The 57,671-nt window shown below is 34.2% G+C and carries 45 protein-coding genes and 1 pseudogene (1 of these 46 running past the window's edge); 18 read left to right on the top strand and 28 right to left on the bottom strand.

Annotated elements, in window-relative coordinates:
- The 8 genes from B3C18_RS23210 to B3C18_RS23175 form a co-directional block, all read right to left on the bottom strand.
- Positions 1–858, bottom strand: partial view of an O-antigen ligase family protein gene (locus B3C18_RS23210; protein WP_291152458.1) — the 5' portion only. It extends 267 nt beyond the left edge of the window; only the first 858 of its 1,125 coding nucleotides appear in the window; it begins with the start codon at positions 856–858; its stop codon lies off the left edge, out of view.
- Between the two features lie 139 nt (positions 859–997).
- Positions 998–2,062: a hypothetical protein gene (locus tag B3C18_RS23205; RefSeq protein ID WP_291152456.1), complete on the bottom strand. Its 1,065-nt coding sequence runs from the start codon at positions 2,060–2,062 to the stop codon at positions 998–1,000.
- 17 nt (positions 2,063–2,079) lie between these two features.
- Positions 2,080–3,366, bottom strand: coding sequence for an MATE family efflux transporter (locus tag B3C18_RS23200; protein WP_291152454.1), 1,287 nt, complete (start codon positions 3,364–3,366; stop codon positions 2,080–2,082).
- Positions 3,367–3,388: 22 nt separating this feature from the next.
- Positions 3,389–4,375, bottom strand: coding sequence for a hypothetical protein (locus tag B3C18_RS23195; protein WP_291152451.1), 987 nt, complete (start codon positions 4,373–4,375; stop codon positions 3,389–3,391).
- 9 nt (positions 4,376–4,384) lie between these two features.
- Positions 4,385–6,064 carry a DUF6909 family protein gene (locus tag B3C18_RS23190; RefSeq protein ID WP_291152448.1) on the bottom strand — a complete coding sequence of 560 codons (1,680 nt, stop codon included), beginning with the start codon at positions 6,062–6,064 and terminating at the stop codon, positions 4,385–4,387.
- Between the two features lie 118 nt (positions 6,065–6,182).
- On the bottom strand, positions 6,183–6,572 hold the full coding sequence (locus tag B3C18_RS23185; protein ID WP_291152445.1) for a hypothetical protein: 390 nt from the start codon (positions 6,570–6,572) through the stop codon (positions 6,183–6,185).
- Between the two features lie 5 nt (positions 6,573–6,577).
- The gene (locus B3C18_RS23180; RefSeq protein WP_291152442.1) at positions 6,578–8,062 is read right to left on the bottom strand and encodes a GH3 auxin-responsive promoter family protein; all 1,485 of its coding nucleotides are present in this window, start codon (positions 8,060–8,062) and stop codon (positions 6,578–6,580) included.
- Between the two features lie 11 nt (positions 8,063–8,073).
- Positions 8,074–8,574 carry a peptidase gene (locus tag B3C18_RS23175; protein WP_291152438.1) on the bottom strand — a complete coding sequence of 167 codons (501 nt, stop codon included), beginning with the start codon at positions 8,572–8,574 and terminating at the stop codon, positions 8,074–8,076.
- Positions 8,575–8,783: 209 nt separating this feature from the next.
- On the opposite strand from B3C18_RS23175, the gene B3C18_RS23170 reads away from it, so the two are divergent.
- Both B3C18_RS23170 and B3C18_RS23165 read left to right on the top strand, forming a co-directional pair.
- Complete coding sequence (locus tag B3C18_RS23170) at positions 8,784–8,972, top strand: Sec-independent protein translocase subunit TatA/TatB (RefSeq protein ID WP_173972071.1); 189 nt, start codon at positions 8,784–8,786, stop codon at positions 8,970–8,972.
- Between the two features lie 106 nt (positions 8,973–9,078).
- Positions 9,079–10,482, top strand: coding sequence for a glycosyl hydrolase family 8 (locus B3C18_RS23165; protein WP_291152436.1), 1,404 nt, complete (start codon positions 9,079–9,081; stop codon positions 10,480–10,482).
- 102 nt (positions 10,483–10,584) lie between these two features.
- Here B3C18_RS23165 and B3C18_RS23160 read toward each other — a convergent pair whose 3' ends face one another.
- From B3C18_RS23160 to B3C18_RS23150, 3 genes are read right to left on the bottom strand one after another with little or no spacing between them, the layout of a single operon-like run.
- Positions 10,585–11,415 (bottom strand): hypothetical protein, encoded by an 831-nt coding sequence (locus B3C18_RS23160; RefSeq protein ID WP_291152434.1) that lies wholly within the window; start codon positions 11,413–11,415, stop codon positions 10,585–10,587.
- 8 nt (positions 11,416–11,423) lie between these two features.
- Positions 11,424–12,731: an AAA family ATPase gene (locus B3C18_RS23155; protein ID WP_291152432.1), complete on the bottom strand. Its 1,308-nt coding sequence runs from the start codon at positions 12,729–12,731 to the stop codon at positions 11,424–11,426.
- 40 nt (positions 12,732–12,771) lie between these two features.
- Positions 12,772–14,895, bottom strand: coding sequence for a Tex family protein (locus tag B3C18_RS23150; protein WP_291152430.1), 2,124 nt, complete (start codon positions 14,893–14,895; stop codon positions 12,772–12,774).
- Positions 14,896–15,047: 152 nt separating this feature from the next.
- Here B3C18_RS23150 and B3C18_RS23145 point away from each other — a divergent pair, with 152 nt between their 5' ends.
- A complete protein-coding gene (locus B3C18_RS23145; protein WP_291152428.1) occupies positions 15,048–15,953 on the top strand; it encodes a CAP domain-containing protein in 906 nt (301 codons plus the stop codon).
- 6 nt (positions 15,954–15,959) lie between these two features.
- On the opposite strand, the gene B3C18_RS23140 is transcribed toward B3C18_RS23145, so the two are convergent.
- Positions 15,960–16,430 carry a hypothetical protein gene (locus B3C18_RS23140; RefSeq protein ID WP_291152426.1) on the bottom strand — a complete coding sequence of 157 codons (471 nt, stop codon included), beginning with the start codon at positions 16,428–16,430 and terminating at the stop codon, positions 15,960–15,962.
- Between the two features lie 215 nt (positions 16,431–16,645).
- On the opposite strand from B3C18_RS23140, the gene B3C18_RS23135 reads away from it, so the two are divergent.
- The 9 genes from B3C18_RS23135 (at position 16,646) to gmk (ending at position 23,749) form a co-directional block, all read left to right on the top strand.
- On the top strand, positions 16,646–17,326 hold the full coding sequence (locus B3C18_RS23135) for a glycerophosphodiester phosphodiesterase (protein ID WP_291152424.1): 681 nt from the start codon (positions 16,646–16,648) through the stop codon (positions 17,324–17,326).
- A 148-nt stretch (positions 17,327–17,474) separates the two neighbouring features.
- Complete coding sequence (locus B3C18_RS23130) at positions 17,475–18,689, top strand: aminotransferase class V-fold PLP-dependent enzyme (protein WP_291152422.1); 1,215 nt, start codon at positions 17,475–17,477, stop codon at positions 18,687–18,689.
- 10 nt (positions 18,690–18,699) lie between these two features.
- Positions 18,700–19,113 (top strand): SufE family protein, encoded by a 414-nt coding sequence (locus B3C18_RS23125; RefSeq protein WP_291152420.1) that lies wholly within the window; start codon positions 18,700–18,702, stop codon positions 19,111–19,113.
- A 6-nt stretch (positions 19,114–19,119) separates the two neighbouring features.
- Entirely contained in the window at positions 19,120–19,443 is a 324-nt protein-coding gene (locus tag B3C18_RS23120; RefSeq protein WP_291152418.1) for an SUF system Fe-S cluster assembly protein, read from the top strand.
- Positions 19,444–19,546: 103 nt separating this feature from the next.
- Positions 19,547–20,044, top strand: coding sequence for a DUF2480 family protein (locus B3C18_RS23115; protein WP_291152416.1), 498 nt, complete (start codon positions 19,547–19,549; stop codon positions 20,042–20,044).
- Between the two features lie 10 nt (positions 20,045–20,054).
- Positions 20,055–20,477: an OsmC family protein gene (locus tag B3C18_RS23110; RefSeq protein WP_291152414.1), complete on the top strand. Its 423-nt coding sequence runs from the start codon at positions 20,055–20,057 to the stop codon at positions 20,475–20,477.
- A gap of 10 nt (positions 20,478–20,487) precedes the next feature.
- Positions 20,488–22,176, top strand: coding sequence for a single-stranded-DNA-specific exonuclease RecJ (gene recJ, locus B3C18_RS23105; RefSeq protein WP_291152412.1), 1,689 nt, complete (start codon positions 20,488–20,490; stop codon positions 22,174–22,176).
- A 146-nt stretch (positions 22,177–22,322) separates the two neighbouring features.
- Positions 22,323–23,180, top strand: a complete 858-nt coding sequence (locus B3C18_RS23100; RefSeq protein WP_291152410.1) for a YicC/YloC family endoribonuclease — start codon at positions 22,323–22,325, stop codon at positions 23,178–23,180.
- Entirely contained in the window at positions 23,180–23,749 is a 570-nt protein-coding gene (gene gmk / locus B3C18_RS23095) for a guanylate kinase (protein WP_291152408.1), read from the top strand. The genes B3C18_RS23100 and gmk overlap by 1 nt, the downstream gene beginning before the upstream one ends.
- 224 nt (positions 23,750–23,973) lie before the next feature.
- Here the strand turns inward: gmk and B3C18_RS23090 are convergent, their stop codons facing one another.
- The 3 genes from B3C18_RS23090 to B3C18_RS23080 all read right to left on the bottom strand — a co-directional run bounded on the left by B3C18_RS23090 (position 23,974) and on the right by B3C18_RS23080 (position 33,824).
- Positions 23,974–28,284, bottom strand: a complete 4,311-nt coding sequence (locus tag B3C18_RS23090) for an Ig-like domain-containing protein (protein ID WP_291152406.1) — start codon at positions 28,282–28,284, stop codon at positions 23,974–23,976.
- 409 nt (positions 28,285–28,693) lie between these two features.
- Positions 28,694–32,098: an FN3 associated domain-containing protein gene (locus B3C18_RS23085; protein ID WP_291152403.1), complete on the bottom strand. Its 3,405-nt coding sequence runs from the start codon at positions 32,096–32,098 to the stop codon at positions 28,694–28,696.
- 181 nt (positions 32,099–32,279) lie between these two features.
- A complete protein-coding gene (locus tag B3C18_RS23080) occupies positions 32,280–33,824 on the bottom strand; it encodes a hypothetical protein (protein WP_291152401.1) in 1,545 nt (514 codons plus the stop codon).
- A 130-nt stretch (positions 33,825–33,954) separates the two neighbouring features.
- Between B3C18_RS23080 and B3C18_RS23075 the strand changes: the two genes are divergently transcribed.
- Positions 33,955–34,164 (top strand): putative signal transducing protein, encoded by a 210-nt coding sequence (locus tag B3C18_RS23075; RefSeq protein ID WP_291152399.1) that lies wholly within the window; start codon positions 33,955–33,957, stop codon positions 34,162–34,164.
- 63 nt (positions 34,165–34,227) lie between these two features.
- Here the strand turns inward: B3C18_RS23075 and pckA are convergent, their stop codons facing one another.
- The 11 genes and pseudogenes from pckA to B3C18_RS23020 all read right to left on the bottom strand — a co-directional run bounded on the left by pckA (position 34,228) and on the right by B3C18_RS23020 (position 46,748).
- A complete protein-coding gene (gene pckA / locus B3C18_RS23070) occupies positions 34,228–35,853 on the bottom strand; it encodes a phosphoenolpyruvate carboxykinase (ATP) (protein WP_291152397.1) in 1,626 nt (541 codons plus the stop codon).
- A gap of 186 nt (positions 35,854–36,039) precedes the next feature.
- The gene (locus B3C18_RS23065; RefSeq protein ID WP_414655359.1) at positions 36,040–37,725 is read right to left on the bottom strand and encodes an ABC transporter ATP-binding protein; all 1,686 of its coding nucleotides are present in this window, start codon (positions 37,723–37,725) and stop codon (positions 36,040–36,042) included.
- A gap of 57 nt (positions 37,726–37,782) precedes the next feature.
- On the bottom strand, positions 37,783–38,589 hold the full coding sequence (locus tag B3C18_RS23060; protein ID WP_291152393.1) for a nitrilase-related carbon-nitrogen hydrolase: 807 nt from the start codon (positions 38,587–38,589) through the stop codon (positions 37,783–37,785).
- Between the two features lie 61 nt (positions 38,590–38,650).
- Positions 38,651–39,364, bottom strand: coding sequence for a 3'-5' exonuclease (locus B3C18_RS23055; protein ID WP_291152391.1), 714 nt, complete (start codon positions 39,362–39,364; stop codon positions 38,651–38,653).
- The gene (locus B3C18_RS23050; protein WP_291152388.1) at positions 39,348–40,511 is read right to left on the bottom strand and encodes a serine hydrolase domain-containing protein; all 1,164 of its coding nucleotides are present in this window, start codon (positions 40,509–40,511) and stop codon (positions 39,348–39,350) included. The genes B3C18_RS23055 and B3C18_RS23050 overlap by 17 nt, the downstream gene beginning before the upstream one ends.
- Before the next feature lie 11 nt (positions 40,512–40,522).
- Positions 40,523–40,930 (bottom strand): hypothetical protein, encoded by a 408-nt coding sequence (locus B3C18_RS23045; RefSeq protein ID WP_291152386.1) that lies wholly within the window; start codon positions 40,928–40,930, stop codon positions 40,523–40,525.
- Positions 40,931–40,940: 10 nt separating this feature from the next.
- Positions 40,941–41,960, bottom strand: a complete 1,020-nt coding sequence (gene pheS, locus B3C18_RS23040) for a phenylalanine--tRNA ligase subunit alpha (RefSeq protein ID WP_291152384.1) — start codon at positions 41,958–41,960, stop codon at positions 40,941–40,943.
- A 49-nt stretch (positions 41,961–42,009) separates the two neighbouring features.
- On the bottom strand, positions 42,010–42,366 hold the full coding sequence (locus B3C18_RS23035) for a hypothetical protein (RefSeq protein ID WP_291152382.1): 357 nt from the start codon (positions 42,364–42,366) through the stop codon (positions 42,010–42,012).
- Between the two features lie 105 nt (positions 42,367–42,471).
- Positions 42,472–42,690: pseudogene (locus B3C18_RS23030) on the bottom strand (aminotransferase class V-fold PLP-dependent enzyme); the annotation flags it as partial.
- A 251-nt stretch (positions 42,691–42,941) separates the two neighbouring features.
- Entirely contained in the window at positions 42,942–45,872 is a 2,931-nt protein-coding gene (locus B3C18_RS23025) for a T9SS type A sorting domain-containing protein (protein WP_291152380.1), read from the bottom strand.
- Between the two features lie 192 nt (positions 45,873–46,064).
- Positions 46,065–46,748, bottom strand: a complete 684-nt coding sequence (locus tag B3C18_RS23020; protein ID WP_291152379.1) for a ComF family protein — start codon at positions 46,746–46,748, stop codon at positions 46,065–46,067.
- 78 nt (positions 46,749–46,826) lie between these two features.
- Here B3C18_RS23020 and B3C18_RS23015 point away from each other — a divergent pair, with 78 nt between their 5' ends.
- Positions 46,827–48,368 (top strand): glycine--tRNA ligase, encoded by a 1,542-nt coding sequence (locus tag B3C18_RS23015; protein ID WP_291152377.1) that lies wholly within the window; start codon positions 46,827–46,829, stop codon positions 48,366–48,368.
- A 46-nt stretch (positions 48,369–48,414) separates the two neighbouring features.
- Here B3C18_RS23015 and B3C18_RS23010 read toward each other — a convergent pair whose 3' ends face one another.
- Entirely contained in the window at positions 48,415–49,653 is a 1,239-nt protein-coding gene (locus B3C18_RS23010) for a hypothetical protein (protein ID WP_291152375.1), read from the bottom strand.
- Positions 49,654–50,044: 391 nt separating this feature from the next.
- On the opposite strand from B3C18_RS23010, the gene B3C18_RS23005 reads away from it, so the two are divergent.
- Positions 50,045–50,413: a helix-turn-helix domain-containing protein gene (locus B3C18_RS23005; protein WP_291152373.1), complete on the top strand. Its 369-nt coding sequence runs from the start codon at positions 50,045–50,047 to the stop codon at positions 50,411–50,413.
- Between the two features lie 39 nt (positions 50,414–50,452).
- Here B3C18_RS23005 and B3C18_RS23000 read toward each other — a convergent pair whose 3' ends face one another.
- Positions 50,453–50,845, bottom strand: a complete 393-nt coding sequence (locus B3C18_RS23000; RefSeq protein WP_291152371.1) for a helix-turn-helix domain-containing protein — start codon at positions 50,843–50,845, stop codon at positions 50,453–50,455.
- Positions 50,846–51,383: 538 nt separating this feature from the next.
- Between B3C18_RS23000 and B3C18_RS22995 the strand changes: the two genes are divergently transcribed.
- The 3 genes from B3C18_RS22995 to B3C18_RS22985 are packed head-to-tail and all read left to right on the top strand — an operon-like array spanning position 51,384 to position 57,607.
- Complete coding sequence (locus B3C18_RS22995) at positions 51,384–54,674, top strand: gliding motility-associated C-terminal domain-containing protein (RefSeq protein ID WP_291152369.1); 3,291 nt, start codon at positions 51,384–51,386, stop codon at positions 54,672–54,674.
- Between the two features lie 3 nt (positions 54,675–54,677).
- Positions 54,678–55,592, top strand: coding sequence for a PorP/SprF family type IX secretion system membrane protein (locus B3C18_RS22990; protein WP_291152367.1), 915 nt, complete (start codon positions 54,678–54,680; stop codon positions 55,590–55,592).
- Positions 55,593–55,594: 2 nt separating this feature from the next.
- On the top strand, positions 55,595–57,607 hold the full coding sequence (locus B3C18_RS22985; RefSeq protein WP_291152366.1) for an OmpA family protein: 2,013 nt from the start codon (positions 55,595–55,597) through the stop codon (positions 57,605–57,607).
- Positions 57,608–57,671 lie beyond the last annotated feature (64 nt).

Genomic DNA, 57,671 nt, shown 5'->3' with positions numbered 1-57,671 from the left:
AAATTCATATTTAGCCAAAAACTGCTGATTGGTTGCTGCATAGTATTTATTTAATTCATTTTTTCCATCGGAAGCGCCTACTCCAAAAGGGAGATTTTTTAAAGACAATTCCCAGGCAGATTTCCATATAGAAACTCTGGTAACTAAAGAATTAAATACTTTAACCTCCGGATGATCGATCTCATCAAGCTTACCCACTTTATCCATATAAGCAAAGCTAACGCTTGAATATTTTTCTTTCATGTATGGATCTTTTTGAACAAATAAAAACAAAACGGCAATTAATAAAATAAATACTGGCAAACTTTTTAAAGCTACTTTTTTAAAATTATCCAGCTTTACTGCATAAAAAAGAACGATCAAAAGTCCGATAAAAACATTTATTAAGGCCAATCTGGTATTAACAAACAATACAAAGAAAAAAGAAAGTATAAAGGTTATCATTCTTATCACTTTGAGTGTAAATTTTTCATGATCTTTAAAACTCTTAATTAGAAAATAAAAAGCAGAAACGCTTACAAAAGCCAGATGCATATTTAAAGCTGGTGCATGAATTCCTACACTATTCCCAAATTGATATCCCATTTCCCATAAATGAATACCATTCAGATATTTATGTATTAATTCTGGAAACAAAATATTGAATCGAATGAAGAAAAAAAGCAAAACCAAAGTTGTGCCGAAAACATAAACTTGCAACAACTTCAAAAAATTTACCCGTTGAAAATTTCCAATTATAAACAATGGAAAAATTACTAACGAAGTGCTTTTTTCTATTGCTTTTAAGCCTTTTGCAAAAGAATCATTATTCCAGAAAAGCACTAATTCAAGTATTACCGGAGTTGCAATACACGCCACAAGAATCAATATATTTTTTGTATAATGCAGCTTTTTAAAAAAAATTAAATTGAAAACTGCAAATACTACAATCACTATTGAGCACGGTTTTCTAAAGATCATCAAAATGGCAATCAAACACAAAAAAAGATGGAAGATTCTATTGAAGTTCTTTTCGGAAATATTCATGATATAACGCAAAATAAATTAGTGGAAAAATGCCTATTTTATGTCTCATCGCCGAACCTAAATCGGGTTCAAAAACTCCTTGTGTAATAAAAAATGAAAATAATATAAAAAAAATGAATAGTTCATATTTATAATATTCTCTGTGTTTTATGCATTTAGCAAAACGAACCAATAAGATGTAAAAAAGTAAAAGCTGCCAAATTACAAATAAGACGATTTGAGGAGATAAAATATGTTTTAAACCATTTATTGGAATATTTACTGTAAAAAAACCATAAAAAATGGCAATTATTTCTCCGTACCAAGTATCAGGTTTTAAAGGCGGCGTGATCATAGAATTTGCATCTGGTGAACCTATGCGTTCTTTATTAACCACCTCACGGCTCATTTCAGAAAAATATTCTCCTTTTAAAATTCCATAACTCAATGATAAAAAAAAGACAATCAATAATCCGTAAAAAATTGTTGATACCGTTTTATTTTTAAAATTAATAAAACTTATAAAATACATACCTCCGGCAATTATAGGAATCAAAGCAAAATAAGGCCTGTATAAAGCTCCGAAAAGTATAAGAAGGAATACCGACAAAAGAACCGTTTTTTGAAAGGAATACGGCTTGTTTTTACACAAAAATATAATTGAAGAAATGAATAAAAAAGTAATAAATTCTTTTGAAGGCATTGCTATAAAAATAGCAATCATAAAAATCCCCAAATAGACAATAGCGTTTTTTACATTTATTTTTGCAAAAGAATCCGGAACGCCTATTTTATACAAAACATACATCAAAATAGGAAACTGTATAAGTGCAATTAAAGGAAAAGGAAGATAGCGGAGACCCGTAACTTTATAAAATAAAATAGTTAATGGATAACTGCCTAAGTATCCTATTTCATTGTATTTATCATAAATTATTATCGCTGAATCATAAAAGAATTTGGGTGGCAAAACAAAAAAAGTACTAAATGCAACCACCAAATTGGCCATCGCTAGTAATAAAAATGCTGCTGTACTTTTTTTAATCTTGTTTTGCATATTAAAATTGATTTTTTCTAATGTAAAAAAATCTTGATTTTGTCTTTTTTATATATAACAACTGCCGAAACACAATTCCAGAAAAAAGAACTGCAGAAAAAAGCAGCAGCTGCGCCAGTCATTCCGTAAATTGGAATCAAAAATCTATTTAAAATAAAGTTAATGATAACCGCTCCTATCAAAATTACCTGAAAAATATGTTGTCTTCCGGTCATATTCAGATAAACTGGAGCTGAACCAAATAAAGAACAAATTCCCTGACCAATTATTAAAATTAAAAAGGATTTCTGCGCTATGATGTATTGGTGTCCAAACAAGGACAAAACATAATTAGAAAATACAGAAATTAAGATTATCACCGGAAAACTAATGCAAAAAATTAAACGAGCACTGCTTTGCAATGTTTTTTTTAATTCTATCCAATTCTGATTTGAAAAATACTCCGCAATTTTTGCCGAAACAGTTATGTTTATTGTCAAGATTATTACAGAAACAATTGTCATTATTTTAACTCCGACAGAATAAAAAGCTACTGTTTCGTCATTTTGATATTTTTTTAAAAACATAATATCAAAAGACATTAATAAAAACATTGCCATTCCGCTTATTGCAATGGGATACGATTTTGTGAAAATCTCTTTTGAAGTAAAAATCTCTTCTGGTACTGTCTCCTTTTTATTAAAATAAATAAATACTAAAACAGAACTTATAAGGGCTAGAAAAATAAAACCAATTAAAAAAACATCTACCAAATAGGCTTCTAAATGGAGATAAAATAAAACTACAGAGCCAATTATCAGCGGAATATATTTGATAATATTTCTAAATAATTCTGCAACATACAATTTGTCTAATGCTCTGAAAACCTCTGTATTTAAAAGCGATAATCCATGAAAAAACAATATGACTGAACTCTTTAAAAGGATTGAGTATACCTCATCATCCAAAAAATAACTATTAATTGTCTTTTTATCAATAATAAAAAAAACAGCTAAAATTAATATTGAAGTTAAAAATAGCATCCTTACCATTTTTAAATACACCATTTTCAATTGTCGTACCTCTTTTTGACTTGCTAACTTTCCTTTAAAATATAAAATGGACTGATCAAAACCCAATAAACAAATACTTCCAACTGCTAAAAGATAAGAACGCACAAAATCATACTGTCCCACTAATTTTGGACTGTATGATTTTGTTAAAAATATGGTGAAACCAAATAACAAAAGAACTCCAAAAATTCGCAAAGCCAAAGTTCCTAAACTCTGTTTTATGAATGATTTTTTTGAAATTCTTTCAGTCATTTTAAACGTTTTCAATACTATATTATTTAACCTGAGCTTTGAAAAGCTGGTTACGATAAAACTTTAGAAACAAATGAATTAAAACGAAAATAAAAATGAATAAAAATGGCAATAAAAGTTTAAGATTCCCATTTGTAATTTTAGCACTATGTATATTTAAAGTTGAATTTATGTCCTTAATTGCTTTATCATAATTAATAAGCTTTAGCCTGTATTTACCCTGATCGATTATTAAATATTGTTTTGTTTTAATAATATCGTTAAGCTGAGTATTTTCGTTATAGTAAATCAGCTTATCGTTTTTTGATCCATTTTTTACGGTATTAGAAAAGCCATTTAAAACCTGGTCAATTTGAGCAATAATAGTATCATTTTGAATTATCTGCTGTTCCAGATTTTTATATCCAATTTTTTGAAGCGTCTTAAAATATTCAGAGCTATTTAAGTATTTTAACAATGGCTCAACGATATCTTTTTCGCTCGTAATTTTGTCGGTTACAAAAGATATCGAATGAAAAGTATAGTTTTTACTTGTGATATTATCTTCTAACACTTTTTTAACCTCGCCAACCTCAGCCATCAATTTAATCAGCTCAAAATTCTGCTCTTTGTCTTCAATAAACTTATAAACATCGGCAATGGGTTTGATCTCGATTTTTTTTATTGATTTTGGATTTTGAATACTAACTTCATTTTTCAAGAAAGCCGTGTCTCCTGCAATAATTTTAGATTCGATCAAATTTATTTTAGAATAAAGATAATCGACGCTTCCAAAATTTGGCGTTACAATAATCTGATTTTCAAATGTTTTTTTATTTGAATCTAAATACCAGCCAATACCAAACCCTATGATTAGTAAAATTAAAACAATAATCCATTTGCGGACAAAGAAATGAATAGACTGAAAAATAATGGAGTTAATTCTTTCGAAAAAACCACCAATACTTTTTGAAAGCTGAAAAATATCAATCTCCTGTCCTGAATTATCGTGCGGTACTTTTGTACTCATTTATTGTTTTTATTTTACGTTGAAAATTTGTTCCAAAATTTTAATTGTGATCAGGTAAGTTGGTTTTACACCTGTCGTTCCTAACCCGCCAGAAGCTAATGTACTTCCGGTTTCAAGTGGATTATCTGAGGCGTAATATGCATAACGAACTTTGATATCGTGCGGAACACTTTTTCTGATTTTTGATGCTGATTGAATCGCTTTTTGGTAATAAGATCCTTCCATTTCAAGGCCAATAACTCCCCAGGTCGATTCGTGAAAGAATTTCAATAAATCCCTGTTTTGTAATGATGTTCCTAAAACGGTAACCATCGCACCTTCAAAAACTGCAATATCGTTTCCTTCAAACATTGCTCCTGTTAATTCATTTTCGAAGAAATAATTATCTGCCGTTCCTTCGTTAATATGTGCTGTAGGGATCATGATATCGCCTTTTCCTCCTTCCAGAATTCCGGCTTTACCCATTATTGAAACTGATTTTACATTTAATAAAGTTTCTTTTTTATAAGGCTTTAAAAGCTCATCTATTGTTTCGTAAGCCTGCTCACCAAAAGCATAATCCATTACGATAATAACCGGAGCTACTTCGTCAAGAACTGTTTTTGGAAATGCTGTTTTTGCCCAGTCAATTTTTGCAGTATCAAAAATCTGAACGTCAATATTCGTTCCTGAACTATCAGGTAAAGAAATCATTCCGTTTTTTAAAGCCAGTTCTTCAACATGGCTTCTGGTTTCTTTAGCGCCAGATTTGCTTAATTCTTCATAAATATAAAAATCAGACTTGTCCTTGAATTTTGTTTTCAACAACGGTGTTGCAAAAATAGAATTCATCACACTATGCATATTCGCACTTATTACGTGAATTGGACGTTTTAAAAGGCTATTTGCCTTAAGAACTTCCTTGATGTTCGTTGCCCAGATTTCACCGTGAATATGGTGTCCTAAACGCTCTCTTAATACAGGACTAAAAGTTATGGTACGTTTATTATTATCAATAACTTCTTCAATCGCTAATTTTCCTAACCAATAGATTACATGCAGGAAACGATCCGGAGCATTTTCCGAACCAAAAGCATCATAAATATCCAGAACCTCTTCAAAAGTTCGTGCTAAAATATTGGCAACATGCGAGATTGCTTTTTCTTTTTCGATTTGAGAAAGCTTTTTGGTTTGTAATACAGCTTGCTCTAATTTTAACCAGTCGCGCGAAACTTCGCCTCCATCATCTAATAAAACCCTGTTTTTGATTTTATGCGATTCTATGAAAATAAAAGTCAAGTGGGTCAGGATATCATAAATATCTGATCTTCCGCGAGTGATTTCAACATTCATTTGTTCCTCGTCGATTCTGTAACAATTACGTCTTCTTTTTGGAGGAACAATCGCTTGAAAATGCGATTTAGAATAACCTTCATCCGAAGTTAAATTGATAAATCGACATTGCTCGATACCTATTGGTAAACGTTCTATAACGTACAAAAGTCCGTTAAGCTCTACTTTTTCTTCGCCTATGTTTCCGTATATTTCCGGACGTAATGCTAATAATGATTCACGTAAACTATCGCCCGAAACTCCCATTGGTTTATAAAAACCACGGTTGAATAAGTGACGCATTGTAATGTACATTTTTTCTATAGCTGCAGATGATTCCTGCGCTCTGGATCTTGATATATTTTTAGTTTCTTTCATGCTATTTTATTTTTAAATCTTCTGTTGAAGAAGATGTAATAGGTATTTTATTAAACGAAATTAGGAATTAAAAATGTTAATTCAACTGAAATCTATTCATGTCATTATTTGATAACATTTATTTTAAACTAAGATTTACAATTTGGATAACTTCACATTCTGCAACTTTATGTGGTCCTTCCATAAAAAAACCTTTTAATCCTGTTTTTATTTTTTGTTTGTGAAATTCTTGATTCATTTCATTTACTATCCACATTTTAGCTTTCCCGAAAGCTGTAACACGAATAGATTTATCCAGAATAACCTGACCTTCTTCATCTAGAAACTCTGGCCAGATCATCCATATTTTTTTTAGATTTTCATCTTCAGAATACATAAAATCTGAGCGATAACCCTGAGCAGGATTTCCTGTTTTTCTTCCTCCTTCTTCTGGTGACAAAAAACGATATTCGACTATAAAATCACATTCGCGATTTTTAATTTGCTCATAAGATATATGATTATCCATTTTCTCTATTTCAAATTATCAGCAATATCTCTATTGTTCGATAATCTCGGGATTTTATTTTGTCCTCCTAATTTTCCTTGCGATTTCATATAATCCTGGAATCCGTTTTTCGAAACTTTGGTGACAACCACTTTCCTCAACACATTTCCGGTAATTAAATCATCGTAGTAAATGTTTTGCTTTCGCATAGAATCATCGATAGCTTCGCCAAAAGCTTCTAAATTTTCGGGTTCATTTTCAAATTCAACCAGCCATTCATGATAAGGCAATCCGCTTGAAGGGTTTATTTGAGGTGCAACCGTAAATTCGTTGATAACAATTTTAGTTCCTTCTGTCGCTTCTTTCATTGCTTTTTCGACTTCGTTGGCAATAACGTGTTCACCAAAAGCTGAAATATAATGTTTGATTCGGCCCGAAACGATTACACGATGCGGAAATAATGATGTAAACTGAACTGTATCACCAATATTGTATCGCCAAAGTCCTGCATTTGTAGAAACGATCAAGGCATAATTTACACCAATTTCTACTTCACCAACTGTATAGCTTTTTGGATTTTCTGAAAAGAATTCATCGGCTTTTATAAACTCATAGAAAATTCCTGAATTCAATAACAACAGCATTCCTTTAGATTTTTGTAAATCCTGATACGCAAAAAATCCTTCAGAAGCTGGAAACAACTCAATACTGTCTACTTTACGGCCAATCATTTTTTCGAATTTGGCGCGGTAAGGTTCGTAATTAACCCCTCCGTAAATAAATAGATTGAAGTTTTTAAACAAATCCCCTATTTTTTTTCCGCCACTTTTTTCCTGTAATCGCTCAAAATACATTTGTACCCAAGAGGGAATTCCGGAAATTATGGTCATGTCCTGATCAATAGTTTCTTCTACGATCGCATTTACTTTGGTATCCCAATCTTCGATGCAATTGGTTTCCCAAGATGGCATTCTGTTTTTTTGAAGATATTTAGGCACAAAATGAGCTCCAATTCCGGACAATCTTCCAAATTTAATCCCATATTTTTCAATTAAAATTGGACTTCCCTGCAGGAAAATCATTTTTCCATCAACAAAATCAGCATTTCCGGTTTCGTATATATAATGTAAAATTGCATTTCTCGAAGCTTCTATATGATACGGCATTGATTCTTTGGTCAGCGGAATATATTTTGCTCCCGAAGTTGTTCCTGAAGTTTTGGCAAAATAAAGCGGTTTCCCTTTCCAGAGAATATTTTTTTCGCCCATTCGAACTTTATCGATATAAGGTTTTAAATCTTCGTAATCACGAATTGGCACACGTTTCCTGAAATCATGAACCGTATTTATTTTATCAAAGTGATGATCTGTACCAAACTGGGTTTCTTTGGCACTATTTATTAAACTTTTAAAAACTGCTTGTTGTGTTTCGACCGGCTTATTGGCCCAAGCCTGTGTTTTATAAAATATTTTCGTGGCAAATAATTTTGCAGCTACTGATTTAATAGACATTTCTTACGGTATTATTTCTTGTCACTTTTGTTTTTACTTCGAGTTTTTTCGCCCGACTCCTTCTCCATCTTTGCCACTTCTGCCCTTAATTTAATTTCTTCTTCAGAGGCTTTCATATTTACTTCCGAAACTTCATCAGTTTCTGCCATAATAGAATCTTTATTGAATTTTGCATACTCTAATTCGCCTTTTAAAACCTTCTGAATTCCTTTTATATAAGCTTCATTTTTCTTTAAAGCGGTTTCTAACGAATCTGATTTGATGGCCAGTTCGGTTGCATTCTTCTTTAATTCAGAGGAAGAATAACCCGGAATAAATTCGCGCAAAGGCGTAAAAGCAATGATGAAAGTAGTAATTAAAATTAGAAATATTCCTCCTAATGTGAACGTTACGAACACATTCATTAAGTTGAGTTTGAACGAAAAAATTTCTTCGAAAGTATCTTCATTCAAAATTACCAGTCGGTTTTTGATGAATAAATTTTTTCTGAAATTGAACTTTTTCTTGGTCATTATGGTTGTTTATACGAGCAAATATAATAATTAATCGCCTTGTTGATACCTTACAAAAATGAAGGAATAGGCTCATTTTAAGATTTTATAAAATATTTAACGCTACCGGAAACTAATATTTTAATCCAAAAACACTTCTTCTTCGTATATTTCTATATACATTTGCATAAAATTAGAACATAATTTGCTTCGGCATTAAATATACAATCATGGGAAGATTAGGTCTTACAGAAATCCTTGTAATAGTAGGTATTGTGATATTACTTTTTGGAGGTAAAAAAATTCCGGAATTAATGAAAGGTTTAGGAAGTGGAATTAAAGAATTTAAGAACGCTGCTAAAGACGATCAAACCCCTCCTGCACCTTCTGCTAAAAAAGAAGAGGAAGAAATTAAATAAGAAATTATATCCTTATTATAAAACCCCAAATTACGATGTAGTTTGGGGTTTTTATTTTATCTAAAAAAACTTACTTTTAGAGTCCCTAAATCAAATAACAATAATAATGAAAAACCTACTTCTTATTACTGTTGCTTTTTTGTGTCTCAAAAGTTATGCACAAAAGCAACCCTTTCCTGCCAACGTAGTATTTACAAATGGCCTAATGGCATCAAACAAAAATGCTATCGATGCACAAAACAATTATAAAATCTGGAAAGATAATTTTGTTACAAGCTGTTCGAATGGCCGATTCAGAGTAAAATTTGACGATCCTTCTCAAACTGTTTCTGAAGGAATTGGTTACGGAATGCTGCTTGCTGTTTATGCCGCCGATAAAACATTGTTTGATGGTCTTTGGTTGTATTATAAAGACAATGTAAATTTTAATGGTGTAATGAACTGGAAAATCAACGGCTGTTCTGGAATAAATGGTGCAAATGGTGCGACAGATGCAGAACTTGACGCTGCCTTTGCGCTTATTGTTGCCGATTATCAATGGGCAAGTAATGGAACATTAAATTATAAAAGTGACGCGCAAACATTGATTGCTACTATAAAATCTCATGAAATTGAAGCCAATACTTTTGTTTTAAAGCCCGGAGATCAATTCGGCGGAAGCCAAATTACAAATCCCTCTTATTTTTCGCCAGCCTATTACAGAGCTTTTGGAACTTTTTCAAATGATGCCACTTTTTGGAATCAGGTTGCTGCAAAATCTTATACCATTATAAACAATAATTTAGCTATCAATAATGCTGTTGGTGGGTTAGTTTCTGACTGGTGTCAGGCATCTGGCGCTTATTCTACTATAGCTTCAGCCAATGGGTATAATAGAGAAGGAAAAGCGTATACTTATGATGCTGCAAGAACTCCATGGCGCATTGCTGTTGATTATTTATGGTATGGAAATGCTGATGCAAAGGCTTACGCCAAAAAATCATCTGATTTTGTACGCATAAATCTTGGCGGATCTGCCAATATCAAAGATGGCTACAACCAAAACGGATCTTTAAACGGGCAATGGCATAATGCTACTTTTGTGGGAGCATTTGCCTGTGCAGCAATGGCGGGTGAAAATCAGGCACATTTAGACGCTTCTTATAGCGACTTAAATAACTTAAATGAACCCAACAGTTATTTTAATCATACATTAAAAACATTGTATTCTTTTTTATTGACAGGTAATTTTTATCTGCCACCAACGGCCAATTTATCTACTGGAGATTTTGATTTAGAAAAATCTACTGTTACGCTTTTCCCAAATCCGAGTGCCGATCGATTTACTGTTCATGCACCTCAGCAATCTACCATTTCTGTAATTTCTCCTTCAGGAAGCATTATTCATCAGCAAAAAACAACCAATGAAAATACAGAAATCAATTTAGCCAATCAATCTTCCGGAATTTATTTAATAAAGATATCCAATGATGATTATAAAAGTGTGACTAAAAAAGTGATTTTGAAATAATACTAAAAAAAGAAACTCCCAAATTACAAATTGAATTTGGGAGTTTCTTTTTTTTGATTTGCAATTTTTAAACTATCATTAATGTAACATGTTCTGATAATTTTAATATTCTCTAAATTCATTTTTAACTGCACATTTTATCATAGATGACCATTCTGAATCTAAATTTTGTGCATTATCAATAATATGCTTAAGTCCATTTAAAACTTGTAATCCTTCAGAATCTAATTCTTTTGTTTCTAACAGTTTTATTGTTCTATAAATCTTTGCCTTTTCTTGATAAAAGATTTCTCTTTCTTCAAAAAGTCTATTAATTCTAATTTTATGTTTTTTAGAATATTCTAGAGCGAATTCTTTTCCATGTTCAAGTGAACCAAAACCAAGGTAAGCAATTGTAATTTTACCTTTTTTCGTTTTTCCAAATGGTATACTTTCTCTATATTCTATTTCATCTTCCGGTTCATCTTGTGAGGGATGAACAAATAATGAAACTTCGTTATCGATTTCAAAATTATTTAATTGTGCTCTTGTTGATTCTACTTCAATTGGAAAAAAATCATTTTTAAAAATCTGATTACAAACTTGACAAGCTAAAAATACATTATCCCAATCATAAGCTAACCAAAAATATCCAGGATATAAACTGTTACCTTTAAAACTAGACGAATATGCTGCTTTGGGTCTAAAATGTTCTACATCACTATTACTTCTAGTACTTTTAGTTTCGCAGTAACAACATTTGTTTTTTTGAATACTTTCTAAAGTGTCTCGTACTATATCAGAATTATATATTGTACTGAAAGCTTCAAATTTTGATTCGCCAGAATTATATTTTGTTTTATTATTCGAATATTCTTCTAAATCAATTTTAGTTTGTGCCGAACCATTTTTAATTAATTTTTCAGGAGCTTCGTCCTTAACTATCTTTATCATAATGGAAACTATTTTTTTAATAGTTCAGCTGCTTTTTTAATCAATTCTTCTGCATCAATAGCTTCTTTAGACGTAAAAACAGGAGTATTATTAAGTTTTTGATTTAAAAAATCTAATCTTTCCTTATCAGAATCAGATAATTCATTCTTTAAAAGAATACTCGTTTTCTCATTTCTAATTTCTTCAAAAGCAATTGATTTTGAACTGCTTAATTCAAATAAATCTGAAGTTAATATTTGATCTATTCTCCAGCCTTTTACTTCATCAGGATCGTTATCAATAATTACTCTATCTCCTTCTTTTCTACAAACCACAATATTAGCTTTCTTATCTAACGCAGCTTGTACAATCAATGGACTGTGAGATGTTGCTATAAATTGTGCTTTAGGAAAATGTTGAGATAGTTTATCAATTACAGTCCGTTGCCATTTAGGATGTAAATGCAAATCAATTTCATCTATTAAAATAATTGCAGGTTCTTCTAGTGGATTATTGCTATTTGGATATTGTTCCATCATGTTGGAAGCTATATCAACAATCAAAGCTGTGAGCGTTTGATAACCAAAACTAAGATTTCTTAAACTTACCCATCCATAAGAAGTTTCTACCTCTAAAATAGGCTTGGAATTGTTCTCATCAATAGGCTTGGATTGAATATCTGAAACATCGGGTAAGATATCAATCAAAATCGTTTTTACCTTATTAAAATCGTTTTCAAATTTTTCTTTTGTAACTCCTTCAGATTTAATTGATGCCCATTCTTTTTGTAAAAACCATTCTTCAGCATTTATTAATTCTATAGAATCATTAAAAAGAGAAGTAATTTTATTTTCATTTATCTCTTTAGAAGATATGTTTTGATTTTTACTCATTCTTCTAGAAGCACCATACGATAAAAGGAAAACATTTGAAATTAATATGTTATATATTTTAATTGTATCATCAGTAATTGATACTGTGTTTGGAATTATTCCTTTTGTATTATTAAAAATTGAAAGTTTCACTTTAGTTGTTTGCGGTAAAACTCCCTTTTTAACATAATTGTCATAAGTAATAATAGGTATTTTCAATAATTTATCAGTATCCTTGTCAGTAATTAAAAGGTCATGATATGGCTGTATTCTATCTAAAACTCTTAATAAAGTAGTTTTTCCAGTACCATTATCTCCTAAAATAATAGTCCAAGGAGAATAATTTCCTTTCCCATTAGATAAATCTAAAGTTTGCTTGTCTTTAAAACAATTAACTCCTTCTAATTCTAAAGAATAGAAATAAGAATGATCTTTTTTATCTACAACATCTTTTTTATTTTCCATTTTCAATTTCAATTATTAACAAAAATACAAAGAATTTGTTTTACAAAACCATGGTTAATTGAATACGTTTTCGATCCTCATCAACCTCAGTAACTTTTACATCAACATGCTGATGCAATTTTACCACTTCGTTTACATCGCTTACAAAACCGGCTTTTAGTTGCGAAATATGAACTAATCCGCTTTCTTTGATTCCTATATCAACAAAACAACCAAAATTGGTGATGTTGTTGACAATACCAGGCAAAACCATGCCTGTTTTCAAATCTTTGATGGTTTTTACCGATGGGTCAAATTCAAATATTTTGGCAGATTTTCGGGGGTCTAAACCGGGTTTTTGCAATTCTTTTACAATGTCTTGCAAACCTAATAATCCAATTTCGGGCGTAATGTAATTTTCTAGATTGATTTGTTTGATTTTTTCAGCATTGCCAATCAGTTCGGGTAATTTAATTTTTAAGTCTTTGGCCATTTTTTCTACAATAGCATAGGCTTCGGGATGTACGGAGGAGTTGTCTAACGGATGTTCCGATTGTGGAATTCTAATAAATGCTGCGGCTTGCTGAAAGGCTTTTTTACCCAATCCGGTTACTTTATTCAATTCCTTTCGATTGGTGAAAGCACCATTTTCGGTGCGGTAGTGCACAATATTTTCGGCTACTTTTTCGCCAATGCCCGATACATATTGCAATAAATATTTACTAGCGGTATTGATGTTGACCCCTACTTTATTTACGCAACGCACCACCACCGCATCTAACGATTCTTTCAATTGGGTTTGATTTACATCGTGTTGGTATTGCCCCACACCTATGGCTTTAGGGTCAATTTTTACCAATTCTGCCAAGGGGTCAGACAAACGACGCCCAATGGAAACGGCCCCACGCACGGTAACATCATAATTTGGGAATTCGTCTCGCGCAATTTTACTGGCCGAATATACTGATGCGCCACTTTCGTTTACCATAAAAACCTGAATGGGCTTTTCAAAAGGTATCTTTTTGATAAAGAATTCCGTTTCACGAGCGGCAGTTCCGTTCCCAATTGAAATGGCGTCAATTTTATACGCATTCACCATCGAACGGATTTTTTTTATCGCGCCAGAAACATCATTTTGTGGGGCGTGCGGATAAATATTTTCGTTGTGTAATAAATCGCCTTTTTCGTCTAAGCACACTACTTTACAGCCACTTTTAAAACCAGGATCAAGAGCCAAAATACGTTTTTCACCCAAAGGTGGTTCTAATAATAATTGCCCTAAATTATTAGCAAAAACTTGTATGGATTGGGTGTCGGCTTTGTCTTTGCATTCTTGTAAAACTTCATTGGCAATAGCAGGTGATAACAATCTTTTGTAGCTGTCTTCAATTGCTAATACTAAATGAGGGGTAGTAGCGTTTTTCGCTTTGATGATATTTTGTTTGATGAAATCTAAAGCTTCTTCGGTTTCTACACCAATTTTCAGCTTGATAAAACCTTCGGTTTCAGCACGCAACATCGCCAATAATCGATGCGAAGCAGCTTTGCTCAAATTTTCTGACCAATCAAAATACTGTTTAAACTTTTGTGCTTCTTCTTTTTCTAAAGCGGTTTTCACCACTTTGGCGGTAATGTTCGCTTTCCGCTGAAACATTCTGCGGAGTTGCTTACGGATGTACAAATTTTCATTAATCCACTCCGCTACAATATCTCGTGCACCTTGTAAGGCATCGTCTTCGTTGGGTACATTTGCATTCAAATATCTAGAGGCTATCACTTCGATATTATCGGCATTTTGTGCCATCATGATTTTGGCTAGGGGTTCCAAACCGTTTTCACGAGCGGTATCGGCTTTGGTTTTTTTCTTCTTTTTATAGGGTAAATACAAATCTTCTAATTCGTTTACCTCAAAACAATTCACAATTTTTTGATTCAATTCAGGCGTTAACAAGCCTTGACTTTCAATCGCTTTTACAATCGCCTCTTTGCGTTTTACAATCGCTTCATAAGCTTTAAAAGCTTGTGCAATTTGCTCAATCACCACCTCGTCTAAATTTCCTGTCGCATCTTTGCGGTAACGGGCAATAAACGGAATCGTGCAATCGTTTTGCAACAATTCCAAGGTGTTTTGTATTTGTTTTTCCGAAACGGATATATGTTGAGCGATGTATTGTGTAGGGGTCATTTTTTTGAATTGTGAATGATGAATGGTGAATGGTGAATTCAAAGTTATAAAACTAATAACTATTTACTTTATAGTTTGAGATTCCAGATTTGAAATAAAAAACTGCGAACACTTTTCTTTTTTTGTAAATTGTAGCATTCAAAACCATAACCATGAAAAAAACTATTTTATTAACTGCTCTTTTTTTAACAATAATTGGATGTCAGAAAGATGAGGTTAACGAAACTTCGACTCCTAAAACAATGACTGCACGAGATAGTGCTGTTTATAACTATAATGAAGTTTATTTAAAGACGAATTTGACTAATTCAGGTTGGACAGGAAATATTTTAACATGTAATGCAGGAACAATTCCGACAACTACCCATGAAATGGTAGCGAAGAGAATCAATTATTTTAGAAATTTAGTTGGATTGCCTAAGATAGAAATGGATTTGTCTACTGATAAAGTAAAAGCATGTCAAGAAGCCGCTTTTATGATGCATGCAAATAACAAATTAAGTCATTTTCCTACAAGTGATTGGAAATGTTATACAGCAGATGGATATTTAGGCGCTACAAAATCAAATCTTTCAATCGGTTATAATTCAACTACTGCTATTTCAAATTTAATACAGGATGCTGGCACAACTAATGCTCCTGTAGGGCACCGCAGATGGCTTTTATATTCGAAAGCAAAATCATTTACTTCTGGATCCACGGGTTATACTTCTGCGGTATGGGTTCATAGTGATTTTGCAATAAAAAATTCTAAAGAATTTACGGCTTATCCCCATAGATATTTCCCTCAAAATTTAGTTTATAATCGATGGTCTTTTTCAATTTATGGAGCTATCTTTAATGATGCAAAAGTTGTTATGACTGGTCCGTCAGGAAATGTAGCATTAAGTATTGTTAGCAATTCAGGTCCAGCTTACGGTGATAATACAATAGTTTGGGAACCAACAGGTATTGTAAAAAACAGTACCGAAGATGTAAAGTATACCGTAACTGTTTCTGGAATCAAGAATGCTTCTAAAACTTCGTATACTTACGAAGTAATTATAATAAAGCCATAATTAGAATTACCTCAAAATAATCCCATCACCTAAATTCATTAACACCCCTTTACGTCCTATGTGGTTTTTACTTAAATAGTTTTTTAACCAAGCTTGTTGGTCTTTTAAGTTTTTTTCTATGCTCTTGATGTCTTTGCTTAAACTTTGAACATTGATTTTTAATTGTCCTTCGGGCTTTTGAATTTGACTTAATTTAGTTTGGGCACTCGCACTCATTTTTAAGCCGTTATCAATCATTTTTTGAATGTCGGCATCGGATTTTTCGGGTTTGAAATTTTTGTTTCGGAAGTTAACAAAGGCGTTATAACTTTTTACCGCCTTGTTGTAGTCTATTAGTGAATGGTTGAATTGTTCAAACTTCATCGTTTCTGTTTCAATCTCTGATAGTTCAGACGAAACATTGTTGCTGGGTGTATTTTGTGCTTGTATAAGGTTGAGCCACAAAAGCACAACAATTACAAAAAGTTGTTTAATCATTGGGTTGGGGGTTGATTTTGAATTCCGCTAAAGTATAAATTTTCACTAATGACAACCAATGCTTTCTAAATCAATTTGATTTCTTAACTCAAACATAATTTTTAATCAAAGTTCAATTTAAATAAGAACCAGTTTTTTGTCTTTAAAAATAAAACATGAGGTTACTGTATATTTTATGCGCAGTATGTATTTTGGGCTGTAAAACCAACAGCAAAATGTTAAACATTGGTCACCGCGGCGCCATGGGGCATGAAACTGAAAACACCGTAGCTTCTGTAAAAAAAGCCTTGGAGTTGGGTGTAGATATGATTGAAATTGATGTATTTGTATTAAAATCGGGCGAAGTAGTGGTTTTTCATGATGAAACGCTAGATTCTTTAACGGATGCTAAAGGTCGCATTGAAGAATATACTTTTGATGATTTAAAAAAAGTAAGGGTAAAAGGCAATCACGCTATTCCGACCCTGCAAGAAGTACTTGAAATTATAGCTAAAAAAGTGCCTTTGAATATTGAATTGAAAGGAAAAAACACCGCTTTACCTACTCAACAAATAGTGTCTAATTATTTAAAGAATGGCTGGAAAAAGTCTGACTTTGTGATTTCCAGTTTTTTGTGGGACGAATTAAAAGCATACAGGCAGTTGGATTCCGAACAAGCTATTGCAGTTTTAACCGAAGAAAACCCTGTAGACGCCTTGCCAATAGCAAAGCAATTAAATGCTGTAGCTATAAATCCATGGTTTAAAAATCTAACACAAGAACAAGTTCAAACTATACAAAATCAAGGTTTTAAGATTTATACTTACACGGTTAACGACCCCGCCGATATTCAAAAAATGCGGGATTGGGGCGTTAATGGTGTTTTTTGTAATTATCCGGAAAGGGTAAGGTTTTAGATTCTAATTAAATACGAATGACTAGGGAAACGCCCCATTGATTTTAATAATGTGTTTATACAGTATTTCGATTAAATTCAAATTTAATTTATACTGATTTTAAATAAACATAGTTTAAATTTGCCTTTCATGATTTTGACTTTCGTTTATGTTCGATATAAATAAAATAAGAGCCGATTTTCCGATACTTAACCAACAGGTGAATGGTAAGCCTTTGGTGTATTTTGACAATGCGGCTTCGTCTCAAAAACCCGTTCAGGTAATTGATGCCATTTCGGAATATTATTCTACAATTAACGCAAACATTCACCGTGGGGTACACACCTTAAGTCAAAAAGCAACGGATGCTTACGAGGTAGCACGCGAAACGGTTCGAGCACATATTAATGCGAAACATACTCACGAAGTGTTATTTACTTCTGGGACTACTTTTGGAATTAATTTAGTAGCCAATGGTTTCACAGCTTTTGTAAAATCAGGTGACCAAGTGATGATTTCTGCCTTAGAACACCACAGTAACATTGTGCCTTGGCAAATGTTGTGTGAAAGAACAGGTGCGGATTTGGTGGTGATTCCGATGAATGAAAATGGAGAATTAATTTTAACCGAGTTTGACCGTTTGTTGTCAGACAAAGTAAAAATAGTAGCAGTCAATCATATTTCAAATGCGTTAGGAACTATAAATCCGATTAAATATATCATTGAAAAAGTCCATGCGGTAGGTGCTGCCGTTTTAATTGATGGTGCTCAATCTACCCCGCATTTACGCCCCGATGTGCAAGCTTTAGATTGTGATTTTTACGCTTTTTCAGGACATAAAATTTGTGGGCCAACAGGTACTGGAATCTTATACGGTAAAGAAGAATGGTTGCGTAAATTACCCCCATACCAAGGCGGTGGCGAAATGATTGCTACGGTTACGTTTGCCAAAACTACCTACGCTGATTTGCCCCATAAATTTGAAGCAGGAACTCCGCACATCGAAGGAGGAATCGTATTGGGTAAAGCCATTGATTATTTAAATCAAATTGGATTTGAAAATATTGCGGCTTACGAACAAGAATTATTGGAGTACGGAACAACTGAACTTTCAAAAATAGAAGGCTTAAAAATTTACGGAACTGCTCAAGAAAAAGCTTCGGTCATTTCATTTAATTTGGCAGGAATTCACCCATACGATGTTGGGGTTATTTTAGATAAATTAGGTATTGCGGTAAGAACGGGTCATCATTGTACACAACCGATTATGGATTATTTTGGGATTCCGGGAACCATCAGAGCTTCGTTTGCCTTTTACAATACCAAAGAAGAAATTGATAGCTTAGTAGCGGGAGTAAAAAAAGCACAACAAATGCTTTCTTAAAAAAAGAAAAATGATCATTAAAGAAATACAAAACGAAATAGTTGACGAGTTTGCTGGTTTTGACGACTGGATGGAACGCTACGAATATATTATTGAATTGGGTAAAAGTTTACCTTTTATAAAAGAAGAGTATAAAACAGAAGACAATTTAATTAATGGTTGCCAATCTAAAGTTTGGTTACATGCCGAAAAAAAAGGTGATGTAATAGAATACACTGCCGATAGTGATGCTATTTTAACCAAAGGGATTGTGGCGATTTTGATTCGGGTGTTCAATCACCAAACCCCGCAAGCTATTTTAGAAGCAGATACGGATTTTGTGGATGAAATTGGCTTAAAAGAACACTTGTCGCCTACCCGTGCCAATGGTTTGGTTTCGATGATAAAAAAAATAAAAATGTACGCGTTGGCGTATTCAAAATAAAAAATTATGGAAGAATTTTTAGATACTAATTTATTAGGAGAGCAAATCGTTTCGGTTTTAAAAGGGATTTACGACCCAGAAATCCCCGTGGATATTTACGAGTTGGGATTGATTTACGATGTGATGGTAAGCGAAGATTCCGAAGTTAAAATTTTAATGACTTTAACTTCGCCTAACTGCCCTGTGGCGGAAACCCTTCCAAAAGAAGTGGAAGAAAAAGTAAAAGCCATCAACGGAATCAAAGACGTAATTGTAGAAATTACTTTTGACCCACCTTGGACCAAAGATTTAATGAGTGAAGAAGCAAAGTTGGAGTTGGGAATGCTTTAGTCAGATGTTAGACTTTAGATATGATATTTCAGATTTTTTATTAAATAATTTTTAATGTCTAATATCTAAAGTCTAAAATCTAACATCTAAAATCTATAAAAAAATGGAAATTGTAAATCGTGTAGCCAATAGTTCCTTAGAAGTTTTTGACTTAGAAGATTACTATGTCAATGGCGAGCGTGTGCTTATTGATGTGAGTCAGTGGTTGTTTGAAGGTTTTATTTTGAAGGAAAAAGATTTCAGAGAAACCTTAAGTAATTTTGATTGGAGTGTTTACCAAAATAAATTGGTGGCGTTGCATTGTGCTACCGATGCTATTTTACCCGCTTGGGCATTTATGCTGGTGAGTTCATACGTGTCTAAAGAAGCTAAAAAAGTAGTTCATGGTTCGTTAGCTGATTTAGAAATGGCCTTGTATTATAGTGCCTTAGAAACTATTGATTTTAGTGTTTACCAAAATAAACCCGTAATTATAAAAGGTTGTTCTAAAAAACCTGTACCACAACAAGCTTACAGTTGGGTGCTTCAAAAATTACAACCATTTGCAAAAAGTATCATGTATGGCGAAGCCTGTTCGGCAGTGCCTATTTATAAAAAATAAAAACTGAATTATGGCAGATAAAATTACTACCCAATGGGTAAGCGGAGTAGCTTTTGAATCAGAAAATCCTTCAGGAATTATGGTTCCCATTGATGGCGCACAAGAAATAGGCGGAGAAGGCAAAGGATATCGTCCTAAGGCTTTAATGCTTTCAGCTTTAGCAGGATGTTCAGGCATTGACATTGCTATGCTAATAAAAAAAATGCGTTTAGAAGTAGATACTTTTAAAATAGACGTAGTCGGAGAATTAACCGAAGAAAATCCAAAATATTACCACAAAGTGGACGTGATTTTCCATTTTTATGGAGCTAATTTAGATGCCGATAAAATTCAAAAAGTGGTGAATTTGTCTGTGGAAAAATATTGCGGCGTAATGGAAATGTTTCGCAAATTTGCACAAGTATCTACCCAAATAGAATATCACCAATCTTAAAAAATAAAAAATGCGTTGGAATTTATTACCCAAGCCCAATGAGGCTCTAGTAGCATCATTAACAAAGGACTTGGGTGTAGAACCACTCATTGCCGAATTATTAGCAAATCGAGGTATTACTGCTTACGCCGAAGCTAAAAAGTTTTTTAGACCCAGCCTAGATGATTTGCATGATCCATTCTTAATGCAAGATATGGAACAGGCGGTACAGCGCATCGAACAAGCTTTTCAACGCCAAGAAAACATACTTGTTTTTGGAGATTACGACGTAGATGGCACTACCGCAGTAGCCTTGATGTCGTCTTACTTAAAAACACATACCGAAAATGTTTTAACCTATATTCCTGACCGATACAACGAAGGGTATGGGGTTTCAAAACAAGGTATAGACTATGCCGACGATAATGATTGTGCATTAATCATTGCGTTAGATTGCGGGGTAAAATCGATTGAATTAGTTGAATACGCTTCCACAAAAAATATTGACTTTATCATTTGTGACCACCACTTACCGGGGTTGGAATTGCCCCAAGCCGTTGCCGTTTTAGATCCCAAAAGAGCAGACTGTAATTATCCTTATAAAGAATTGTGTGGTTGTGGAGTAGGCTTTAAATTGATTCAAGCGATAGCACAAAAAAGAAATCAACCGTTACAAGATTTAGTTCCTTACTTGGATTTAGTCGCTACGGCTATCGGAGCTGATATTGTTCCTATTAACGGAGAAAACCGCATACTGGCTTATTATGGTTTACAAATCATTAACAGCGAACCCAGAATGGGCATCAAAGCTATTTTTGGAGAAAAAAAGAAAACCTATTACGACATTGCCGATGTGGTTTTTACCGTAGCGCCAAGAATCAATGCCGCAGGCAGAATCAAACACGGAGATTATGCGGTGGCATTACTTACGCAAACTGATTTTATCGAAGCAAAAAAACTGGCCAAAGAAATCGAATTGTTTAATGCCGATAGACGAGAATTCGATAAAAACATTACCGAAGAAGCCTTACAACAAATCATAGATAATCAAGAAGAAAACACCCACGCCACCGTTGTTTATAGCGAAACTTGGCACAAAGGCGTGATTGGCATTGTGGCTTCTAGATTAATTGAAACTTATTACCGTCCTACTTTAGTTTTCACTAAAAGTGGTGATTATTTAGCAGCATCGGGGCGTTCTGTTCCTGGTTTTAATTTGTATCAAGCTTTACACGAATGCAAGGATTTCATGATTCAATTTGGGGGACACGAAGCCGCTGCGGGTTTAACTTTATTGCCTGAAAATTATTTGGCCTTTAAAAAGCGTTTTGAGCAAGTAGTCGCCCAACAAATTCAGCCCCATCAATTAGAACCTGAAATCAACGTGGAAAACACTTTAGAGTTCCACCAAATCACGCCTAAATTAATTAGGATTTTAAAACAATTTGCGCCCTACGGGCCTCAAAATCCAACACCGATTTTTTTAACCAAAAATGTAAGAGACACAGGTTTTGGCAAATGCATAGGCGATGGTTCGCATCTTCATTTATTTTTAAAAAATCACGACTCCCAAGGTTTTTCAGCCATCGGTTTTCATTTAGGAGATCACTTAAGCAAACTTAAAAATCAAACTTCTTTTAGTGTGGTTTATTCCATAGATGAAAATGACTGGAACGGAAAAAGTACCGTTCAATTACGATTGAGGGGTGTTAAGGTTTAAGGAGAAGTAAATTGTGAATTATGAGTTGTGAATTATGAATTTTTAATCGCGCAACCTTACAAAACCTTCAAACAAAAAACCACTACCTAAAACCTAACACCCAAAACCAACAAAATAATTACCTTTACAACTTTATTTTAGAAAATATGATTCTATCCATGACAGGTTTTGGGAAAGCTTCTTTACAGCTTTCTGGTAAAAAAATAACCGTAGAGGTTAAATCGTTAAATAGTAAAGGATTGGACTTGAATGTGCGTATTCCTGCGCCTTTCCGAGAAATGGAATTGACTTTACGTAATCGTATTGCTGCACTTTTGGAACGTGGAAAAGTTGATTTTTCGATTTATTCAGAAAGCACCGCAGATGAATCTTCTTCTAAAATCAATACGGGAATTATTACAGGTTATATGAATCAATTGCGTGAATTAGCAAAAGCTACCGATGCAGAATTGCTTCAAATGGCAGTTCGTATGCCCGATGCGTTTAAAACGGAACGAGAAGAAATGAACGAAGAGGAATGGAAACAAATTATTCCAGTGATTGACGAAGCTTTACAAAACATAGTTACTTTCAGAAAAAATGAAGGTGCCGTTCTCGAAAAAGAATTTATAGGTCGTATAGAAAATATTCGAAAATTCATGAATGAAGCCATTGCTTTAGATCCTGAACGAGTGACTTTGATTAAAGATAAACTACAAACCGCCATTACAGAATTAAAAGCCAATGTGGATGAAAATCGCTTTGAACAAGAATTGATTTATTACCTAGAAAAACTAGATATTACCGAAGAAAAAGTACGTTTAAACAACCACTTAAATTACTTTTTAGAAACCTTACAGGGCAACGAGGCTAACGGAAGAAAATTGGGGTTTATTTGCCAAGAAATCGGCAGAGAAATCAATACCATGGGTTCCAAGTCTAATCATGCAGGCATGCAAAAATTAGTAGTTCAAATGAAAGATGAACTAGAAAAAATTAAAGAGCAAGTTTTAAACGTTTTGTAATGAGTACTGGTAAATTAATCGTTTTTTCCGCGCCTTCGGGTTCAGGTAAAACTACTTTGGTAAAGCATTTATTATCTAAAGAAGAATTAAAATTGGCGTTTTCCATTTCGGCAGCTTCACGCAGTCCTAGGGAAGGGGAAATCAATGGAAAGGATTATTATTTTATTTCGGCAGAAGAGTTTCAAAAACGGATTCAAAACAACGAATTTGTGGAATATGAAGAAGTTTATGCCAATAATTACTACGGCACTTTAAAAAGTGAGCTACAACGCCTGTGGGACGAAGGCAAAAACATCATTTTTGACATTGACGTAATAGGTGGTTTGAATATTAAAAAACAATTTCCAGAACAAACGTTAGCTGTTTTTGTACAGCCACCCTCTAAAGAAGAATTAGAAAGACGTTTGCGCACCCGACAAACCGAAAGTGAAGAAAAAATACAAATGCGTTTGGCTAAAGCCGAAAAAGAATTAAGCGTAGCCCCACAATTCGATATCATTTTACAAAACTTTGATTTAGAAGTCGCCAAAGCAGATGCTTATGGATTGATTAGTGAGTTTGTTTCTTAGTGCTTTTTGTTTCAAGTTGTTTAGTTTTTGACTTCAACCTACAAACCCAATTTAAGTAAATAGAAAACTAGTGAAGTAAACAAGAAAAACCTGACCCGAGCGATAGCGAACGGGCGAAGCAAACAAAATAAACTTGAAACAGCGAAGCGATAAAACTTGAAACAAAAAACCCATGACGAGAGTCATGGGTTTTTCAATAAATAACCTTTGGTTGGGTAGGTAGGTTATTCTACAATTATCTTTTTAGTTTCTACACCACTAGCAGATTGTGCTTGCACGATGTATGTGCCAGAACTCAATCTTAAGTTTTGTGCATTGAACTCTTTTTGCAACACCGTAGTTTGGAAACTTTCGGTGTACAATAATTGTCCGGTTAAACTGTAAATATTTAAGTTGATACTTTCTTCTTTGCCTGTTGAGTAATTCACGGTAAAGTTGCTTGAAACTGGATTTGGACTCACTGTGAATACTTTTTCAGCTTCTTCAACTACCTCAACGGCTTCTTTTGATGCTACAGGCATATTATCAGTAATGGAAACGGTATTTCCGTTAGCATCTAACAATACCCAAACATTTTTAGAATAATATTTATAATCTACCGTTTGTTTGTCTGAATATCTGAATAAGAATCCAAATTGGGATTTAGCCACTGGATAAGAGTACCATCCTGAACCTGTTATGGTCATGTTTGGTAAGTTATTTGGCCAATTGCTAGAATTTGTAATTCCTACATCAATCCCTGTTTCTTTACTCCAAACATGGATTTTAGGGTTTTGTTGTGTTGGACTTTGTCTTTTTACAAAAATGGTAAATCCAACAGGAGGCGTAACTGTAACTTCTGAAATTGCTGTAAACCCTCCATCAACGGTAGTAGCGGTAATGGTTGCATTACCTATAGCAACAGCTGTTACAACCCCTGAATTGCTAACTGTAGCAACAGCTGTATTACTAGAAGACCAGCTTACATTTTTATTAGAAGCATTACTTGGTAATACGGTAGCAGTAAGCGATTGGGTAGTTCCAACAGATAAAGACACTGTTGATGCACTTACACTTACACTTTGAGTAGGAACAATTACATCAGGATTAGTAAAACTAGGTGTTCCGATTATGTTTCCATTTGCATCTAAAGAAATCCAAACATTTTGATTAAAATATTTAAAATCAGCAGATTGAGAAGTTCCGTATCTGAATAAAACACCTAATTGGGTTTTGTTAACTGTATATGTAAACCAACCATTAGTGCCAGCAGTCATATTTGGCAAATTATTAGGCCAGTTACTTGAATTTGTAACTCCTATATCAATACCTGTTTCTTTGCTCCAAACGTGGATTTTAGGCGTAGCCGTTGCATTGGCTCTTTTTACACTGATGGTGATTCCTTGAACAGGAGTAACTGTAATTTGAGCAGATGCTGAAAAACCTCCATCAACTGTCGTAGCTGTAATCACTGCATTTCCAACAGACAAAGCCGTAACGGTTCCTGAATTATTTACAGAAGCTATTGTTGCATTGCTTGAAGTCCAAATAACATTTTTGTTAGATGCATTTACTGGAAAAACCGAAGCAGTTATGATATGTGTACTATTTACAGCTAATGAAACCGTTTGTGTTGTAATAGTTATTCCTTCTACAGGAATTGATTTTACATTAATTTGAGATGTAGCAGTGAATCCACCATCAACTGTAGTGGCAGTAATTGTGGCATTACCTACAGCAACACCTGTTACAACACCTGTGTTATTAACTGTAGCTACTGAATTATTACTTGATGACCATGTTATATTTTTATTAGAAGCATTACTTGGTAATACGGTAGGCGTTATTGTTACGCTTCCTCCTAATGAAACCTCAAAACTAGATGGATTTATATTTACACTTTGTGCAGGAATAATTATATCTGGATTGGTAAAACTAGGTGTTCCGATAATATTTCCGTTTGCATCTAAAGAAATCCAAATGTTTTTATCAAAATATTTAAAATCTGGAGTTTGTTTTGAAGCATATCTAAACAAAACTCCTACTTGTGTTTTATTTACGGCATAAGTAAACCAACCGTTAGTGCCAGCAGTCATATTTGGTAAATTTGCAGGCCAGTTGCTTGGATTTGTTACCGATATATCTTTTCCTGTTTCTTTACTCCAAACATGGATTTTAGGATTTTCGGTTGAACCCGCTCTTTTAACATTAATAACAACTCCCGGAGGCGTATTTACTGTAACTTCTGATAATGCAGTAAATCCTCCATCTTCAGATGTCGTGGTTATAATTGCGTTACCTTGTGTAATAGCTGATATCACTCCCGTTGCGCTTACCGTTGCAACCGATTCGTTATTTGAAGTGTAAATTAACTTTTTATTGGTGGCATTACCTGGCGTGATTAAAGTAGTTAAGGTGTACGTTCCTCCTGTTAACATAGTTACAGCTGGAGAAGTTGTCTCAATACTTGTTACCACTATAGGACTTACATTTATAGTTGATGTGGCAGTAAAAGAACCATCTACTGATGTGGCAGTTATCACAACTTCGCCTGCTCCTGTACCTGTAACTAAACCTGCGGTACTAACCGTAGCTATATTGTTATCGCTTGAAGTCCAATTCACACTTTTGTTAGTTGCGTTTGCGGGTAAAACGGTAGCGGTTAATTGTTGTGTTCCGCCTACTAAAATTGATGCGGTTGTAGGACTCACCGACACACTAGCCACTGGGGTAGGTATAAAATTATTTTCTGCCCCTGGACTTCCTTCATTAGTAGTAGATGTAAACCAATTACTGCCTAATGAATTATCTAAGGTTGCATTAATCAATTCTAAAGATTTTGCATTTCCTTTTGCATTAGGCCATGGAGCTTTATCTGAATAAACAACCTTATCTATAGTTTCTCCAAAAGGAGCCGATAAAGTTAAAGTTTGACTAGTGTTATTTAAGTTTAAAGCATATTGTCCAAATGGAGCAAAACCGTATTTTGCTTCAAAGGTAGTTGCATTACTGGCTAAAACTATAATTTGCCCAGGAGCTAGTGTAGTGTTTGGCGGAAACTGATATCCTAATCCAACCCCTCTAAAATACACTCCGGTTAAATCTGCTACTGTTGAGCCTGCATTTTTAATTTCTATAAATTCTTGCGCGTCTGCATTTGTAAAAGCTGTCGAAGCCTTTGGACTATACATAATTTCGTTAATTACAACATTTGGAAGTGTAGTGTTAACACATCCTGTAAAACTACCCAAAGTAGTTGTCATCCATGCTGAACGCTGAGAAATAAAATTCTTTAAATAAGTAATTTCTTCGTTAAATGATTTTCTTTTAAACGGCATTTCTGTTCCCCATCTTTCATAGTCACGAGCTGTAGCAGCTTGAATAATAACTGCAGTAGAATCTATAAAATTATGTAAGTAAGCAACATTTAAAGGTTTATTTGGCGCAGATAATTCATTAAATCTTTTAGCCATGTAACAACGATAAGTTGATCTGTTATATAAGTCTTTAAAGAATTTAGGTCCTTGGTTATCGGAATTGTTAAACTGCCATTGATTTAAAACACTTCTTCCGGGTACCGCTCCATCAAACAACATGTCGGTTCCAAAACCTAAATTAAAATCCCAAACTGGACCAGCAATTAATTTACCTCCACGATCTTTATAAAATTTTGTACTAAAGGTATAAACATCGCAACTTGAACCTAATTCTCCTACAATCATATAATCAATAAAAGAAGGAACATCAATTACAGAAGGGTAACCTGTACCTGCATCTGAATCGGTTGCTTTACTTTCTAAATCTCTGAAAACGGATTCTATATAAGCGTTTTGTTCAGGAACAATTTCCTCTGGCTTTGGCGTAATATGAACAAAATTTTGAGCGCCCGAAATATAACTTTCCATTGACCAAGCGGGCACCATTCCTGGGTCAGGTCTGTCAACTTCTGTTAAATATCCGCCAGTTAAATTAATTCCACTAACATCTGTAGGTTCAATTTTGGAAACACCTACTCTTTTTCGTTTTGGTTTCTCTTGTAGAATATACAAACCTCTGTAATCTCCATTAACTACAACTTCACAATATACTGTGCTAACAGCATAATTACCCATCTTTCTAGCCAAATTATAAGCAATAAAATCATGCATCATACTTGGGTCAAACGATAAATTGTTTAAAATCCAATCGTCTCCTTTTGAAATACCTAACAACGAAACTTCTACCGTTTTTAAATCATCTGCCGTCATGGTATCAAAACCATAAGGTTTTTTATCTGGAATTTGAGAAGTATTCCCTCTAAATTCAATTCCGATTCTACCCGAATAATTTATAAATGCAGGATTATCTACATCAGTTAAAAAATTGGTTTGACCAGCACCCCGATCAATAATTTTTATAGAACCAGGCACTTTCGGTTCGTCAACAATATCGATTCCACCATCGGTGGTAATCACAACAATTGGTAAATTACTGCTGGTAAATTGAGCAGAAACATACCCAGTTATTAACAACATAAGCACTATGCTTATCCTGCTAAAGGCTAAGTGAATTTTCATATTTTTAAAGGATTTTATTATTTATGCAAATATCGGATTTACAATACTTTACTAGTAAAATAAGTTACTAACAGCGGTTTTTCCCATAAGTGGGCGATATTTGTCATAAGTGGGCGATATTTGTCATAAGTGGGAAAAACCGCTTCCTAAAAAAAAGTTATTAACAATCAAAATTTACTCATTTTTGCAAAAAAACGTCAGATTTATAAATTTTGTTTGCTTCGCCCGTTCGCTATCGCTCGGGTCAGGTTTGTTTTGTTTCAAGTTGTTTAGTTTTTGACTTCAACCAACAAACCAAATTTAAGTAAATAGAAAACTAATGAAGTAAACAAAAAAAACTTGAAACAAAAAAATCCCGCAACGAAAGTTGCGGGATTTTTACTAAATAACCTTTGGTTGGGTAGGTAGGTTATTCTACAATTATCTTTTTAGTTTCTACACCACTTGCAGATTGTGCTTGTACAATATAGGTACCTGAACTCAATCGTAAGTTTTGTGCGCTGAACTCTTTTTGCAATACCGTAGTTTGGAAACTTTCAGTGTACAATAATTGTCCTGCTAAGCTGTAAATATTTAAGTTGATACTTTCTTCTTTGCCTGTTGAATAATTCACAGTAAAGTTGCTAGACACTGGATTTGGACTAACTGTAAATACTTTTTCTGCTTCTTCTGCCTCAATAGCTTCTTTTGCTGCTGTAGGCATATTGTCGGTAATTGAAACCGTATTTCCGTTAGCATCTAACAACACCCAAACATTTTTTGAATAGTATTTGTAATCTGGTGTTTTTTTGTCAGGAAATACAAATAAGAATCCGAATTGAGGTTTAGTAGTAGTATATGTAAACCAACCCATTCCCATATGACTCATGTATGTTAAATTGTTTGGCCAATTGCTTGGATTGGTAACTGGCACATCAACACCTGTTTCTTTTGTCCAAACGTGGATTCTTGGCGCGCTACTGTACTGAGCACTTTGTCTTTTTACATATATAGTGTATTCAGGTTGTGCAGCTTCAAATTCAAAATTCATCGGTGACACTCCTTGAGATTGACCAGTTTTAACGTTATATAATTTAGCGTAAACTACTACATTAGAAGATACGTTGAATGGAGCTGCGTATCTAATCGGATTTAAAGTATTAACACCGGTATTAATTTTAGTTAAATCAACATCATTCCCGTCTAATGAATAATAAATATCCCAATCTGCACTTACTGGACTCAAGTTAAAGGTTACTTGTACTGGAGTACCTATAGTATATTTTCCATTATTTTTAGGACCTGGATTAGTCGAAAATGTAAAGGTTGGAACAGGAACTGTGGTTTCAAAAGTTAATGTTTCAGAAACATCAGTATAGTTAGCACTTGAACCCATACTTGGGTACGAAATCGCTCTTACAGTTGTAGTTTTATTTATTGGTAAGGTCACAAAACTTCCTGCAATTTTAGTAGCACTTGTTTTTGGATCAGTACCATCTACAGTGTAGAAATCTGCATAAGAACATCCTCCACAACCTTCTGTTCTATTAATACTTACATTAACAGTTTCTCCAAAAGCATATTTACCATTTGCATTAGGTTGTTTGTCTTTAGTTATGGTAACGATACTTACAGGCTCAAATTGGAAGTTAAACGCTACTTCATTTGAATATGGTCCTGAACGGTAAATACCTTCTTCAATAGCTCTTAAATTAGTATTTGAATTAATAACCAATTCTGCCGGAACATATTGATTCACTACAATCAACTGATAAGTTGAACTTGTTTTAGGGTCTGATCCATCAGTAGTGTAAGCAATATATCTTTTGTAACCGCCTCCGTTAGAAGTAAAAGTAACTTTAACCGAAGCTCCTAAATTGTATTTTCCATTAGCTTTTGGTTCTACATCTTTTGTCATGCTCAAAACCACTGGTGTTTCTTCGTAAGGCTTAGAAAAACTTACAGATTTTCTGCTTCCATCTGCATTCAACGTAATCCAAACATCTTGGTTATAGTATTTGTAATCCGGAGTTTGGAAAGTGCCATATCTGAATAAAGTTCCTACGTTATTCGCAGTAACAGCATATTTAAACCATCCATTTGTGTCAGACGTCATGATTGGCAAATTATTTGGCCAACTAGAAGTATTGGTAATGGCAACATCTTTGCCTGAATCATTTGTCCAAACATGGATTCTTGGAGCGGTTGTGGAACCTTCTCTTTTTACATAAATGGTTCTTTGCGTTTGACTAGGTTCAAAAGAGAAAATCATTGGAGAAACGCCTTGGCTTTGCCCTGTTTTCACATTATATAATTTAGCATAAACCACTTTATCGCTGTTTACATTAAATACACCTGAATATCTGATAGGGTTTAATGTATTTGCTCCTGTGTTGATTTTAGTTAAATCAACCTCTTGATTGTCTAAAGAATAATACACATCCCAATCTGGATTTGAAGGAGATAAATTAAAAGTAACCGCTACGTTTGCTCCTGCATTGTATTTACCATTTTCATTTAACCAAGGTGTAGTTGAATACGTAAAAGTTGGCACTTCTGGAGCTGCTTCGAATTGGATTGACTTTAAAGCAGTTTCAGTATAACGCCCATATCTCCAACCACCTCCTAAATACATGTTTGCTCCAATTTCAGCGTCAGTTGTTATTTCAAACGGAACTGTGTAATCTTGTTTAGAACCACTAATATAATAAGGTGCTGTTCCATCAGTAGTGTACCAAATTGGGAATTCGGTAGCGTTTGAGGTTAAAGTTACGGTTACTTTTTGACCAATAAAATATTTACCGTTTGCATTTGGTGCTGGGCTAACATTAATAGTAACAATTCCTTTTTTGAAACAATAATCTTTGGTAACAATGTCAGAAATTCTTTGAGTGCCATTATAAATTACAGCTTTTACTCTGCTTGCTGATGCATTGATACTTAATGTAGAATATCCAATAGCTGTTGAACCAACACCTGGAATAGGATCGGTACCATCTAATGTATAATAAACTAAAGTATTAGGAATATTTGAAGATAAATATATATATACCTCTTGGTTTTCTAAATAACAACCATCTGCCTGAGGCGTTTGTGATGAACTAAAACTAACTTTAGGAGTTTCTACTCTTAAATCTGTTAAACTTACTGTTTTTTGAGTTCCATCTGAATTTAATAAAATCCAAACATCTTGGTTGTAGTATTTATAATCTGGTGTTTGAAAAGTACCATATCGGAACAAAGTACCTACACTATTTGCTGTAACATTATATTTAAACCAACCATCGGTATCAGCGGTCATAGTTGGTAAATTGTTAGGCCAGCTAGAAGTGTTGGTGATCGCTACGTCTTTACCAGAATCATTTGTCCAAACATGAATTTTTGGTGCAGTAGTCGACCCTTCACGTTTTACATAAATATTTCTTCCTGGATTTGGGATAACAGGTTCCGGAACAATTGGATCAACGATAACTGGCGGAACGGTTGTACCATCTTTTATAATGCTATAAGCGCCTGAAATACGGTTGAAGTTAATCGTGTAGGCGCCTGCTTCCATAATAGAAATTCTATTATCAGAATTTTTAACCGCTGTTCCCGAAGGAAAAGCAGTCGCTCCCCATAAAATGGTGTTGTCTTGTCTAAAATAAAAAGTACCTCTTTGTAAGTCATACGACGGTGCAAAATAGTTTTCTCCGTCAAGCGGAAATAACTTTACATCGTCTACCGTGTTGATTGTTCCAACAGCAGATCCCATCATCCCGATTTTTACAACTTGGGCAAAAGTTGCGACAAAACTCAACAAGAATATTGTCATTGTTAATAACATTTTTTTCATAATTTATTTAGTAAGGAATTATTCCGCGAATGTCCGAATTTAAAAGCCTTTGAAGCAAATCAAGTTACTAACAGGCAAACGGTCATAAGTGGGCGATTTTAGTCATAAGTGGGCGATTTCGTCTAAAATCAAAAAGTTATTAACAATTGTTAACGGAGGGTTTTTTGGAAAAACGTCAGATTTACTTTAATGCGCTTTTAACAAATTTTATTTTTCTTAAAATTTGTTCATTGTTCGGAGAGAGAACATTTCCTTCGTTTAAAAGACGTAAAGCTACATTGTACTGTTTTTGTCGGTAATAAAACGCTCCGATTTCTCCATAAGCAGCACCTAATGCTGAGTGGTCAAAATCAATTTCGTTCTTATACTTTTTAACCAATGTATTTAATTCATTTAAATATTTATTTCCAAGAGTGGAATTATTTTTACTAAATTCCATGGAAATTAATATGCATAATACATATCCTTTGTAAGCATTAAAAGTTCCAAATTGCTCAATAAAAGGATATTTCTTTACCATTAATTCCATTTCCTTAATCTTTAATTGACTAATATTTCCAACGACCATTGATTTGGTTGCACACCTACTAATAATATTCTGAGAATTTATATTTTCAGAATCAAATTCGTAAGCTTTTTCAGCATACTTTAATGCTGTTTTTTCTTTTTGATAATCCAATTCTTTTTCGGCATGGAATAAATAGTAAACACTATACAATTTGTTTCTTAGTTTAATATCCACTACATCTTCTAAGGAATTCTTGATTTTTTCTAAGTTAGTAGTATTGGGATAATGAGAAGAAATAATTCTATATAATTTACCATATAGAAACTCGAAGTCATCTGTTAAATTAGCAAATTCTACAAACCAGTAAAAATTGTCAATATTTGTAAAAAGCACATTATCAACCTGATGAGAAGCAATAGATTTTTTTAGGAAACTCAATCTTTGACTCTTATAATAAACCTCTGATTTAAGAGCGTTTTGATAGGCTAAATCTAGATTTAGCTGTCCCATTTGAATAACCATTTTATTGTAATATTGGATACCAACTAATTCGGTTTTTTTAGCATTTTGATCTCCGTAAAAATATTCTTCATAAGCCTTAGAATAACCCACCTCTACTAAACGTTGAGCATCAATTAATTTCAACTTAACTAATTCATCAACAGACTCCTTAGTTAATTTATCCGAAATAATAAACGACCCTGCTTCACCTGGCAAAGTGGTTTCAATATATATATTTTCGGCGTTTGGATAAGCAATAAGGTATACATGAGTTGGAGTTTCTTTTATTTGATATGGAATATTTATTTTATCAAAAACGTAACTATACAAAGCCGTTGCCGTTAAACAATTATATTGTCCACTTGAAAATATTTCCGGAAAAAACGCTTCTATTTTATATTTTCTTAAATATTTGTCATGTACAGATTTATAAATCAACTTGATTTTGTTTTCATTACTCAGATTTTGAATTTTCACAGCCAAAGGCAAGATAAAATCATCTAGGTCATTTATTTTAAAATCTATCTGCTCTTCTGTATATGAGGAATCAATAACCATTAAGGACTTAATTAGATGGAAATCCGTAGAATCCTTAATAAATCTGTTATGTATAGCTTCCTCGGTTAATGATTTATATTTTATTCTTTGAGTAGATTTAATATTTTGAGAATACGAAAATGCAGTAACGCATAAAAACAAGAAGACTATATTTTTCATTTTGGATAAATGTAAAATTAGGATGGCTAATTAATCTATTTTGCAAGATTATTAATTATTGTATTAATATTCCCCGAATCTTCCGTATTTATTTTTATTTTGGAACTAACAACAAATAAACCTCAAACACATGAAACCTATTTTTTCTGGCAGTGAAATTATTGCATCAGTAATTACAGAAACATTGGCCCAAAAAGGGATTGAAGTAGTCAGTCGAAATGATATTCAATCCGCCTTGTTTGCAGGATTTGGAACCCTAGATGCTTCGGTGGTTTTAATGGTCAGCGAAGAGGACGAAGTTGAAGCCCAAAAAATCATTCAAGATTTAAATATCGACTAAAAATGAAAAGGGCTGCCTTGTTACAGACAGCCCTTTTTCGGGTATATATAGAGATTAATCGAACTACACTAATTCAGGAGTTAACTCTAAAGAGGGTCCTGCAGGGATTAAAGCAATAGCTTCTGGATTATCACAATATTTTTCAAAATTTTGAATGTATAAGGCTGATAATTTTTTAGCTTTTACTTCCCATTCTGCTTTGTCTTTGTAAGTATCTCTTGGGTCTAACAATCCTTCAGAAACATTGTTCAATGCTGTTGGGACAGTTAAGTTTAAGAATGGAATGTGTTTGGTTTCTGCTTTTTCAATTGAACCGTCAATAATGGCATCAATAATTGCTCTGGTATCTTTTAAAGAGATTCTTTTTCCTTTACCATTCCAACCTGTATTTACTAAGTAGGCTTTTGCGTTGTGCTCTTTCATTTTAGCTACTAAGGTTTTAGAATACATAGTAGGGTGTAAAGTTAAGAACGCTTCCCCGAACGCTGGTGAGAATGATGGTTCTGGTTCAGTGATTCCTCTTTCTGTTCCTGCTAATTTTGAAGTATATCCGCATAAGAAATGGTATTGTGCTTGGTCTTCATCTAAGATAGAAACCGGAGGCAGTACCCCAAAGGCATCGGCTGATAAGTATATAATTTTGCTAGCGTGCCCTGCTTTACTTGGCAATACAATTTTATTGATATGATAAATTGGATAAGATACACGAGTGTTATCTGTAACTGAGTTATCATCATAATCAACCACTCCGTCATCATCAACCACTACATTTTCTAGTAATGCATCTCTTTTAATCGCTCTCCAAATATCTGGTTCATTATCTTCAGTTAGGTTGATTACTTTGGCATAACATCCTCCTTCATAGTTGAATACTCCATTATCATCCCATCCGTGCTCATCATCACCAATTAAGAAACGTTTTGGATCGGCAGATAAGGTTGTTTTTCCTGTTCCAGATAATCCAAAGAATACCGCTACATCTCCATCTTCACCTACGTTAGCAGAACAGTGCATAGAAGCCATTCCTTTTAATGGCAAGTAGTAATTCATCATGGCGAACATTCCTTTTTTCATTTCTCCACCGTACCAAGTACCACCAATGATTTGAATTTTTTCTGTTAGATTAAACAATACAAAGTTTTCAGAATTTAAACCGTGTTCTTTCCAATCAGGGTTTGTGGTTTTAGAACCATTCATGACTACGAAATCTGGCTCTCCAAAGTTTTCCAATTCGTGAATAGATGGTCTAATAAACATATTGGTTACAAAATGCGCTTGCCAAGGCACTTCTACAATAAAACGAACTTTTAATCGGGTGTCTTTGTTGGTTCCGCAAAAAGCATCAACCACATATAATTTTTTAGAAGTAGATAATTGTTTTAAAACTAATTTTTTACAATCGTTCCAAACTTCTTGTGTAGTAGGAAAGTTTACTTTATCATCCCAGTAAATAGTGTCTTTGGTAATTTCGTCTTTAACAATGTATCTGTCTTTAGGAGAACGTCCTGTAAAGATACCTGTGCTTACCGCCACGCATCCGCTAGTAGTTAAGGTTCCTTTTTCGTAGCCTTTGTTTTTGTGGCTCATTTCTGCTTGATACAATTCTTCGTAACTCGGATTGTAAACTACTTGGTGATAACCAGTGATTCCGATGTCGTGCAGTGCTTTGATTACTTTAATGTCTTTCATGATATAATAAATTTAAAAAGAGTTATTGTTTTATTATGACACAAATTTACCGCAGTAAACAAGGGCAAACTATGACAAATATCACGTTTCTTAAATTTAGCAATAAAATCTATGAAAAACTGTTACGTAATCGTTATTGTTTTGATTAACAATCGATTATTAAAAAGAAAATAGTCTGTTAAAAAACTATTTAGGTATGGAATCTATTAATTTTTTGGTGTATTCGGCTTTTGGGTGAGCATACAATTCGTCGGCATCGTTAATTTCTTCTACTTTACCTTTATTCATCACCAATACTTGGTCACTCATGTATTTTACCACCGCTAAATCGTGTGAAATAAAAATGTAGGTAAATCCAAAATCTTCTTTTAATTCATTGAGTAGATTCAGCACTTGTGCTTGTACCGAAATATCTAAAGCAGAAACCGATTCATCGCAAACAATTAATTTAGGTTGTAAAGCGATGGTGCGTGCAATACCAATTCGTTGGCGCTGTCCGCCCGAAAATTCATGCGGATAACGACTAAAATGTTCCGCAGTTAATCCCACGCGTTCCAAAATAGCAATTACTTTGGCTTTGCGTTCGGTATAATTGGCGTACAATCCGTGAACTTGCATGGGTTCTAAAATGGCTTCGCCAACGGTTAATTTAGGATTTAACGAAGAATAAGGGTCTTGAAATATGATTTGAATCTCTTTACGTAATTTTCGGATTTCGTCTTTACTTATTTTTGTGATGTCAACCCCTCTGAATAAAATCTTACCCGCAGTAGCTTTATCCAATTGCAAAATGGCATTTCCTAAAGTGGATTTACCACAGCCTGATTCCCCAACTAAACCCAAAGTTTCTCCTTCATACAGTTTAAAACTGACCTGATTTACCGCTTTAAAAGAAATTTTTTTACCCAAGAATCCCACACTAGAGAAATATTCTTTTTCTACATTAATCACTTCTAATAAAGGCTGAGTATTGTATAGTTTTTCATGGAAGACTTTCCGTTGCTCGGGAGTCACTTCTTGTGCAGAAACTTTTTTATCTAAAAAATCTTGAATGGTAGGCAAACGTTTTAAACGCACTTCTAAAGAAGGTCTAGACGCAATTAAAGCTTGAGTATAAATATGTTCCGGGTGATGAAACACTTGTTGAGTTGCTCCTTGTTCCACAATTTCTCCTTTGTACATCACCAATACCCGATTGGCGATTTCGCTAATTAAAGACAAATCATGGGTGATAAAAAGAATGCTCATTTGAGTTTCCTTCTGCAATTCTTTTAAAAGTAAGATAATCTCTTTTTGAACGGTTACGTCCAGCGCGGTAGTGGGTTCATCTGCAATTAACAATTGAGGCTTACAAGCAATGGCCATCGCGATCATTACCCTTTGCTTTTGCCCGCCACTAATTTCGTGAGGATAACTGTTATAAATCTTTTCAGGCAAAGGCAATTTTACTTTTTGGAATAGTTCCAACACTTCGGCTTTAGCTTGGGCATTATTTAAAGAGGTGTGTTCTTGTAAAATTTCCAACACTTGTTCCCCGCATTTTAAAGAGGGGTTTAAAGAACTCATCGGTTCCTGAAAAATCATACTGATTTTTGCACCTCGTATTTTTCTGAATGCCACATTTGATAAAGTTGCAATATCCTGACCTTGAAAAGTAATGGAACCTTTAGAAATTTTAGAAATTCCTTCGGGTAATAAACCCATCACCGCTAAGGAGGAAACGGATTTTCCCGAGCCAGATTCTCCAACAATACCCACAATTTCATTAGGAAAAACATCATAACTAATGGTTTTAACCACAGGAATAAATTCTTTTTCTCGTTTAAAAGAAATTTCTAAATCTTTTATGGAAAGCAAGGGCGTTGGCAACATCATAAATTTACAGCGTAAAATCCAAAGGTAAGTAATTCAACATAACCTAATTCAAAACTACGACTGAAAAGGTATGCTCAAGCTCGGGTAAAATTCTGGACGGATTTGCGCTAATAAATCGTTGTAAGGATTGATGCTTTTGTTCAAGGCTTTTTCGGGCTCAATTTCTACAACTGAAACAGATGGAGTATTAAGTGGTGCAGAAGATAAAACTTCGCCGTTAAACGCGGTTATTTGACTAGCGCCTGTAAAAGTAAAATCATCTTCGCCTCGTTTTTCATTTCCAATACGATTGGCGGTTACAGCAAAAATGCGATTTTCTAAACAACGAGTTACCATGGCTTTTTGGCAATAAGGCATTACCAAATTACATGGATGTGCTAATACTTGCATGCCTTGCAAGGTTAATTCGCGACACACTTCAGGAAAAAAATAATCAAAACAAATCATTACACCCATTTTGATTCCTTTTACATCATACACTTTTAAGGGTTTATCTCCGGCATCAAACCAAAGCGTTTCTCTATTAAAAGAATGAATTTTTCGGTACGTATCAATCACCTGATTTCCTTCTATGATTAATGAAGAATTATATACTTTATCATTTTCCAACTCCACAAAACCGGCCACAATTACAGCGCCTGTTTTTAAGGAAAGTTTTTTTAAGAATTCTGCCGTTTCCCCCGAAGTAGTTTCCCCTAACGCTTCAGCTTCAGCTCTGGAAGTGAAAGTATAACCCGTAGCAAACAATTCTGGTAATACTAAAATATCTGCCGTTAGATTTTCGGTTAATTTTTCGATTTCAGCAAAGTTTTTTTGTTTTTCTCCAAACAAAGGGTGGTTTTGTACGTAGGCTATTTTCATGTTTTTTAATGATAAATGGTGAATTTAATTAAAAAAATAATTCATAATTCATAATTAATTATCACACCGACAAAATCTCGCTTTCTTCCAACAAGTCTTCCCTGCGCATTCTTAATAAAATCTGTGCAACGGCGATGGTGTCTTTTTCGCAATATTTAATGATGCGATCGATGTCGTTTAATACGTAATAGGTGTGCGCTACTTCGCTGCCGTCAATGTCATCTTTGGGCGTAGGAATACCCAACACATGGGTAAGTAAACGCAAAGAAGTAAAGTTTTTATAATCGCCAAACTTCCACATTTCCATGGTGTCTAAATGGGCGATTTCCCAAGGTTTTTTGCCAAACAAATTCAATTTGTTAGGAATTGCAATTTGATTGATAATCATTCGACGAGCGATGTACGGAAAATCAAATTCTTTACCGTTGTGGGCACACAATACATGATGTGGATGATTAAAATGTGTATTTAACAAATTACCAAAATCTTGCAATAGTTTTTTTTCGTCTCCAAAAAAAGTAGTGACTCTAAATTGACGTTCCCCTTTTTTAAAAGTAAAAAATCCTACAGATATACAAATGATTTTCCCGAATTCCGCCCAAATGCCTGCGCGTTCATAAAATTCTGCTGGAGAAACTTCGGGTTTACGGCTATTTTGGGTTTTTAAATCCCAAAGAGCTTGGGTTTTTGTAGATAAATTTTCAAATGTAGGTTGTTCAGGAACGGTTTCTACGTCTAAAAATAAAATATGTTCTAGGTTAATTTTTTCGATCATGATTCAACATTTCATAAGCCTCTTTTACATACACATAAAAGTCTTCGCTGTGTTCTTTATTCGGTTTTTCGATGTCTTTTAAATGACCTAAACGCACAATAATTACATCATCTTCGGGAATCACAATCACAAATTGCCCCAAATGTCCACGCATGTAAAATATTTTTTTGCCTAAATAATCGCTTAACCAAAACCCGTAACCGTAGTGTTTATATTCAGGAAATCTGGGTACAATTGATTTTTCTACAAAAGCGGTATCTAAAATTTGTGTCCCATTAAAATTTCCTTTGTTTTTATATAATTTTCCGAATCGGGCAAAATCACGGGCATTACTGGCTATACAACAAAAGGCTTTTTCAATACCATTTTCGGTGTCCAATTGCCATAATGCAGGATTTTCTGCACCCATTGGTTGCCAAAATTTTTCAGCCAAATAACTCGATAAGGTTTGTCCAACTGCTTTTTCAATCACCATGGCTAACAATTGCGTGTTGCCGCTCAAATATTTATGTTCTTTACCTGGTTGTTCGGTTACTTTTTGACGCAACATGATGCTTTTTAAATCCGCATCAAAATACACACGGGTCATTACCGAAAACGGACTGTAATAACTTTCATCCCAATTTAATCCTGAACCCATAGAAGCCAAATCGCCTACCGTCATTTTTGAGGCTAATCCTTTAGAATATTCCGGAAAGAAATCTCCTACAGGCTGATCTAAACTTTTGATTTTTCCTTCTTGTATGGCTTTTCCTAACAAAGCAGTAGTAATACTCTTAGCCATAGAAAAAGAGTTAGAAGGGGTGTTTTTACCGAACCCATCCCAATATTTTTCAAACCAAATGCTGTCGTTTTTAATGATTAAAAAAGCTACGGTTTGTAAGTCTTTATTTTCTTTTGCTAAGATTTTGGTTTCTGAAACGGTATTGTAATTTTTGTGGATTGCCCAAGGTTGCGCCTGAGTAGATTTGGCAATTTCGCGGTTATCAAATTTTTTATAATCTTCTAAATAGGCCGTTTTGTGTCCAGTTAAATAAATGGTTCGAACCGCTTTTACCAAATAACCATAACCCGTAGCGTATAATCCTATAATCAATAAAAGGAAAATAATCAAAAACCACTTAAATATTGCTTGAATGATTTTCATAGGATTTGGATTTATTGGGCTAATATTCCTTTTTTGTCGATTTCGGGCAACGGAATTAAAGCGCTTTCATGAATACTTCCTGCCAAAAAAATGTACTTTTTATCGTAAAGCTTTCCATTCAAAAAGAAAGTTACTAAAAATTCGTTTTGCAAAACCAATACATCAGGTGTTAAATATTCTACCCGAATAGCGGTGTGGGGTTTGACTTCTTTAAAAGAATGACGCAGTTCTGAAGTTAAACGCATTTCACCATTAATAATTCCTTGTGCTTGCGAAACCACCATGGGCATTTCCAAAGGTTCATCGGTGGTGTTGATTAAATACACATACCAATCCCATTGGTTAAAATCATTATTCCAATCATAAATAGCCGCCATATAAACGTCCTTCACTTCTGGAATAACAATGTCTTTTTTCATGATAAAAGGATTAAATGCTGGTTTTAAACTGCTCTAAAAAACGCACATCATTTTCGTAAAACGCTCGAATATCTCCAATTTGATACAACAACATGGCAATACGTTCGATACCCATACCAAAAGCAAAACCATTATTTTTTTCTGGGTCAATGCCGCAATTTTTCAACACGTTTGGATCTACCATTCCGCATCCCATAATTTCTAACCAACCAGTTCCTTTGGTAATTCGGTAATCGGTTTCGGTTTTTAATCCCCAATAAATATCCACTTCGGCACTAGGTTCGGTAAATGGAAAATACGAAGGTCTTAATCTGATTTTTGACTTGCCAAACATTTCTTTAGTGAAGTACAACAAAGTTTGTTTTAAATCGGCAAACGAAACGTCTTTATCGATATACAATCCTTCAATTTGATGAAAAATACAGTGTGAACGTGCCGAAACGGCTTCATTTCGGAACACACGACCCGGAGAAATGGTTCTAATCGGTGGTTTGTTGTTTTCCATGTAGCGCACTTGCACCGATGAGGTGTGGGTACGCAATAAAATATCTGGATTGGTTTGTATAAAAAAAGTATCCTGCATGTCTCGAGCAGGGTGATATTCTGGTAAGTTTAAAGCGGTAAAATTATGCCAATCGTCTTCCATTTCAGGTCCTTCAGAAAGGTTGAACCCAATATTGGAAAACACATCTATAATTTGATTTTTTACAATAGAAATCGGATGACGAGAACCCAATACCAAAGGCTCTGCCGGGCGGGTTAAATCGCCGTAAATCCCTTTATGAACCACGCTATTTTCTAAAGCCTCCGCAATCGTATCAACTTTAGTTTGAGCCGCATTTTTTAATTGATTAATGACTTGTCCAAACTCCTTTTTTTGTTCGTTAGGCACGTTTTTAAATTCCGCAAAAAAATCATTCAACAATCCTTTTTTGCCTAAGAATTTAATTCTAAACGCTTCTAATTCTTCTTTATTTTGAGTAGAAAAAGCCTCAGCTTCATGAATGTACTCTTTAATCTTTTCTATCATTTTCAGTCAATTGTAAACGTTTCAAAAATAATCAATAATTCCAATCGCGTTACTTAATAAATTCTTTTTCCAAAAAATAATTCACAATAGCATCCTTCATTAATACCGACTGTTCCCCTGCTTTTAAAGTAGGTAATTCTTCTTTTACTTGGTAATGAGGCCAGCCTTCTTCGTCTACAAAATCAAATTCGTAATAACCATAAGGTTGTAACAGCCTGCAAATGGCAATGTGCATCAAATTCAGTTTTTCGTCTTTTTTAAATTCCCGATGAATCTGACCCAATTCTTGCACGCCAATCAAATAAATAATTCCATCTAAATCGATGTCTTCTCCTTCGGCAAATTGATCCGACAATTGCTTAACTAATAATTCCCAACGGTCTTTTAATTGTGTATCGCGCGACATATTTCCATTTTTTAAAGCGGGCAAAGATACTAAACAATTTCTTTAGGCTGTGCCAGTTCGCTAAAGCAAACTGTCGCGTGTTTCGGCGTTGCTACTCCACTGCGTTTCGTGAGCTACCTCGTAAGCATCCGTTGCTTTTTGACTTAAGGTGTGTACCCCACGGTGAATATTTGCGTTAATTGTAGAATAGTATTCCGAAATGGCATCAATTACCTGAATGGGTTTTTGAGACGAAGCGGCATTGTCAAAATACACCAAAGGCTTACCATTCACCTGTTGGTTGAGTATAGGAAAATCGTCTCTTATTTTATTTATATCGAACATAAATGAAAGTCAAAATCATGAAAGGCAAATTTAAACTATGTTTATTTAAAATCAGTATAAATTAAATTTGAATTTAATCGAAATACTGTATAAACACATTATTAAAATCAATGGGGCGTTTCCCGTTCGCCTAGGCGAAGCGGGTCGTGCTGTCGCCAGTCGTTTTTTTTACTTCATTGCATTTCATAAAAAAGAACTCCAACAATGGCTTCATCAACCTAACGCGGACTACCGTTTCATTAAAAATACACTTATTTTACAATCAGTTTTTTATGTTCTTTTTTGCCATTGCTTTCTATTTGAACAATATATATTCCTTTTGCAAAATTTGAGGTATCAACAGCCGTTTGCTCATTTGCCGATTGAGAATAAATTACTTTTCCTGTAAGGTCAAAAATGGACACAGTTGAACTACTAGAAAGGTTATTTATGTATACTACATTTTCAGCAGGATTCGGATACATGCTTATTTCTGGTAACATATTTTGTGATCCAAGGCTAAGCGTATTCTCTGTAGAAGTACCACAAATGGTTACATTCCGATGAGTAGGATAAAAAGGATCACTTCCCTCATCTTGTGTTGCCCATAAATAAATTTTTAAGATAAAAAATTGACCGTCTGGAACTACTCCAGCTCCGTTAGGTATCTGTGCTGTAAAAGTTTGTACCCCAGAAGTTGAATAGTCGATGTTTCCTAAAAAGTAGTTTGTCCAGTTACTTCCCGAACCAATTAAGTATTCAACATATCCGTGCACGGCATTATCGGTAACACCAAGTTCTGAATATTCAAAAGACACATTGGTAACTGTTAACGTATTGTTTGCCAGAGGTTTTGCATTAAAGGCAACATAACGATTAGAATCATAACTACCCGATTGCCATCCGTTAACGGTTAATTTTTGACCAAAAACAGCATCGTAACCACTAACGTACATGATCGGGTCAAAGCCCATACCCATAGAACATCCATCGTTAACCATATTATCTGGAGTGTAACCACCACACGGTCCTTCCGTTAAATAATTAATTAAACATTTTTCTTCGGGTGTCGAGTTATTGTCGGTCTGCTTATTTCCAAAGTCAACATTAAAATAATTACCTCCGGTCATTGTTTGCACCAAATGATAGGTGTTGTCAGATGGATAAGTTTGTGTCCATTCAGGTTGCTGAGTTTCAGTTATATGAAAATCGCCTTCGGATACATTTTCAAAACAATAATCTCCATTTTCATCTGTTAAAGTGGTTTGAAATTGATTTCCTGCAACAGAAGCTAAGTTAATCTGCCAATTAGGAATACCTACTTCGTTATTGTCCCACACGCCATTGTTGTTTTCATCATTAAATTTAGCACCACATATTTTTGCTGAATAAGAAGTAGTTGCTTTTTGTGTTTTTCCGCAAATATTTACATAACTATGAATGGCAAGCGTTGGTGTTGCAGCAATACTTCCGTTTGGTGAATACGGGAAAATTCGTAAAGAAAACGTACCTCCGTTGGCTACTAACGTATTAACAGAAGCACTAAATGTTTGCACGGAAGTACCTTTATAAACAATGCCTGTCCCCAAAGAAGTAGAATTTGCCCAATTATCGGTCGAATAGGCTACGTCAAAATAAATAATATTAAAATCCATGTTTGGAGCCAAGTTGTCGTTGTAATTAAACGATATGTTGGTAACCGTTAAATCGTTTCCGGTTGCTGGCGAGGTGTTAAATTCAATGTATTCCGAAGGAATTACTCCGCTCGGAGACCATCCCCAACCACCCGTCGGATGCGGTTTTCTAAGTCTTTGTCCGCCATTATAGTCAAATACCTGTAAAGGAGGTTGTATGATTTCAGATATACCAGTTATATTTCCGTTTACAGAACTTACGGACTGGTCGTCGGTTAAATGCCAATTGATACAAGCATCTTGTTGTTCCCCAGCTAATAATTTTACCACCCAATAATCATTGTCTCCGTGAGCTCCTACGTAATCTAAATCATTAGATTTAGAAGATAATAGCAAAATGTAACCGTTATCACTTGTTTTTTGGGCGGAGTAATTTTCGTCAATATTGGAACCACTGAAAATTTTCTCCCATTCGGTATTGCCACTTGCATCTAATTTTAATGTCCAAGATTCAGATGCTAAAGAATTGGCATTTTTTGCGCAGGCTACAATATAACCACCATCATTGGTTTGTCTTATTTCGTTTACTTCGTCTTCATTGGTGCTTCCGAAACATTTCCCCCATGTAGCATTTCCTAAATTATCTAATTTCATCACCCAAGCGTCACTGCTACCATGATTGCCACTTACATCGCCATTGTTAGACGTTGTGCTACCACCTAAGATATAACCTCCGTCGGTGGTTTGTTGAAGTGAATAAATATTATCATCACCTGTTCCTCCGTATGTTTTTTGCCATTGTATGGTCGTGCCAGTCGGATCTAATTTAACTAACCATCCATCGGTTCCCCCATGATTACCACTTACATCTCCGTTATTGGAAGTAGTACTTCCTCCTATAATATAACCTCCGTCGGCAGTTTGTTGAATGGTGCTGGTGTATTCATTACCCGAGCCTCCCATAACTTTATTCCATTGTACAGCGCCTGATGAATCTAATTTTACGATGTTGTAGTCGTAAGCCCCTTGTGAGGCTAAGTTGCCGGCAGTATAACCAGCTATAATATAACCGTTGTCGGTAGTTTGCCACACAGAAGTTGCGATATCAAAGGCATTGCCTCCGATGTTATTATTTGCCCAAGCTACATTTCCTGTACTGTCTATTTTCATTACCAAATAATTGGTGAATTGCCCCCAGGTTTCTGCGGTGCCTACCACAATGTAGCCGCCATCATTAGTTTGACGAATAGACGCACTAATCGATTGATAGTCATTATCGGCAATACCATACGTTTTTTTCCAAGTAATGGCGCCATTTCCGTCTAATTTTACAATCCAAAGATTGTGGGCAGCACCAGTACCATAATGGGTGCTTCCGGTTAGGTCACCATCCTGAGAATTGCTGTATCCAGTTACGATGTAACCCCCGTCGGTAGTTTGTTGGATGGTAGACGGCAAATCATATCCTGCTCCCCCTAAGTCTACTTGCCATTGCACTGGCGGAGGCGTTTGTGCCATCCCGAATATTGTGCTTAATAAAGCCAATAAAATTGTTATTTGTTTTTTCATAGTAGTTTTATTTAGTGTTTTTTGTTAGTGTTTTTTGTTTTAACTAAAGTAATAAAAAAACAATAACTATTAGGTAATCTGTTGTTTTTGATTTGGTTAAGAATTAATCTGCAAAAGGGATTGAAACTAGCTACCGTGTAGCGTGGAAAGCCCGGTCGCGATTTGCCTTAGCAAATCGGGATTTGCCCAAATTTAATATAACGCATACGCCATAGTAACAATGCTAACTTTACTGTTGGGGATTTGCAGTAAAGTTCGGCTGGCGGTTTCTAAGGTAAACCCCGTAGTTAATACATCGTCGATTAATAAAAAATGTTTGCCTGTAAATTCCGAAGTGTCGTTTAAAGCAAACCAGTCTGAGGTTTCGGACTGTCGTTCTAATTTGTTTTTTTTGGATTGGGTTTCAGTGTGTGTTTTCTTAATCAATAATTTGTCGCAGTACGGAATATCTAAAACTTCTGACAAGGCTTTTCCAAAAGTTTCCACTTGATTGTATCCACGTTTTTTTAATCTTTTAGGATGTAATGGAATAGGGATGATATAATCTACCGATTGTAAAATCGGAACTTCTTTTAAATCTTCGGCAAACCAATAGCCTAACATCGTGCCTATTGGTTGATTGCCTTTGTATTTTAATTGATGAATAATTTCTTGGCTAAAATGATTTTTAACAAAATAGAACAGGCTCGCCGTGAATTCAATAGGAACAATTCCTTTGAATTTTTGAGCCATTTCGTTGTTTGGATTTTTGTGGGCTAGGGTTAAAGGCAGTTGATGACGGCAACTGGTGCACAAAATATTTTCCTGATTTAACAGCGGAATTTGACAGCCGCAGCAGGTTTTTGGGAAAAATAATTCCCATAAATGTTTTAACATGATTAGTTGGGTAAAAAATCAGATGGCAAAACTATTTAATTATTGCATAGAATAAAGCATTTTGTATATTTTTGCGCCATGGCAAAGCAAGAAGATTTATTTAAAAATGTCGTTTCCCACGCTAAGGAATACGGCTTTATATTTCCGTCAAGTGAAATCTATGACGGATTAAGTGCAGTATATGATTACGCACAAAACGGAGTAGAGTTAAAAAAGAACATCCGTGAGTATTGGTGGCAATCCATGGTTCAGATGAACGATAATATTGTGGGTATTGACGCCGCAATATTAATGCATCCGACCACTTGGAAAGCTTCAGGTCACGTAGATGCTTTTAATGATCCGTTAATTGACAACAAAGATTCTAAAAAAAGATATCGTGCCGATGTTTTAATTGAGGATTATGCCGAAAAATTAAACCTGAAAGCCAAAAAAGAAATCGAAAAAGCGCGTGAGCGTTTCGGAGATGCTTTTGATGAAGAGCAATACAAAACTACTAATCCACGCGTGATGGAATATCTTTCTAAAGAAAGAGAAATTTTGGAACGTATGGGGCGTTCGTTAGGAGCAGGTGATTTAGAAGATGTAAAAGCATTAATCGAAGAGTTGGAAATTGCTGATCCAGAAACAGGTTCACGCAATTGGACCGATGTAAAACAATTCAATTTAATGTTCGGAACCAAGTTAGGAGCCTCTGCTGAAAATGCAATGGATTTGTACTTGCGTCCAGAAACCGCTCAAGGTATTTTTGTAAACTTTTTGAACGTACAAAAAACAGGTAGAATGAAAGTTCCGTTTGGTATTGCACAAACCGGAAAAGCCTTCCGTAACGAAATTGTAGCCCGTCAGTTTATTTTCCGTATGCGTGAATTTGAACAAATGGAAATGCAATTTTTTGTAAAACCAGGCGAAGAAATGAAGTGGTACGAATACTGGAAAACTACCCGTTTAAATTGGCATTTATCGTTAGGTTTGGGTAAACAAAACTATCGTTTTCATGACCACGAAAAATTAGCTCATTATGCTAATGCAGCAGCGGATATTGAATTTAATTTCCCATTCGGATTTAAAGAATTAGAAGGAATTCATTCTCGTACCGATTTTGATTTAAAAGCACACGAACAATATTCAGGTAAAAAATTACAATATTTTGATACCGAAGAAAATAAAAACTACGTGCCATACGTGGTAGAAACTTCTGTAGGATTAGACAGAATGTTTTTAGCGGTTTTTGCGACTTCATTAAAAGAAGAAACTTTAGAAGATGGTTCCACTCGTACCGTTTTAAGTTTGCCTTCGGTTTTAGCGCCAACTAAAGCGGCTATTTTACCTTTGGTTAAAAAAGATGGCTTACCAGAGGTTGCTAAAAAAATCATGGATGAATTAAAATGGGATTTTAAAGTGGCCTATGATGAAAAAGATGCGGTTGGAAGACGTTACCGCCGTCAAGATGCTTTAGGGACGCCATTTTGTATTACCGTTGACCATCAAACTTTAGAAGACGAAACAGTAACCATTCGTCACCGAGATACCATGCAACAAGACCGTGTTAAAATTGCGGAATTAAAAGGAATCATCAGTGATGAGGTTTCTATGAGAAACTGGTTGATGAAAATGTAATTATATCATTGTTTTAGAAATAAAAAAGAGGGCTTAGCCCTCTTTTTTATTTACTAATCATTTGATTTTGACTAGGGTTGAGTGCTGGTTTTTTAACTTTTTTGGGCTTTTGAATAGGTTTGGCAGGTTTAAGGTTTAACAGTACAATTTCTTGATTGGAGTTGGTGGTAGAATTTCCGGCAATCATATAACCACCATCGGCACTTTTTAAAATATTATAAAATTGGTAATTGCCATGAGCAAATTGATGTCTTTCATCCCATTCTACTTCTCCTTTATTGCTGATTTTAACCACTAAAACACTGTCATTAGCTCTTTCCGCATAATTAGGATTGCCTACTACTAAATAACCATTGTCGCTCGTGCTGACTAATTTATGAGGGGGATTGGTGTTGTTTATGTTGTCTACCTGCGGAGGAGGTAGAGGTAAGCCTTTTACTTTGTCGTTCAAAATGTAATTTTGCTGTTTTTTGATTTCGCCTTTATGGTTAATTTCAGAAATCATAAAGTGGGTGTCTTTGGCAACCGCAATTTCTCCGTGTCCAATTAAGGCAATATTTCCTGAATTGGTTTTTTCTACGTCTACGGTTTTGCAGTCGTAAATGTATTCGGCTGTTTTTTCTCCTGTTTTGTTGATGTTTTTTATAACGGTTTTGTAAACTACTTCGTCATCGGATATATTGCCTATTAAAAAGTATTCTTGATTGGTTTTTTGTACAACATCAATAAGTTCTGTAATTCTATCTATTTCTTTTTTCCATTGGATATCGCCTTCCTTATTGAATTTGAATAATATAATCGTTGATTTTAACGCATGGTTAGCATTGGCTTTAGCGGCTAAAATGTAACCGTTGTCGGTGGTGTGTTTAATTACCATAGGAGCCTGAATTTCCATAGGAGTGTATTTCTTTTCCCACTCTGTATCTCCTAGATGATTTAATCGAATCAGTTTGATTTGATTCTTTTCTTGGGTGTTTATAGATACAAATAAAAATTTGTCGTTTAAATCCTCTTTTCGTTTAAAAGTTTCTACCGATAAGATATTCTCGTTAGTATTTGCAAATGTTTTTTCCCATTCTTTTTTTCCGTTGGAATTAATTTTAATGACTTCCCCAGTATTGCTGGTTAACAACATACCAAAGTCAGAAGTGTTTAAAACAGACCAAGTTTTATCTGACGAACTGTTTAAGGATAATTTTTTCCATTCGGGTTTTAAATTGCTGGTTTGGCTGTAAACATTCAATATGCCAAATAAAGCCGATAAAATCAAGTAGATAGTTCTCATGGTATGTCGGAGTTAAAGTTTTAAAATTGAATTTTTATACTTTTTAATCTTTTTTACAATTCTATATATTAAATACCGTAATTAACATGATATTAATCACTGGATTTAATTTTGATTTGCGTTAAACTTGTGTACAAGTATCATTTGAAAATTGATTTTATGGGGATTAATCAATTTTTCTTCTAACATAAAAACGTTTCAATAGATTTAATTAAATCAAGCTCGTCAAAGCGTTTAATATATTTATTATATTTAATGCAGTCGTAGTCATGATTATGATTCAAGTTAGGCTTTTTTTGGTATTAAACAGTTGTTAATTTAGGTTTTTTAAGAATTAATTTTTCCTTTTTTTGAACAATATTATTCATGCTTTGTCTTAAAATGATTAGTTATGATAGCTAGCCCAGAAACTAAAATCAAACAAATACGAGAGTTGAAAAATCTTACTCAAGAGTTTGTGGCAGAAAGCATAGGGTTAACTACTCGTGCTTATTCTAAAATAGAAAACGGACAAACCCAACTTACGATTAATCGATTAAATCAGATTAGTGCTATTTTGGGCGTAGAACCCCTTGAGATTCTAGAATTCGATTGTGAACATGTTTTTAACCACTTTAATAATAATTCAAATAATGCAGTTAAAAATCAAGTAGCATGTGATTTAAAATTATCTGAAAAATTAATTCAGCAATACGAAGAAACCATTAAGTCGCTTAAGGAGCAAATAGAGTTGCTAAAAATCATTAATCAATGTAAATGACATTTTGTTAGACTATTAAAAATAAAAGAGACCGCTTGTTTAGGCGGTTTTTTCGTTTTTGGAAGATTTTTTCTGAATCAGAATATTTAATAGTTCAATCTGATCTTTTAAAGATTGAATCGTTTCTTCGTATTGGCAAATGAGTTTTTCCTGGATGTAACTGCAATTTAAGGGGTTGTTATTTTGGCAGTTGGTATTGCTTGTTTTTTGAGGGTTAAGAATTTTGTTTTTGTCGAATTCTAAAAGTTCTATAGACTTTACTCCTAGAACGGCGCAAATTTCATTAAGCCGGTTAATGGTTAATTGCGTTTCTCCGCACTCAATTTTAGAATAAGCTCTGGTTGTAAGCCCAATGCTTTCGGCTACGAATTCCTGAGTAAGATTTTTCAACTCTCGTATTTGTTTAATCTTGGTTTCAGGATTGTGTATCATAAAATATTCTTTAATATAAACAAATGTCATAACGACTTTTGTTTCCTTTTAAGCAGGAAAATAATAAGTCAGTTCAAGCGGATTTAAGTTTTTTAATTAAAAAATAGGGTTGAGTATTATTAATAATTTGTTTTTAATAGTGTAAATTAATATTTGATTCAATTTAATATAAACACAAGTGTTAAAATTAAAGCGTGAAATAAGAAATAAATAAGCAATTATAGGAATAATTATAATGCTGTAATAAGAACTATTTGGTCTTATATAGAACTTTTTAACAATTGTTTAGGTGTTGTGTCTATATAACTTAGATTATAGTTCCGTAAATCCATAAATGCACTACAATTAAATAAGTGTTTTTTAATTAAAAAGAATAAATAGTTCTTTTTGGTTATTAAAAAAGGAAATAAAATGTCTTTTTAATGATTAAAATCATGATTTAAATTCTTTTTGAGTTAGAGATTTGTATTAGGTATAGAGCATATTTTATCAGTGGTATTTTTGAAAAAAATCATAAACCAATAAAAATAGAGTTGTGATGAAAAATCTAATTTTATCTTTTTTTGTTTTCATATGCTTATTTGAAACAAAAATATTAGCGCAGTGCGGAACAACTCAAACATTTGTTTTTTGCGACATCACTCAAATAGATTCCAATAATGATGGCAAGCCAGATGGTATTGTTAATCTTTATGATGAATACTTTAAGCAAACAGGACAGGTTTTAGAAAAAGGTTTTTGGTTTGATCCAGGGTATAATTATACTTTAAATGAATCTACCGGAGATTTATATCTATGGGATTTGAAAGAATCCACGGTGGTTATTCCTACTCCTTTACAAGAGCTATCTTATTACGAATTTCAGTTGTTTAATAATTCATGCGGAAATACGAATCCAGCAATTACCATAAAAGTGCAATTGGGGCCATTTTCAGGTCATATTATACCAGTTTTGAGCGATGAGGTAGTGGCTCAGGTTTGTAACTTTCATGATGATTGGTGTGATACCACTACCAAATATGATTTAAATCAAGCATTTTTAACCCAACCTAATGCACATACGAATGGCAATTGGACATATTTAGGCAATAGTAAAAGTTTTATTACCATAGCCAGCAACCGTTATTTAATTGTGGATATCCCTTATAAGCCAGGGCCGTCGTTGGTAGATGAAGAAATCTTTGAATTAAAATATACGGTTCCGGGATATGAACCGTGCCAATCCGAAGCAGAGTCCAAGATTAAAGTTAAAGTAGTTCGTGGCGTATTTTCGGGAAAAGCCAATGAATTTAATATTTGCGAAACCGACATCTTAAATGGTGCCTACGATGCAGATATTAATCTAAGAGACGATGGTTATCTTTCTAAAGAAGATTTAGAAGGGGTTTGGTTGTACGAAAATGATACTACTGGTGAATTGACAGGGCCTGCGGACTCCATAATTAACTTAAAACGTGTTTTTAATAATTCGATTACACAAAATAAAAGATTCGGAGTAAGAACTTTTAGATATTCCTATTTTGTAAAAACCAGAGCTAAAGTTTGTGATGACGTAAGTAGTACTATCCGTTTTTCGGTTTACGAAAACCTAAGACCATTTAAACAAAAACCACAAGTGCCGGAATTTTGTTTAGGAGACGTTAATTCTTCTAAAGTAGATTTATATGATTTTATTGATTTTACTACCGAAAATGGAGTTACTTATGATTATGGTAAAAATGAGTGTACCGATTGGAAATTCATTTCTGGGGCAAGTAATTTGGGATTAATCAGTAATTCCGAAACGCCGTGTGTTACTCCTAATCCGTCATATACTTATAAAGGAACGATTGATTTGTCGGATACTGAAAATATAATGCCGGGCACTTATGTTTTTGAATATACTGTTTTTACGGAATTTAATGCAGAGGTATCTGTGCCCAGTATATCATTTGAAACTCCAGATCAGTGTATGCCAACGATGAGTATTCAACATCCTTGTCAGGTACAAACCGCACAGGTAACAATTATTGTTCATCCAAAAAAAGAATCTGAAACAACTGAGGTCGCTTTATGTGAAAGTTATTTTAATGACGAATCGGGTGCTAGAAAACAAATTGATTTAAACTCATTGTTAAAATCTGTGCCTTTAACAGAAGGTTTGTGGCTTGAAAAAGAAACTCAAAACCCAGTGGTAAATCCGTTTGTATTGCCAGAATTAACCAATAGTCAAACCTTTGAATTCGTTTATAAGTCGAATGAAAAATGTGTTCCAGATAGTAATTTGGTTTTAAACGTTTCTAAATTGTTTCATCCAGGTGTTGGCGCCGATTTAATTGTTTGTGAAAATGAAAGCTTTAATTTATTTGATAAATTAACTAATCAGCCTGATGTTACGGGAAAATGGATTACACCAGACGGATTAGAATCTTTAGGAAGTGAACTCATTTTTGACGCCAGTAAAATGCCCGAAGGAATTTATACCTATCATAAAGATGAAAATACGATATGTGAAGGTCAGCAAGCTTTCGTGAAGGTAACCGTAAATAAAAATCTGAAAGAAGTTACAGAAATAAGTGTTTGCGAAAATGAATTGAATGATGTCAATGGAAATCGAAAATCCATTGATTTAATCGAATTATTAACTAATAAACCCAATCAAGCAGGGGTGTGGATGATTAAAGAAACCTCTGAAGAAATCAGCAACCCGTATATTTTTCCAGCATTAACAACCGATCAAACCTTTGAATTGGTTTACAGAATCAGTCAGCCTTGTCTTTCGGAATACTTTTTAAACGTAGCGGTTTCTAAATCTTTTAGCGCGGGAATTGGGTTAGACCTTGCAGTTTGCGAAGATGAAATGTTTGATTTGTTTGATAAATTAACAGGTAACCCCGATACTACAGGAAAATGGATTACACCCAATGGATTTCAATCTCCAACTCATCATTTGATTTTTGATTTTAAAAACATGCCTGCAGGAACTTATACTTATAAAGGAACTGAAAATGAAATTTGTGGTCATTCACAAGCAGTGGTGAACATTAGTGTTAGTAAAAAACCTTATGCGGGTAAAAATAGCAGCGCAACGGTTTGTGTGTCCGACTCAGAAATTGATTTGATGACTTTATTGGATTCTTATGCCGATACTAATGGCAGCTGGATTGACGTGAGCGAAACCAGTGCCTTAATAGGTTCAAAAGTTAGTTTATCGGCATTGTCAGTAGGCATTTATCAATTTGATTATTTAGTAGATAATAGCTCCTCTTGTCCATCTTCTAAGTCAACTATAGAGATTCATTTGGTTCATGTAGAGAATCCTACCACCGCCACTGAGCAAAGTTTTTGTATTAGCAAAGGTGCAAGATTATCGGATATTCAAATTACTAATTACACCTCTGTAATTAACTTTTATGATACCGAAACTTCTGTAACTCATTTGCCTCATACCCAATTGTTAAAAGATGGGGAAGATTATTATATAGAAGCCGAAAATGCTTTAGGCTGTAAATCCGAAAGGGTAAAAGTTAAGGTTCATATTCTGCCTATTGGTACAGGCGATTGTAAAAGCGGTATAGAAGGAGGCGTTTCAGATAACAACGACGGAATCAATGATGAGTTAAACTTAGGTAATTTACCCATAGCCTTTCCTGATTTTAAATTAAGCATTTATAACAGATACGGAAGTTTAGTATACGAAGGAGATAAAAATACGCCAAGGTTTAATGGTAAAAGTAATGTGAAATTAACCCTAGGCGAAGTCTTACCTAGCGGGGTATATTTTTACATATTTGAACCAAACGACGGCAGTACAGCCGCATTTCAAGGAGATTTTTACTTAATCAGATAAGCCATGAAAACAATATACATCTTTATAGCATTTGTTTTAGGCAGTTCATCCGTAATTGCTCAGCAAACCCCTCATTATTCACAATACATGTATAATATGGGTATTGTGAATCCGGCTTACATGATTAATGAACCTGGTGTTGTACAGATTGGAAATTTGTTCAGAAAACAATGGGTAGGTATCGAAGGAGCTCCGCGAACCGTAAATATCTTTAGTAATATCCCATTAACAGACAAGATGGAAATCGGAGTGAATTTTGTTAATGACCGCATAGGAAGTCAGGCAACAGTTACCCAAAATATTTTTGATATAAATTTTGCCTACAAAGTGAAACTGACCGAAAAAACCAATCTTTCTTTCGGACTAAAAACAGGATTAGATAACATTGCTTTGGATTTTACCAAGATGGAAAATTACGGAGACCCCATGTTTCAGAATATGTCTCATACCATGTTGAATATAGGAACAGGGGTTTTCCTGTTCAAAAAGAGATATTATGCCGGTTTCTCTATTCCTAATTTAATTCCGAATGACCTTAATTCTTCAACCAGTCATCTGTACCAAAGTAAATCTCATTTGTATTTTATCTCGGGATATGTGTTTGAAATATCAGATAAATTAAAGTTAAAACCATCGGTGATTGTAAAAGAAGTAAGCGGAGCTCCGTTAAGCATGGAAGCTTTGGTAAATATGTTAATTAACAACAAAGTAGAGTTAGGAGTTTCTTCTCGCTATGAGGATTCTATAACAGGAATCGTTAATTTTTATATCACCCCCGATTTAAGAATTGGTTATGCATACGAGTACACCCTTAGCCGTTTACAGCAATTTAATTCGGGTAGCCACGAATTGATTCTGATTTATAGATTAAACACTGTAAAACTAAGTAATAGTTACACCTCACCTAGATTTTATTAGCCATGAAAAAGATACTCGTACTATTATGCTTATGGAACTTTCAGCAAGGAATTGCTCAAAGTCAATGCGACAATTACTATAAGATAAACGATTTTTTTAAAGCCGCCTCTTGTTACGAAGAACAATTGCTGAGCGGCGATCATAAAAAAGAAGTGATTTTAAAGCTAGCCAACAGCTATTATAATACTTATCGGTTTGAATCGGCAGCGATGTATTTGAAAAAGATTGTAACTGGCAGGTTCGATGAGCCCAATAAAAATTATCCCAATTATTGCAATATGATGTATTTTCATGTATTGTCGGCTCTAGGCAACCACCCAGCAGCTGTGGATTACATTGTTTTGTTTTATGAAAATTTAGGAATTAGTTTAGATAAGAAAAGTGTTTTGGAAAACATTGAAGAGTTCAAATTAAAAGATGATTTGTTTAAGATACAATCGGTTTCTTTTAATACGGAATTTTCTGATTTTGGAGCTGTTAAAGTTGATGACACTATCTATTTTAGTTCCGATCGGCCTTCTAAATTTGATCGCCAAATATATAAGTGGACACATCGTCCATTTCTGGATATTTTTAAAGCATCTAAAAAAGAAAAAGACACGACTTATACTGTAGAAGTATTTCCAGAAGCTATTAATACCGAATTGCACGAGGCCAATTTTTGTTTTACTAAAGATGGTAATACCATGTATTTTTCTGGCAGTAATTTTGAACATGGTAGAAAGAAATATGATAAAAAGGACAATAATAATATTAAAATTTATAAGTCTACTAAAGTAAATGGCCAGTGGACACCTGCTCAAAAAATGGCGTTTAACAAAAATAATTGTAGCATTATGCATCCAGCGTTGAGCCCCGATGAAAAACGCTTGTATTTTGCCTCTAATTTTGGAGCAGAAGTATCCGCTGCCTATGATTTGTATTATGTGGAATTAGAAGGAGAAAATAAAGATGTTTGGGTTCGTTTGCCCGAACCGATTAATACGGCGGGCAGGGAACAATATCCGTATTTAGATGCTCAAGGGAATTTGTATTTTTCTTCTGCCGGACATTTAGGTTTGGGCATGTTAGATGTGTTTGTCTGTAAGAATATTAATGGCAGCTTTGAATATCCGATTAATTTAGGAGCGCCGATTAACTCTTCTTTTGATGATTTTGCTTTTAGATATTCCGATGATAAAAATGGTTATTTTGCCTCGAACAGAGATTATTTTAACGATGATATCTACGAATTCACTCAATTGAATAGTATATTTAAAAAACAATACACCATTGCTTTTGAAATTCGGGATTCCGAAACCAAACAATATGTTGCAGACTGTAAGGCTATTTTAAAAGATAAAAATCAAAAACAAATTTACTGCAATACCTTAGATTCTATAGCTGTGTTTAACTTGAATATTTATGCAGGAATTTATGATTTAAAAGTAGAGCATCAAAATTATGAAATGGCAGATTTTAAAGCCGTAGTACAAGATCAACATCAACAAAAATTGGTGTTTTATATTAAACAAAAAGTGAAACCAATCCCGGTATTAGAGCCAGAAGAAGTAGAGGAGCAAAAAGATCCAGTGGCTTATGCCGAAAAGAAAAAGGAAATCAAAAAACAAATCGTTGCGGATACATCTGGGCCAAAAGTGATAGAAAAAGACGGGAAAATGTTTTTTGAATTAGAACCTATTCATTTTGATTATGACAAGTGGACCATTCGAGCCGATTCTAAAAAAATATTGGATGCTTTGGCCGAAAAAATGGAAAAATACCCATCCGTTCATTTAAAAATTGTGGCACATACCGACAATCGTGGTACGGAATTATATAATCAGATTTTATCTGAAAAAAGAGCAGAAGCCACCCGTAATTATTTAGCGTTAGAAGGTTATGTAAATGCCCGAAGAATGAAGTTTGTGGGTATGGGCGAAAGTAAACCTTTGTTATATTGTTTGGATTTTGGATGCAATGAACACGATCATTTTATGAATCGACGTTGCGAGTTCGAAATCATTAAATATTAAAAAAACAGGCGGTTTTAAACCGCCTGTTTTGTTTTGCGTAAGGTACTGTGTTAATAAACAAGCA

The organism is Flavobacterium sp. UBA7680 (assembly GCF_002482975.1).
Taxonomy (GTDB): domain Bacteria; phylum Bacteroidota; class Bacteroidia; order Flavobacteriales; family Flavobacteriaceae; genus Flavobacterium.
Note: the sequence above shows the minus strand (reverse complement) of the source record. Positions and strands in the feature narration are given on the sequence as shown.

Coding starts and splice junctions, on each gene's coding strand:
- B3C18_RS23160 (WP_291152434.1), bottom strand. CDS start 11,415: ATGATAAAGATAGTTAAGGACGAAGCTCCTGAAAAATTAATTAAAAAT.
- B3C18_RS23125 (WP_291152420.1), top strand. CDS start 18,700: ATGATCATTAAAGAAATACAAAACGAAATAGTTGACGAGTTTGCTGGT.
- B3C18_RS23135 (WP_291152424.1), top strand. CDS start 16,646: ATGTTAAACATTGGTCACCGCGGCGCCATGGGGCATGAAACTGAAAAC.
- B3C18_RS23045 (WP_291152386.1), bottom strand. CDS start 40,930: ATGAAAAAAGACATTGTTATTCCAGAAGTGAAGGACGTTTATATGGCG.
- B3C18_RS23020 (WP_291152379.1), bottom strand. CDS start 46,748: ATGTTAAAACATTTATGGGAATTATTTTTCCCAAAAACCTGCTGCGGC.
- B3C18_RS23140 (WP_291152426.1), bottom strand. CDS start 16,430: ATGATTAAACAACTTTTTGTAATTGTTGTGCTTTTGTGGCTCAACCTT.
- B3C18_RS23035 (WP_291152382.1), bottom strand. CDS start 42,366: ATGTCGCGCGATACACAATTAAAAGACCGTTGGGAATTATTAGTTAAG.
- B3C18_RS23010 (WP_291152375.1), bottom strand. CDS start 49,653: ATGAGAACTATCTACTTGATTTTATCGGCTTTATTTGGCATATTGAAT.
- B3C18_RS22985 (WP_291152366.1), top strand. CDS start 55,595: ATGAAAAAGATACTCGTACTATTATGCTTATGGAACTTTCAGCAAGGA.
- B3C18_RS23190 (WP_291152448.1), bottom strand. CDS start 6,064: ATGAAAGAAACTAAAAATATATCAAGATCCAGAGCGCAGGAATCATCT.
- B3C18_RS23060 (WP_291152393.1), bottom strand. CDS start 38,589: ATGAAAATAGCCTACGTACAAAACCACCCTTTGTTTGGAGAAAAACAA.
- B3C18_RS23175 (WP_291152438.1), bottom strand. CDS start 8,574: ATGACCAAGAAAAAGTTCAATTTCAGAAAAAATTTATTCATCAAAAAC.
- B3C18_RS23085 (WP_291152403.1), bottom strand. CDS start 32,098: ATGAAAAAAATGTTATTAACAATGACAATATTCTTGTTGAGTTTTGTC.
- B3C18_RS23065 (WP_414655359.1), bottom strand. CDS start 37,725: ATGTTGCCAACGCCCTTGCTTTCCATAAAAGATTTAGAAATTTCTTTT.
- B3C18_RS23050 (WP_291152388.1), bottom strand. CDS start 40,511: ATGAAAATCATTCAAGCAATATTTAAGTGGTTTTTGATTATTTTCCTT.
- B3C18_RS23110 (WP_291152414.1), top strand. CDS start 20,055: ATGGCAGATAAAATTACTACCCAATGGGTAAGCGGAGTAGCTTTTGAA.
- B3C18_RS22995 (WP_291152369.1), top strand. CDS start 51,384: ATGAAAAATCTAATTTTATCTTTTTTTGTTTTCATATGCTTATTTGAA.
- B3C18_RS22990 (WP_291152367.1), top strand. CDS start 54,678: ATGAAAACAATATACATCTTTATAGCATTTGTTTTAGGCAGTTCATCC.
- B3C18_RS23115 (WP_291152416.1), top strand. CDS start 19,547: ATGGAAATTGTAAATCGTGTAGCCAATAGTTCCTTAGAAGTTTTTGAC.
- B3C18_RS23165 (WP_291152436.1), top strand. CDS start 9,079: ATGAAAAACCTACTTCTTATTACTGTTGCTTTTTTGTGTCTCAAAAGT.
- B3C18_RS23080 (WP_291152401.1), bottom strand. CDS start 33,824: ATGAAAAATATAGTCTTCTTGTTTTTATGCGTTACTGCATTTTCGTAT.
- B3C18_RS23145 (WP_291152428.1), top strand. CDS start 15,048: ATGAAAAAAACTATTTTATTAACTGCTCTTTTTTTAACAATAATTGGA.
- B3C18_RS23205 (WP_291152456.1), bottom strand. CDS start 2,062: ATGCAAAACAAGATTAAAAAAAGTACAGCAGCATTTTTATTACTAGCG.
- B3C18_RS23000 (WP_291152371.1), bottom strand. CDS start 50,845: ATGATACACAATCCTGAAACCAAGATTAAACAAATACGAGAGTTGAAA.
- B3C18_RS23150 (WP_291152430.1), bottom strand. CDS start 14,895: ATGACCCCTACACAATACATCGCTCAACATATATCCGTTTCGGAAAAA.
- B3C18_RS23155 (WP_291152432.1), bottom strand. CDS start 12,731: ATGGAAAATAAAAAAGATGTTGTAGATAAAAAAGATCATTCTTATTTC.
- B3C18_RS23170 (WP_173972071.1), top strand. CDS start 8,784: ATGGGAAGATTAGGTCTTACAGAAATCCTTGTAATAGTAGGTATTGTG.
- B3C18_RS23090 (WP_291152406.1), bottom strand. CDS start 28,284: ATGAAAATTCACTTAGCCTTTAGCAGGATAAGCATAGTGCTTATGTTG.
- B3C18_RS23180 (WP_291152442.1), bottom strand. CDS start 8,062: ATGTCTATTAAATCAGTAGCTGCAAAATTATTTGCCACGAAAATATTT.
- pckA (WP_291152397.1), bottom strand. CDS start 35,853: ATGAAAGACATTAAAGTAATCAAAGCACTGCACGACATCGGAATCACT.
- B3C18_RS23025 (WP_291152380.1), bottom strand. CDS start 45,872: ATGAAAAAACAAATAACAATTTTATTGGCTTTATTAAGCACAATATTC.
- B3C18_RS23005 (WP_291152373.1), top strand. CDS start 50,045: ATGATAGCTAGCCCAGAAACTAAAATCAAACAAATACGAGAGTTGAAA.
- recJ (WP_291152412.1), top strand. CDS start 20,488: ATGCGTTGGAATTTATTACCCAAGCCCAATGAGGCTCTAGTAGCATCA.
- B3C18_RS23055 (WP_291152391.1), bottom strand. CDS start 39,364: ATGATCGAAAAAATTAACCTAGAACATATTTTATTTTTAGACGTAGAA.
- gmk (WP_291152408.1), top strand. CDS start 23,180: ATGAGTACTGGTAAATTAATCGTTTTTTCCGCGCCTTCGGGTTCAGGT.
- B3C18_RS23015 (WP_291152377.1), top strand. CDS start 46,827: ATGGCAAAGCAAGAAGATTTATTTAAAAATGTCGTTTCCCACGCTAAG.
- B3C18_RS23185 (WP_291152445.1), bottom strand. CDS start 6,572: ATGGATAATCATATATCTTATGAGCAAATTAAAAATCGCGAATGTGAT.
- B3C18_RS23120 (WP_291152418.1), top strand. CDS start 19,120: ATGGAAGAATTTTTAGATACTAATTTATTAGGAGAGCAAATCGTTTCG.
- B3C18_RS23130 (WP_291152422.1), top strand. CDS start 17,475: ATGTTCGATATAAATAAAATAAGAGCCGATTTTCCGATACTTAACCAA.
- B3C18_RS23075 (WP_291152399.1), top strand. CDS start 33,955: ATGAAACCTATTTTTTCTGGCAGTGAAATTATTGCATCAGTAATTACA.
- B3C18_RS23100 (WP_291152410.1), top strand. CDS start 22,323: ATGATTCTATCCATGACAGGTTTTGGGAAAGCTTCTTTACAGCTTTCT.
- B3C18_RS23200 (WP_291152454.1), bottom strand. CDS start 3,366: ATGACTGAAAGAATTTCAAAAAAATCATTCATAAAACAGAGTTTAGGA.
- pheS (WP_291152384.1), bottom strand. CDS start 41,960: ATGATAGAAAAGATTAAAGAGTACATTCATGAAGCTGAGGCTTTTTCT.
- B3C18_RS23195 (WP_291152451.1), bottom strand. CDS start 4,375: ATGAGTACAAAAGTACCGCACGATAATTCAGGACAGGAGATTGATATT.